53 protein-coding genes, 1 pseudogene and 1 riboswitch (1 of these 55 running past the window's edge) are annotated in these 57,671 nt (G+C 49.8%); of the genes and pseudogenes, 37 read left to right on the top strand and 17 right to left on the bottom strand.

All coding sequences use genetic code 11. The annotated features are described in order from the left end of the window. The 6 genes from FS806_RS01200 to FS806_RS01180 form a co-directional block, all read left to right on the top strand. Positions 1–377: the 3' end of a peptidoglycan D,D-transpeptidase FtsI family protein gene (locus FS806_RS01200; protein WP_144932348.1), read on the top strand. The gene continues 1,648 nt to the left of window position 1, outside the view; only the last 377 of its 2,025 coding nucleotides appear in the window; its start codon lies beyond the left edge, outside the window; the stop codon is at positions 375–377. A gap of 403 nt (positions 378–780) precedes the next feature. After that, positions 781–915, top strand: a complete 135-nt coding sequence (locus FS806_RS26485) for a hypothetical protein (protein ID WP_260981931.1) — start codon at positions 781–783, stop codon at positions 913–915. 351 nt (positions 916–1,266) lie between these two features. After that, positions 1,267–3,147 carry an asparagine synthase (glutamine-hydrolyzing) gene (gene asnB / locus FS806_RS01195; RefSeq protein WP_144932346.1) on the top strand — a complete coding sequence of 627 codons (1,881 nt, stop codon included), beginning with the start codon at positions 1,267–1,269 and terminating at the stop codon, positions 3,145–3,147. Positions 3,148–3,173: 26 nt separating this feature from the next. Beyond that, complete coding sequence (locus tag FS806_RS01190; RefSeq protein ID WP_144932344.1) at positions 3,174–3,914, top strand: HAD family hydrolase; 741 nt, start codon at positions 3,174–3,176, stop codon at positions 3,912–3,914. A gap of 105 nt (positions 3,915–4,019) precedes the next feature. Further along, complete coding sequence (locus FS806_RS01185) at positions 4,020–4,502, top strand: DUF456 domain-containing protein (RefSeq protein ID WP_144932342.1); 483 nt, start codon at positions 4,020–4,022, stop codon at positions 4,500–4,502. Between the two features lie 25 nt (positions 4,503–4,527). Further along, positions 4,528–6,144, top strand: a complete 1,617-nt coding sequence (locus FS806_RS01180) for a putative polysaccharide biosynthesis protein (protein ID WP_144932340.1) — start codon at positions 4,528–4,530, stop codon at positions 6,142–6,144. Here the strand turns inward: FS806_RS01180 and FS806_RS01175 are convergent. Then, complete coding sequence (locus tag FS806_RS01175; RefSeq protein ID WP_144932338.1) at positions 6,134–7,558, bottom strand: DUF2515 family protein; 1,425 nt, start codon at positions 7,556–7,558, stop codon at positions 6,134–6,136. The genes FS806_RS01180 and FS806_RS01175 overlap by 11 nt on opposite strands. Positions 7,559–8,149: 591 nt before the next feature. Between FS806_RS01175 and FS806_RS01170 the strand changes: the two are divergent. Together FS806_RS01170 and FS806_RS01165 are read left to right on the top strand one after the other, a co-directional pair. Continuing rightward, positions 8,150–8,253: pseudogene (locus FS806_RS01170) on the top strand (IS66 family transposase); the annotation flags it as partial. A gap of 299 nt (positions 8,254–8,552) precedes the next feature. Next, positions 8,553–10,082 carry a copper amine oxidase N-terminal domain-containing protein gene (locus FS806_RS01165; protein WP_144932336.1) on the top strand — a complete coding sequence of 510 codons (1,530 nt, stop codon included), beginning with the start codon at positions 8,553–8,555 and terminating at the stop codon, positions 10,080–10,082. A gap of 266 nt (positions 10,083–10,348) precedes the next feature. On the opposite strand, the gene FS806_RS01160 is transcribed toward FS806_RS01165, so the two are convergent. Next, entirely contained in the window at positions 10,349–10,543 is a 195-nt protein-coding gene (locus FS806_RS01160; protein WP_144932334.1) for a type II toxin-antitoxin system antitoxin, read from the bottom strand. Positions 10,544–10,554: 11 nt separating this feature from the next. Further along, entirely contained in the window at positions 10,555–11,400 is an 846-nt protein-coding gene (locus FS806_RS01155; protein WP_144932332.1) for an SPFH domain-containing protein, read from the bottom strand. A 357-nt stretch (positions 11,401–11,757) separates the two neighbouring features. Here FS806_RS01155 and FS806_RS01150 point away from each other — a divergent pair, with 357 nt between their 5' ends. Further along, positions 11,758–12,135 (top strand): thioredoxin family protein, encoded by a 378-nt coding sequence (locus FS806_RS01150; RefSeq protein ID WP_370451779.1) that lies wholly within the window; start codon positions 11,758–11,760, stop codon positions 12,133–12,135. Positions 12,136–12,439: 304 nt separating this feature from the next. On the opposite strand, the gene FS806_RS01145 is transcribed toward FS806_RS01150, so the two are convergent. Genes FS806_RS01145 through FS806_RS01135 form a run of 3 tightly spaced genes read right to left on the bottom strand, consistent with a single transcriptional unit; the run spans position 12,440 to position 15,988 of the window. Continuing rightward, positions 12,440–14,071, bottom strand: coding sequence for an extracellular solute-binding protein (locus FS806_RS01145; protein WP_144932328.1), 1,632 nt, complete (start codon positions 14,069–14,071; stop codon positions 12,440–12,442). Positions 14,072–14,128: 57 nt separating this feature from the next. Next, on the bottom strand, positions 14,129–15,013 hold the full coding sequence (locus FS806_RS01140) for a carbohydrate ABC transporter permease (RefSeq protein WP_144932326.1): 885 nt from the start codon (positions 15,011–15,013) through the stop codon (positions 14,129–14,131). 15 nt (positions 15,014–15,028) lie between these two features. Further along, complete coding sequence (locus FS806_RS01135) at positions 15,029–15,988, bottom strand: ABC transporter permease (protein ID WP_144932324.1); 960 nt, start codon at positions 15,986–15,988, stop codon at positions 15,029–15,031. A gap of 391 nt (positions 15,989–16,379) precedes the next feature. Between FS806_RS01135 and FS806_RS01130 the strand changes: the two genes are divergently transcribed. From FS806_RS01130 to FS806_RS01115, 4 genes are all read left to right on the top strand, one after another. Beyond that, positions 16,380–17,297 (top strand): COX15/CtaA family protein, encoded by a 918-nt coding sequence (locus FS806_RS01130; protein WP_144932322.1) that lies wholly within the window; start codon positions 16,380–16,382, stop codon positions 17,295–17,297. Positions 17,298–17,355: 58 nt separating this feature from the next. Beyond that, positions 17,356–19,125 carry a UbiD family decarboxylase gene (locus FS806_RS01125; RefSeq protein WP_144932320.1) on the top strand — a complete coding sequence of 590 codons (1,770 nt, stop codon included), beginning with the start codon at positions 17,356–17,358 and terminating at the stop codon, positions 19,123–19,125. A 294-nt stretch (positions 19,126–19,419) separates the two neighbouring features. Next, on the top strand, positions 19,420–20,190 hold the full coding sequence (locus FS806_RS01120; protein WP_144932318.1) for a Cthe_2314 family HEPN domain-containing protein: 771 nt from the start codon (positions 19,420–19,422) through the stop codon (positions 20,188–20,190). Between the two features lie 110 nt (positions 20,191–20,300). Beyond that, positions 20,301–21,098 carry an SDR family oxidoreductase gene (locus FS806_RS01115; RefSeq protein ID WP_144932316.1) on the top strand — a complete coding sequence of 266 codons (798 nt, stop codon included), beginning with the start codon at positions 20,301–20,303 and terminating at the stop codon, positions 21,096–21,098. Positions 21,099–21,202: 104 nt separating this feature from the next. On the opposite strand, the gene FS806_RS01110 is transcribed toward FS806_RS01115, so the two are convergent. Further along, positions 21,203–21,448 (bottom strand): NifU family protein, encoded by a 246-nt coding sequence (locus FS806_RS01110; RefSeq protein WP_144932314.1) that lies wholly within the window; start codon positions 21,446–21,448, stop codon positions 21,203–21,205. Positions 21,449–21,538: 90 nt separating this feature from the next. Here FS806_RS01110 and FS806_RS01105 point away from each other — a divergent pair, with 90 nt between their 5' ends. Further along, the gene (locus FS806_RS01105; protein WP_144932312.1) at positions 21,539–21,796 is read left to right on the top strand and encodes a YuzB family protein; all 258 of its coding nucleotides are present in this window, start codon (positions 21,539–21,541) and stop codon (positions 21,794–21,796) included. Positions 21,797–21,832: 36 nt separating this feature from the next. Here the strand turns inward: FS806_RS01105 and FS806_RS01100 are convergent, their stop codons facing one another. Further along, entirely contained in the window at positions 21,833–22,897 is a 1,065-nt protein-coding gene (locus FS806_RS01100) for an NAD(P)/FAD-dependent oxidoreductase (RefSeq protein WP_144932310.1), read from the bottom strand. Between the two features lie 212 nt (positions 22,898–23,109). Then, a complete protein-coding gene (gene mqnE / locus FS806_RS01095) occupies positions 23,110–24,177 on the bottom strand; it encodes an aminofutalosine synthase MqnE (RefSeq protein WP_144932537.1) in 1,068 nt (355 codons plus the stop codon). 284 nt (positions 24,178–24,461) lie between these two features. Here mqnE and FS806_RS01090 point away from each other — a divergent pair, with 284 nt between their 5' ends. From FS806_RS01090 to FS806_RS01080, 3 genes are all read left to right on the top strand, one after another. After that, positions 24,462–24,638: an aspartyl-phosphate phosphatase Spo0E family protein gene (locus FS806_RS01090; RefSeq protein ID WP_225312741.1), complete on the top strand. Its 177-nt coding sequence runs from the start codon at positions 24,462–24,464 to the stop codon at positions 24,636–24,638. Positions 24,639–24,883: 245 nt separating this feature from the next. Next, the gene (locus FS806_RS01085; protein WP_144932308.1) at positions 24,884–25,243 is read left to right on the top strand and encodes a HesB/IscA family protein; all 360 of its coding nucleotides are present in this window, start codon (positions 24,884–24,886) and stop codon (positions 25,241–25,243) included. A 401-nt stretch (positions 25,244–25,644) separates the two neighbouring features. Then, positions 25,645–27,132 (top strand): IS5 family transposase, encoded by a 1,488-nt coding sequence (locus tag FS806_RS01080; RefSeq protein WP_144932306.1) that lies wholly within the window; start codon positions 25,645–25,647, stop codon positions 27,130–27,132. Positions 27,133–27,138: 6 nt separating this feature from the next. Here the strand turns inward: FS806_RS01080 and FS806_RS01075 are convergent, their stop codons facing one another. Beyond that, positions 27,139–27,606 (bottom strand): HXXEE domain-containing protein, encoded by a 468-nt coding sequence (locus tag FS806_RS01075; protein WP_144932304.1) that lies wholly within the window; start codon positions 27,604–27,606, stop codon positions 27,139–27,141. 421 nt (positions 27,607–28,027) lie between these two features. Between FS806_RS01075 and FS806_RS01070 the strand changes: the two genes are divergently transcribed. Then, the gene (locus FS806_RS01070; RefSeq protein ID WP_144932302.1) at positions 28,028–28,369 is read left to right on the top strand and encodes a hypothetical protein; all 342 of its coding nucleotides are present in this window, start codon (positions 28,028–28,030) and stop codon (positions 28,367–28,369) included. A 182-nt stretch (positions 28,370–28,551) separates the two neighbouring features. Here the strand turns inward: FS806_RS01070 and FS806_RS01065 are convergent, their stop codons facing one another. Beyond that, positions 28,552–29,418, bottom strand: a complete 867-nt coding sequence (locus FS806_RS01065) for an aldo/keto reductase (RefSeq protein WP_225312740.1) — start codon at positions 29,416–29,418, stop codon at positions 28,552–28,554. Positions 29,419–29,676: 258 nt separating this feature from the next. On the opposite strand from FS806_RS01065, the gene FS806_RS25585 reads away from it, so the two are divergent. Further along, complete coding sequence (locus FS806_RS25585) at positions 29,677–29,853, top strand: hypothetical protein (protein WP_186328148.1); 177 nt, start codon at positions 29,677–29,679, stop codon at positions 29,851–29,853. Positions 29,854–29,872: 19 nt separating this feature from the next. On the opposite strand, the gene FS806_RS01060 is transcribed toward FS806_RS25585, so the two are convergent. Then, positions 29,873–30,130 carry a hypothetical protein gene (locus FS806_RS01060; RefSeq protein WP_144932300.1) on the bottom strand — a complete coding sequence of 86 codons (258 nt, stop codon included), beginning with the start codon at positions 30,128–30,130 and terminating at the stop codon, positions 29,873–29,875. A gap of 86 nt (positions 30,131–30,216) precedes the next feature. Then, entirely contained in the window at positions 30,217–31,212 is a 996-nt protein-coding gene (locus FS806_RS01055; RefSeq protein ID WP_225312739.1) for an NAD(P)/FAD-dependent oxidoreductase, read from the bottom strand. 519 nt (positions 31,213–31,731) lie between these two features. Between FS806_RS01055 and FS806_RS01050 the strand changes: the two genes are divergently transcribed. Together FS806_RS01050 and FS806_RS01045 are read left to right on the top strand one after the other, a co-directional pair. Continuing rightward, entirely contained in the window at positions 31,732–32,922 is a 1,191-nt protein-coding gene (locus FS806_RS01050; RefSeq protein ID WP_144932298.1) for an NAD(P)/FAD-dependent oxidoreductase, read from the top strand. A gap of 34 nt (positions 32,923–32,956) precedes the next feature. Beyond that, the gene (locus tag FS806_RS01045; protein WP_144932296.1) at positions 32,957–33,220 is read left to right on the top strand and encodes a hypothetical protein; all 264 of its coding nucleotides are present in this window, start codon (positions 32,957–32,959) and stop codon (positions 33,218–33,220) included. A gap of 467 nt (positions 33,221–33,687) precedes the next feature. Here FS806_RS01045 and hemQ read toward each other — a convergent pair whose 3' ends face one another. Continuing rightward, positions 33,688–34,446, bottom strand: a complete 759-nt coding sequence (gene hemQ, locus FS806_RS01040; protein WP_144932294.1) for a hydrogen peroxide-dependent heme synthase — start codon at positions 34,444–34,446, stop codon at positions 33,688–33,690. A 340-nt stretch (positions 34,447–34,786) separates the two neighbouring features. Here hemQ and FS806_RS01035 point away from each other — a divergent pair, with 340 nt between their 5' ends. The 3 genes from FS806_RS01035 to dnaI all read left to right on the top strand — a co-directional run bounded on the left by FS806_RS01035 (position 34,787) and on the right by dnaI (position 37,752). Further along, complete coding sequence (locus tag FS806_RS01035; protein ID WP_186328147.1) at positions 34,787–35,083, top strand: YuiB family protein; 297 nt, start codon at positions 34,787–34,789, stop codon at positions 35,081–35,083. A gap of 185 nt (positions 35,084–35,268) precedes the next feature. Further along, positions 35,269–36,750, top strand: coding sequence for a replication initiation and membrane attachment family protein (locus tag FS806_RS01030; protein WP_144932292.1), 1,482 nt, complete (start codon positions 35,269–35,271; stop codon positions 36,748–36,750). A gap of 36 nt (positions 36,751–36,786) precedes the next feature. Then, positions 36,787–37,752: a primosomal protein DnaI gene (gene dnaI / locus FS806_RS01025; RefSeq protein WP_144932291.1), complete on the top strand. Its 966-nt coding sequence runs from the start codon at positions 36,787–36,789 to the stop codon at positions 37,750–37,752. A gap of 150 nt (positions 37,753–37,902) precedes the next feature. Here dnaI and FS806_RS01020 read toward each other — a convergent pair whose 3' ends face one another. Beyond that, the gene (locus FS806_RS01020) at positions 37,903–38,049 is read right to left on the bottom strand and encodes a YqzM family protein (protein ID WP_144932289.1); all 147 of its coding nucleotides are present in this window, start codon (positions 38,047–38,049) and stop codon (positions 37,903–37,905) included. Between the two features lie 402 nt (positions 38,050–38,451). Between FS806_RS01020 and trxA the strand changes: the two genes are divergently transcribed. Continuing rightward, positions 38,452–38,769 carry a thioredoxin gene (gene trxA, locus FS806_RS01015; protein WP_144932287.1) on the top strand — a complete coding sequence of 106 codons (318 nt, stop codon included), beginning with the start codon at positions 38,452–38,454 and terminating at the stop codon, positions 38,767–38,769. A 189-nt stretch (positions 38,770–38,958) separates the two neighbouring features. Continuing rightward, complete coding sequence (gene uvrC, locus FS806_RS01010) at positions 38,959–41,001, top strand: excinuclease ABC subunit UvrC (RefSeq protein WP_144932285.1); 2,043 nt, start codon at positions 38,959–38,961, stop codon at positions 40,999–41,001. A gap of 190 nt (positions 41,002–41,191) precedes the next feature. Here the strand turns inward: uvrC and FS806_RS01005 are convergent, their stop codons facing one another. After that, positions 41,192–42,796, bottom strand: a complete 1,605-nt coding sequence (locus tag FS806_RS01005; RefSeq protein ID WP_186328146.1) for a CPBP family intramembrane glutamic endopeptidase — start codon at positions 42,794–42,796, stop codon at positions 41,192–41,194. Positions 42,797–43,091: 295 nt separating this feature from the next. Beyond that, positions 43,092–43,227, top strand: a riboswitch (cyclic di-AMP (ydaO/yuaA leader). Positions 43,228–43,309: 82 nt separating this feature from the next. On the opposite strand from FS806_RS01005, the gene FS806_RS01000 reads away from it, so the two are divergent. After that, positions 43,310–44,635 (top strand): TrkH family potassium uptake protein, encoded by a 1,326-nt coding sequence (locus FS806_RS01000; protein WP_144932527.1) that lies wholly within the window; start codon positions 43,310–43,312, stop codon positions 44,633–44,635. A 12-nt stretch (positions 44,636–44,647) separates the two neighbouring features. Next, positions 44,648–45,310 carry a potassium channel family protein gene (locus FS806_RS00995; protein WP_144932281.1) on the top strand — a complete coding sequence of 221 codons (663 nt, stop codon included), beginning with the start codon at positions 44,648–44,650 and terminating at the stop codon, positions 45,308–45,310. A 152-nt stretch (positions 45,311–45,462) separates the two neighbouring features. Here FS806_RS00995 and FS806_RS00990 read toward each other — a convergent pair whose 3' ends face one another. Further along, positions 45,463–46,380, bottom strand: a complete 918-nt coding sequence (locus FS806_RS00990; protein WP_144932279.1) for a LysR family transcriptional regulator — start codon at positions 46,378–46,380, stop codon at positions 45,463–45,465. Between the two features lie 317 nt (positions 46,381–46,697). Between FS806_RS00990 and FS806_RS00985 the strand changes: the two genes are divergently transcribed. From FS806_RS00985 to FS806_RS00945, 9 genes are all read left to right on the top strand, one after another. After that, on the top strand, positions 46,698–47,354 hold the full coding sequence (locus FS806_RS00985; protein ID WP_144932277.1) for a succinate dehydrogenase cytochrome b558 subunit: 657 nt from the start codon (positions 46,698–46,700) through the stop codon (positions 47,352–47,354). Positions 47,355–47,367: 13 nt separating this feature from the next. Next, complete coding sequence (gene sdhA / locus FS806_RS00980; protein ID WP_144932276.1) at positions 47,368–49,125, top strand: succinate dehydrogenase flavoprotein subunit; 1,758 nt, start codon at positions 47,368–47,370, stop codon at positions 49,123–49,125. A 2-nt stretch (positions 49,126–49,127) separates the two neighbouring features. Continuing rightward, complete coding sequence (sdhB, locus tag FS806_RS00975; protein WP_144932274.1) at positions 49,128–49,895, top strand: succinate dehydrogenase iron-sulfur subunit; 768 nt, start codon at positions 49,128–49,130, stop codon at positions 49,893–49,895. A 366-nt stretch (positions 49,896–50,261) separates the two neighbouring features. Continuing rightward, positions 50,262–51,263, top strand: a complete 1,002-nt coding sequence (locus FS806_RS00970; protein ID WP_144932272.1) for a metallophosphoesterase family protein — start codon at positions 50,262–50,264, stop codon at positions 51,261–51,263. Positions 51,264–51,471: 208 nt separating this feature from the next. Continuing rightward, positions 51,472–52,902 carry a PAS domain-containing sensor histidine kinase gene (locus FS806_RS00965; protein ID WP_222126566.1) on the top strand — a complete coding sequence of 477 codons (1,431 nt, stop codon included), beginning with the start codon at positions 51,472–51,474 and terminating at the stop codon, positions 52,900–52,902. Between the two features lie 671 nt (positions 52,903–53,573). Beyond that, a complete protein-coding gene (sda, locus tag FS806_RS00960) occupies positions 53,574–53,768 on the top strand; it encodes a sporulation histidine kinase inhibitor Sda (protein WP_397346524.1) in 195 nt (64 codons plus the stop codon). Positions 53,769–54,253: 485 nt separating this feature from the next. Next, on the top strand, positions 54,254–54,808 hold the full coding sequence (locus tag FS806_RS26020; RefSeq protein ID WP_313960559.1) for a DUF6431 domain-containing protein: 555 nt from the start codon (positions 54,254–54,256) through the stop codon (positions 54,806–54,808). Positions 54,809–54,848: 40 nt separating this feature from the next. Further along, a complete protein-coding gene (locus tag FS806_RS00950; protein WP_144932263.1) occupies positions 54,849–56,201 on the top strand; it encodes a DDE-type integrase/transposase/recombinase in 1,353 nt (450 codons plus the stop codon). Further along, the gene (locus FS806_RS00945; protein WP_144932525.1) at positions 56,194–56,994 is read left to right on the top strand and encodes an ExeA family protein; all 801 of its coding nucleotides are present in this window, start codon (positions 56,194–56,196) and stop codon (positions 56,992–56,994) included. Before FS806_RS00950 ends, FS806_RS00945 begins: the two co-directional genes overlap by 8 nt. The last annotated feature ends 677 nt before the right edge of the window (positions 56,995–57,671 follow it).

Below are 57,671 nucleotides of genomic sequence, written 5' to 3'. Positions count from 1 at the left end.
GGATTACGACCTATGACTTCGAACTCGTGGAGAAGGTGGAGCCCGAGCTGCTTAACGAAGTAAGCTTCCCCGATGAATACTGGAAGGTGATCAAGGAAGGGATGACCAGTAAGGTGGACGGGTTCGACGGAGTTCCTTACACCTACGTCCGCAAAACCGGTACGTCGGAGTGGGAAATTGCCCGAAAGCACGTGGATAATGCGGTATTTATCGGCTATGCTCCCGCCGACAAACCGAAGCTGGCCGTTGCGGTGGTCGTTCCCGAAGGAGGATTCGGGGCTTACGGGGCCGCGCCGATCGCCAGAAAAATTTTCGATGCATACGATCAATACATCGGCCTGGACGGTATTCCGAAGGGACCGGCCGTTATAGAGTAGAATCCTTTAGAGGCGGGCTTTCTGCCCTGTGCCCTCACCTTGCACCTTTTGCAGGCGGGACGCATAGGGTAAAGAAAGGCCGCTGCTTTTTTACCACATTAGAAAGTTTGAGTTCATTAAAGCATTAAAATGGAACAACTTTCTAATTGGCATAAAAAGCTACCTTTAAAACCGGGTTATTCGTCTTCGAAAAGGCTCCGTTAGGAGTTTTTTTTACACTAAATGTTGCCCTAGGTAAAATGTTTTGTGGATCGCCTAAATAGAGGCTGTGAGAGATGCCGGATCAGAATCGGATCGTTCAAGGCATTCATGCGGCCTGCAATATGCCGGAAGGCCCCGCATTTCAAGCTCCGCAGCTTGCAATATGTTTTTATGACTAATGGAAGACAGGAGGAGAGGATCAATGAGCGGAAGAAGACTTAATTCTTCCTTGCAGCGCTTGATCATAAGCATGGTTTATTTGGTCCTGACCGCAGCGGGTGCTATGTGGTTAGGAGGGGCGGGAGCAGCGGTTGCAGCCTTAACCCTGTATAAATAAGCTGACCGGAAGCAGATTTACGCGCCGCGTAAAGGCAGGTTCCGTAATTGTCGGCGTCCTCTAGGGGAGAACCATACCGTATTACTTAAGCATCGCAGACCGCGACGCATGTGGTCGGCTGCCGCCATGCAGCACCATGCAGCACCATGCAGCACCGGGAGCCGCGTTTAGATGCAGGAGGTGTCTGAACTTTTTGGCCGTTCGTTTCCGCAAGGCGTTAAGGTATGGTATACTAAGTCATCGGTATCTGATCTTCAATTGCCTTAAGATGCGGGCGCATCTTGGGGCATTGATGCTGAAATGGAGCTATTAATTACTTAAACAGCCATATAAGTTTGGAGAGTGTACCACATGTGCGGAATAGCAGGAGCGATGTATTTTACAGAAGAAGTACCGTCAGAACAATTGCTGCGCAGAATGACCGATGTAATCGTTCACCGGGGACCGGACGACTCGGGATTCTGGACGGATCCGGGAATAGGGTTAGGCTTTCGCAGACTGTCGATTATTGATTTGCAGGAAGGCCATCAGCCTCTGACTAACGAGGACGAATCGGTCTGGATCGTCTTTAACGGAGAGATATATAACTATAAAGCGCTTCGTCAGCAGCTTCAGAGCAAGGGACACCAGTTCCGGACACAGAGTGACACCGAGGTCATCGTTCATCTGTATGAGGAGTATGGCCCGGAATGCGTCAAGATGCTGCGCGGGATGTTCGGTTTTGTCATCTGGGACCGCAAGAAGAGACAGCTGTTCGGGGCGCGCGATCATTTCGGCATCAAGCCTTTCTATTATTCCTGCGGGCCGAATCAATTTCTGTTCGCCTCGGAAATCAAAAGCATTCTCGCGGCCGACGGAACGCGCCGTTCCGTGGAGACCGAGGCTTTCCTGAATTACTTGACGTTCCAATATGTCCCCGAGCCGATGACGATGTTCCAGGGCATCCGCAAGCTGCCCCCGGGTCATACGATTACGGTGCGGCCGGACGGAACCATTAAGCTGAGCCGTTACTGGGATCCGATGTTCGAGCCGGTGTCAAGGCCGTTCGATGATTACGTCGAGGAGATCCGCGAACGATTGAAGGATTCGGTCGTTCATCATATGCAGAGCGATGTGGAGAGAGGCTGTTTCCTGTCCAGCGGGATTGATTCCACAGCCATTGCCGCTCACATGCGGAGCATCGAGCCGATAAGGACCTTCTCGGTCGGTTTCGAAGGGGCCAACAATGAGACGACCATTGCCCGGGAGACAGCGGAAGCGCTGGGGACCGAGCATTATTCCAAGTTGATATCGGAGAAGGATTTCTTCGAATCGGTTCCGAAAGCGATTTGGCATCAGGATGAACCGGTAGCCGACCCATCCGCGATCGCCCTCTATCATGTGGCGCAGCTCGCAAGGGAACATGTAACAGTCGTATTGTCCGGCGAAGGAGCGGACGAGCTGTTCGGAGGCTACCGCATTTACCGGGAACCGTTGTCTTTGCGTCCGATCTCCTGGCTGCCCTTGCCCCTTAAGAGGCTGCTTCATCAGCTTGTAGACAAGCTGCCTGCGGGGATGCCCGGAAGGAACTACTTGCTGAGGGGAACGACTCCTCTCGAAGAACGCTTCCTGGGAAATGCGAAAATATTCACCGAGGACATGAAGGCGGAAATTGTCCGCGCCAGCGGCTCCCTGCTGGATAACTACAAGAAGCCCGTGCAAATAGCGGCTGAGTTCTACAGCAAGACCCGTCACCTGGACCCGGTAACCCGGATGCAGTATATCGATATGAACCTGTGGCTGCCGGGCGATATTCTTATGAAGGCGGATAAGATGACCATGGCCCATTCCCTGGAGCTGCGCGTTCCGTTCCTGGACAAGGAGCTGTTCGAGCTGACGCGCAAAATTCCGGTCGATTATCGTCTGGGGCAGGGAACCACGAAATATATTTTCCGCAAAGCGATGGAAGGAATTATCCCGGACTTCATCCTCAACCGGCCGAAGCTGGGCTTTCCGGTGCCGATGAGGGAGTGGCTCAAGGGCAGTCGGGGTGAAATGGTGCTGGAGCAAGTGAAGGCCAGCGGAATAGGGGATTTGGTCAATCTGACGACTGTAGAGCAAATGGCGCTGAAGCACCGCAAAGGAGAAGGGGACTATGCCCGGAGACTTTGGGTGATCTATGTATTTGCATTGTGGCATGCTTCCTATATGCTGGAGAAGCCGGGCACTTCCTATGCTGCGGCTAATTCATAAAATATTAAACGTGTCGGAGGAGAGAGATGGCTGCGTACAAACTGATTGCGTTGGATATGGATGGTACATTCCTGACAGAAGAGAAGACGATTTCCGAGGAAAACCGCAAATGGGTTAACCAAGCGATCGAAGCCGGGGTTACGGTGATGTTTTCTACAGGGAGAGGGGTTCAGAATATTTCCCCTTATGTTGAGGATTTAGGATTGACTTCCCCGATGGTTGCCGTCAACGGCGGAGAAGTCTGGAAGTCTCCGCAGGAGCTTCTGAGCAGGACTCCGCTCCAAACGAGCTGGGTTCAACAGCTTCACCAAATGGCCTTGGAATATGATGTATGGTATTGGGGTTATACAGTGGGGGGCTTATATAATAAAGATAAATGGACTTCGGATTTGGAGTCGGAGCAGTGGCTCAAGTTCGGATTGTTTACCGAGGATCATGTTAAGCTGGCCGAGATTCGCAGCAAATTAGAGGAATGGGGCAATTTGGAAATAACCAACTCTCATGTTTCGAATCTGGAGCTGAATCCCCGCGGCATCAGCAAAGCAAGTGGAATCAGAGAGGTATGCGGCCTGCTGGGAGTGAAGATGGAGGAAGTGATTGCGATGGGGGACAGTCTTAACGATCTGGAGATGATCCGTCAGGTCGGTCTCGGAATCGCGATGGAGAACGCCCAGGAGGAACTGAAAAGAGAGGCGGATGCGGTTACCGCTTCGAACGAAGAGGATGGGGTCGCCAAGGCGATTCAGAAGTACATATTCGGGCTTTAAGAAATTCGGCGACTTTAAGGAACGAAGCGGAAGCCCGGATCCGGAGAAAAGTTGAAGTTCAAGGATTAAGCCTCAAAATCCTAAGTAAAGGTAAGGGGAATAGCCATGGCTATAGTGGGCTGGATACTGATAATCGCATTGTTTGTAGTCGGCATGCTCGGTACGGTAATTCCCGTGCTTCCTGGCGTGCTGGCGGTATATGCTGCGTTCTTTGTCTATGGCTGGTTTTTCAGCTTCGAGCCTTTCGGCTTCTGGTTCTGGGCTATACAGACCGCGATTGTGGTGGCCATTCTGGTGGCTGATTATATGATCAGTGCCCTCGGGGTCAAAAAATTCGGGGGGACGAAGGCTTCGGTCATTGGCAGCACTATCGGGATTATGATCGGTCCGTTTGTTATCCCGGTCGCCGGGCTGATTCTCGGTCCGTTCGTGGGAGCCTTCATCGGGGAATTGATTGCCGGGGCGGACTGGAAGCAGGCGGGGAAAGCCGGAATCGGCTCTGTCGTCGGATTTTTCTCAAGCGTTGTCGCTAAAGTTCTGCTTCAGCTGCTGATGATCTTCCTCTTCATCATCTGGCTAATCGTCTAAACCTTAATTGGGGGAAGGGTTGCAAGTGTCCAAGGATTCATTAGTTAAAGGAACCCTCATCCTTGCTGTCGCCGCCCTGGTTGCGCGTGTGCTCGGCGTGGTCCAAAGGGTTCCTCTCGTTTACTTGATAGGCGACCAAGGGATGGCTACGTTCTCGATCGCGTTCAATATTTATACTCCGCTTCTAACGATAGCTACGGCAGGCATTCCTAGCGCCCTAAGCAAAATGGTATCAGAGCGGACGGAGCTTGGGCGGCATGCCGAAGCCGACCGGATTTTTCGCGCCTCGGTACAGTTTGCCGTAGTGGCCGGTCTGATCATGACCGTTCTGCTGATTCTGATCGCCCCTTCCTATGCCCAAATGTCAGGGGACCCGTCCGCCGCGCTGGCTATAAGGGCGCTGGCTCCCGCTTTGCTGCTCTTCCCGCTTATCGCAATGATGCGCGGTTATTTCCAGGGAAGGCAGAGGATGATGCCGAACGGACTGTCCCAGGTCATAGAGCAGATTCTGAGGCTGATTACGGCGGTCGGACTTGCCTATTTGCTTCTGGCTATCGGCTGGGGGCATGATTGGGCGGTAGCCGGGGCTTCCTTCGGAGGAGTGATGGGCAGTGTCGGGGCATTCCTCGTCCTGCTTCTGTTCTATAAACTGCTCAGGGAGAAGGATGCGTCTCAAGGAATAAGGAGGAATGCTTCCTTCCGGCAAAAGCCGCTTCCTTATCGCACGATTTACGGGCAGATTTTTCGGCTGTCGGTGCCTATTGTGCTGTTTTCGATGGCGGTACCCTTGGTGTATTTTATCGATACCTCGACGGTCATTCCGCTGCTGCAGAATTTGATCGGCGCCGAGCAGGCCAAGATTGAGCTCGGTGTCTTGACGGGGAGGGCGCAGTCTCTGGCCGGGATTCCGATCATTCTGGCAGTCGCGCTCAGCCAGTCGATCGTCCCTATCGTATCGGCAGCCTATGCCCGCAATGATTTACCTCAGGTCCGGCAGCAAGCCGCCAAAGCGATGCAAATTTCGGTGCTGACCGGTCTGCCGGTCGTGCTCGCTATTGCTGTCGCTGCGAGGCCGATTAACGGCACGCTGTTTCCGGATGAGAACGGAACGCTGATCATTGCGCTGCTGACGGCTACCGCATTGTTCCAAATTATGATGCAGACATCGGGAGCCATTCTGATGGGCATCGGCGCCATGCGGCCGCTGATTCTCCATGTCCTCATCGGCCTGGCCGTCAAGCTGGGGGGCAGCTTCGTATTTGCCCCATGGCTGGGCATCAACGGAGTCGTGCTGTCAACGGCCCTTTGCTTCATCGTGATGATGCTGCTGAATTTCCGGACGCTGAAGGGCAAGGTTCCGTTCGTAATCCTGGGGCTTCCGCGCTGGATCCGGCTGATTGCCGCATCCGCCATCATCATCGCCGCGGGCGCCGGGGTCGAGCGGTTAATGTACCGTTACGTCACCTGGTTCCCGGCCAAGCTCGACTACTTCCTGAATGCGGCCGTCACGTGCCTGGTGGTCATCGCGCTCTATCCGCTGCTGCTGTTCACTTTCCGCATCGTGACGAAGAACGACCTGGCCAACCTGCCGGGGCCAGTGCAGAAGCTGGTCCGCAAGTTCTCTGCGGCCATCAATCGATGAGCTCGCGCGCGAGGATCGCGAGCTCCGGCTTGCGCAGCCCCGCGCAGTGCAGGCGCGTCAGCTCGGCCGGGGCCCCGGCTCTGGCGGCCGACAGGTGAGCGACCGGCGACAGGTCGCGGAACCAGTCGTACCGCTCCGGGGCCGCCAGCGGCCGATCCGGCCACGCCGCAGGCAGCCGGGGGCTGCACAGCCGGCTTGCGCCTTCGCGCAGCGCGCAGCCGTTCAGCCTTTCCGTATATGATGACGGAAAGGCTGTTCGCGTGGCCGCATCCTGGAACAGATGCGGCCAATAATCGGCCCGGGAGCCGCTGTGCGGCACTTCCCGGGCGAAGCGGTGGAAGCCGTCGCGGGCAGACGGCAGGCCGAACAGCAGCGCGTACAGCTGCTTGCCGATTTCGATCCGTTCGTCCAGATCGGGGAAGTTCTCCAGAACGCGGCCGTACAGCGGCCAAGGCTTCCCCGGATTCCCTGCACGGATCGGCATGCCCATCGCATCGGCAGCTTGCGATGGGGAGGGAGCGGCTTCGGCGCCCGGATAAGCGGCTGCCGGCCGCCCCGCGGACGCGGTAGCCTTGCTTCCCGCTGCCCGGCCAACTGCCGAAGACTCCGCCGGAGCGGATTTGCAAGGGAAGATGATCTGGTTGGTCTGCGTGGCGGCCTGGGTCAGGCGCATGAGCGAATGCAGCGCATGGTCTTGAAAGCGGGGATGCTCGGCAACCCTGGCTTGAATATAGTTCTGCTCATTGATGATTAGAGCAATCGTGATCAGAGCCGAGCTGCCTTCATCCCAGAACAGCTCCCACATCGGCTGCATGAAGCGGGAAACGTGGAGCCAGGGCAGCAGATGAAAGAGGGGGCGGTTCCATGTGCGGCTGCGTTCGTAAAGAAGCAATTGAGGAAAGGCATCCTGAAAAATGAGGGCGTTAGCCGTTTCGAGCATGTCGAAGACGGATTCAATTTCCCCCTCATCCAGCAGACGGGGAAGCAGTTCCCCGCGTAAATCGGTCATGTTCCACCCGCCATTGCGGGAAACCATATGAGCTAGCAGCGCCCAATGAATATCCGGGTGCTTGCCGTAAAACTCAAGGTAAGCGGCAGTGCGCGTGAGGTTATTCCGGTTAAGGAGGGCGGTATGCTCTTGTAACTCGCGAACCAGCTCCTTTTCCCGGCTGCTTAATGCCTTATTTGAATGATGGGCAGGGGGCTTCCTCAGCTGTTCCTCCAGGCGGGAGACTAGCTGCCGTTTCCTCTCCGGGGAGAGGTTCAGGGGGATTTCCGCTTCACCGGACCGGACGGAAGCATGCCACAGCCGGTTGACCGAATCCGCGATCAAGCGAGCTATTCCTTTACCGAGCAGAAGTCCTTTAGCCCACATGCTGTCTCCCTTATTCGCCCCTTTCGATTCCGCCGCCATTTCATTGCCCCTTAATGCGAATGATAGTTTTTTACCACATTAGAAAGTTTAAGTTCATTAAAGCGTTAAAATGGAATAACTTTCCAACTGGCATAAAAAGCTACCTTGAAAATCCATCTATTTTCATCATCTGATGGTGCCGCGGTCAGAGGCATGGGGGTCTACCTTTAAAACGAAGAGGCTTCGTTAGGTGCTTTTTTCATAGTATGTTCCATATATTTGAAATTATTTGCGAACACAAATGCGAGCACAAATGTAACTACATAGGTCTTCCCAAAAAAATAATATTCTATTGCATCTGTTCCCCAAGTGCCGTCACCGTCATCGCTCCCTTCGTCTCCTACTGGATATTATTGCTAATAAAAACTCGAAGAAGCAAAATTAACCACTACCGCGACTAGCAGTTTAGTTCAATAGGCGTTTTCCGTGAAAAAAGATGTACTTTCTCACATCTTTTGTGGTTTGTAACGCTACGATGAAATTTTTCTAGAGGGCCAAACAAAATGGGGCCTCCCTAAACTTAAAAAAGGAAGTGCGAAGAAGACGAAGGCCGCTAACCTTGGAGAACGGTTGAAGGGATATAAACCGTATATCCTTGCGTTTCTTCGTATGTTCGCATTCCCTTTGACCCTAATCAAGCGGAACGAGACCTGCGTATGGTCAAAGTAAAACAAAAAAAATCGGGCACCATACGCCTCCGTAATTTATTTTCCCTAATCCGAATCTTTATTATTCTTTAAACGTAGTAATTAGCATGATATGATTATTATGTAAGGTGGAAATCCATGGAGACTCCGGTTTGGGATGGCAATAGGTCCTTTATTCTAGGCAGAGCTGCTGTCGTTGACTGAATCCGGTTCTGCGCCAAGGAGCGGCCTGTTTGATAGAATCGCTGCTGGATTAGCAGAGTGTTCTATTATCCAGTCCACCGGGAGGGGGATTTTCACCGAGCTAATAGTCTTCATTTATATCGACTAAGAGGGAGAGGATAGGTTTGAAGAAGAGGTACATAACATGGATGAGTGCTTTCGTCGGCCTGATGATGCTGGTGCTGACAGGCTGTCAATCCATTGGCGGCGTAGATTTGAATAAAGCGCTGCAGAACAACCTGGAGGTTGCCTCCTACGAAGGAACTTCCAATTTCTCGATAGAATTGATCGGAGGATCCGATTTTGACTGGGCGGCTGACGGAGAAGATCTGTCCTTCCTGAACAATCTTCAGCTGGAAATGAACAATATTAAAATGCAGGACCGGAACACCCTGTCTATGGACGCGGCATTAGTGACCGGTAAAGGAAAATTTCCTTTCTCCGTATCCATGACGAAAGAAGAGATAGCCGTTCAATTTGAAGGAGCCGCCAAGCCGGTTTATCTTAAGCTGGATGACTATACTTCGATAGACCCGATGATGATGACCATCAACTGGGCGGGGCTGTCCGAAACGCTGGAGAATAATCAAGAGCAGCTATTGAAGGCAGTAGGTCCTTTCATTATCAATAATTTGCCGAATCCGGACAATATTAAAGTTTCCAACACCAGCGAGCAGATTGACGGCATCTTTACGAATCTGACCAAGGTTCAGGTGGAAATCAAGGGAAGCGAAGTTCTGGATCTGCTTAAAGCTTTCATTGATAACATCAACGCTAACGATCAGGCCTTGAAGGAAGTCATCCAACAAATCTTTACTCTCGTAATCGATCCGGTTCAGAAAGAATTGCAAGGGGAGATTGAGGGTCTGGACAATGGTGTCGATGTTAGTCCCGCTACCGTGGATGAAATCTACAATGCGGCAAAAGAAGGATTGACGGAGCTGTCTCTAGAAATTGAGGCGATGAAAAATTCCGGAGAGGCTGACGAGTTCTTAAACGAGAACAACTACATGAAAGTAGATATGTATGTGGACAGCTCTTCTCAAATTCGCAAAATGGATATGGAGCTTGTCCTGAACAATCCGGAGCCGTCGAATGACGATTTGAATACGATCAAAATCAAATCGACGTCCGAGATGTGGAATATTAACCATGCGGTAAAAGCGGATATTATTAACACTCAGGATGGTTTGAATGTCGAGAGCGTGACTATGGGTAAGTTCCTGAAGAACCTCGACGCCAATTCTGCGCTTTACAAGCTTATGGTGGATGATTTGGGGCTGAAAAGCAAATATATTTACTTGCCGATCTGGGAAGAAGTAGACGGCGAATTGTATGAGCTTCCGTATATCGATCCCGTGACGGAGAAAGCTATGGCTCCGGTACGTTTTGTAACCGAAGAGCTTGATGCCGATGTAACGTGGGATAACGAGAAGCGGCAGGTGACCGTTGTCGACATCTGGACCGGCAAAACGATTGTGATGACCATTGAAAGCAGCACCGCTACCGTAGACGGCGTTCCCGTGGAGATGGAAGGGGTAGCCACGCTGCAAGGAGACACGACTTACGTCCCTCTTCGCTTTATCGCTGAAACCTTCGGTGCCGAAGTCAATTGGGATACGGAAGATTGGGCGGTTATTATTACTAGAGACTAAGCAGGGTAAATGAAGGGCGCGGCCATCAAGGGCCGCGCTTTTTAAAAATATAAGAAAGTATAAGTTTTCATCTATACCTGTTCTTATATTTCATCGGTAAACGCGCCCGTCCTAAGGACGGCGATAGCCGTTTATCCTTGTATTGTGGGGTATTTACAGGGATCCGTTAAGAATCTTTTTTAACGCGCTGTCCAAAGGACGGCGATAGCTGTTTATCTCTGATTCTTGTCAAGGTATAGCTGCCCCTCAATGCCCGTTCTCGGGCTTTATTCCTCCGCTTCCGGTTCCGGCGGCTGCGGAAGAATTCGATGTTCCTTGAGACGACCGGCCCTCATTGCCGCATCACGAAGCAGGAATTCGATGTGTCCATTAACACTGCGAAACTCGTCGGCGGCCCAACGTTCCAGTACTTCGTACAGCTTGGGATCGATCCTGAGCGGGAAGTTTTTCTTGGGTGCCATTTAAGGGCCTGTCAATAAAGGCTTCCTGTGTTGATGACCGGACTTGCGGATCGATCCGACACGATGGCCACCATCAGGTTGTTGATCATTGCCGCCTTTCTTTCCTCATCCAGTGTAACGGCACCGTCGGCCTCCAGCCGGGCTATGGCCATCTGAACCATGCCGACGGCCCCTTCGACAATCTGCTGTCTGGCCGAAATGATGGCCGACGCTTGCTGTCTCTGCAGCATGGCGCTGGCAATTTCGGTAGAGTAGGCGAGGTGGGTCAATCTTGCTTCCAGCACCTCTACTCCCGCTACGGACAAGCGCTCTTGAAGCTCCGCCCCGAGCTCGCCGGCCACCTCTTCGGCATTGCCTCTCAGGGAATAACCGTCGCTAATGAAGTTATCATATGGGTATTTGCTGGCTACGTGCCGAAGAGCCGTTTCGCTCTGGATTTCCACGAATTGCTCATAATGGTCCACATCGAACATCGCTTTCGCCGTATCGACCACTTTGAAGACGATGACCGCGGCGATTTCGATCGGATTGCCTTCCACATCATTCACCTTCAGCTTGGCACTGTTGAAATTGCGGACGCGAAGGGAGATTCTTCTGCGGTTGGAGAAAGGAACGGTAATCCACACTCCGGCCTCGCGGATGGTGCCCATATAAGTCCCGAAGAAGGTGATGATCTTGGCCTGATTAGGCTGAACGACCGTAAATGAAGACATCAGAAAGATTATATCTATGGCTAACAGAAGGAGACCGGATACAATAAACTCCTGGATCAGCAAAAAGATGCTGGCGATAAACATAGCGACCAGAATCACCAATCCCAGATAGGCGTTAAATTTCCAAGCTTTCTTTTCAACCATGGTGTCTCATCCTTTCAAAAGATATTGTTGTCATTTCGTTTTGATACTTAAATGATATCACATTTTGAAATATATGTAAATATTAATATTTTCCATTTTCCTAATAAATAGACTCCTATTGCAAGTGCGGTAAAAGAGGCAGAGACCATCGAGCTTTCACTTAACCTAAGCAAATGGGAGGGTTATGGAGAAGGGATGCCGCATAGGCTTCCCGGATCGTAACGATTGTTGTCCTGTGATAAGCATGCTGTGAACCATTTGACATACGGAACGGAGAAGTGCTATAACAAGGAAAATGGTCCGTAGCTCACTGCTGATGCTTTAAGCCATAGGGTGGGAATAGATTCAGTGGCGTATATGAGCGAGGACAATACTAAGGAGGGAACGGCGTTGAACCGAATTCATTCCGAGCAGGAGTTTCAAGAGCAGGTTGGGCAGAATAAACCGACGGTTGCCGTATTTAAGGCCGCATGGTGCAAGGACTGTCATTTTATCGATCCGTTCATGCCGGATGTAGAACAGGCTTATGCAGATAAGCTGACCTTCGTGGAGATTGACCGGGACGAGTTGCCCGATCTATGCGAGAAATATAATATTCTTGGTATTCCCAGCTTCATCGTTTTCCGTCAGGGACGGGAAGTGACCCGTTTTGTAAGCAAACTCCGCAAGACAAGGGAAGAAATCGAGCAATTTCTGGACCGTTCCGTAGAGGTGGCCAACGCGCTTCCGTCTTGATTTCGTGCAGCGTCCGATCTTGGACATTGCCAATAGGAACAGCTAGCAGCACCACAAGATAAGAAAGGCCGGGTAAGAGAGTTCTCTTCCCGACCTTTTTTACCACATAGGAATCTTTAAATTCTTTACAGCGTTAATACGATGAAAATATAGATTTCTATTGGCATAAAAAGCTTCCTCTAATACCGGGTTATTCATCTTCGAGATGGCTACGTTAGGAGCTTTTTTTACAATTATAGGCTTTATCTTATCGGCGCCCGGCTGCTTAATGCCCGATAGCACCTTATCCGCGCCTCATCGTCCATTAACTGTTTTTGTAACGCTCATAGGCGGCTTCGTACACTTTCAAATACTTGTCCACACCCATATTCTCGACTTTTTTGACATAGCTGTCCCATTCGCTGAACGGAACGGCTCCGGTAATGAACTTGGCCTCCATTTCCTTGATCAGCGTATGAATATCGCTTCCGGTGGATTGCATAAACTCCGTTTCATCCTGGAGGAAATTGAAGCTGTACCAGAGGTCCTTAATCCGGTCGGGTTCGGCTTTCTGGCCGACGGCTATCGATTCCGGCAGCGTTTCCGAGCCTTTGAAATATTTCTCCTGAACGTATCCCGGGTAGCTGCCGCCCATCCAGGTTACATATTTCGTCAGAGCTTGATCCAGAGTCAATCCTTCCGGGTTGTTCTTGATTTCATCGACGAACTCCAGCTTGCCGTCCGGCGTTTGCGTATAGGAGACGCCTTCTTTCCCCATGAAGTAGAATGTGGCGCCCTCATCTCCGAAGAAATAATCGATCCAGCGAACCGTCGCTTCCGGATGCTTGTTATTGTTCGTTATGACGAAGGCTCCCGGCCAAACCATAGGAACTTTGATATGGGTATACAGCTTATCTCCGTGCGGACCTTCCAAAGCGCCCAGCCCGAAGTAATTTTCCCCGTTAAACTGCGTTTTCGGATTCGGATTGATCGTCGCTCCGAGAATATCCTTGCCGCCCTTGGCGTACAGCTCGCTCGATTTTTGCGTAAATATGTCTTTGTCGATCAGACCTTCCGCATACAATTTATGGACATATTCAAGCACTTCCTTGTACTTCGGGTCCAGACGGAAGAAGCGCAGCTTGTTCGTCTCCGGATCCACATCGACGAACTTATGCCCCAGGCCTCTTGTGCCCACTCCCCAAGCTCCTTTCAACTGATCGATCAGAGGCTCGATTCCCGTTCCGCTATAGGGGATTTCATCCATTTGGCCGTTTCCGTTCAAGTCGGTTTCTTTTACCGCTTTTAAGTATTGGTAGAACTCCTCCGTCGTCTTCGGCTCCGAAAGGTTCAGCTTGTCCAGCCAGTCCTGCTTGATCCAGAGAGGGGTGCCGATAAGCATGGGCAGGAACTCGGGGCTGTAGAAAGAAGGAAACGAGTATATATTTCCGTCGGGCATTGTCAACGCTTTTCTCAAATCGGGATACTTGTCCAACAATGCTTTCAAGTTAGGCGCGTGCTGATCGATCAAATCATTCAATTTGAGAAAAACGCCCTGCTCACCGTATTTCGCCAGATCGGATGCAGGCATCCGGGCCGTATAGAATCCATCCGGATAATCCCCGTTGGCCAAGGCGAGATTCCGCTTCTCCGTCAAGCTTTCGAAGGGAACCAATTGAAAGTTGACTTTGATGTTCGACATCTTGGCATATTCTTTCCATACCAACGTTTCTTCGAAGTTATTCGTGTTGGTCGCCGCCTTGCCCGTAAAGAAAGTAAGCTCAATCGGCTCTTTGACGATCGGCATGCCTGTCGGATTGAAGTTGTCCGTTGTCTTGGCTTCAGACTCCCCGCCGGTCGTTGTGCCTCCTGCTGCTTCTTGTCCGCCGCACCCCTGCAGAAGACCCGCGGTCATAACGGAGGACAGCATGATGGTGATCCATTTCTTTCTTTGCATTTTTCGATTCTCCTATCCTTTGTTTAATATTTATGTTTTATATGGAAAACGTACAGTTTAGCCCTTGAGGGCTCCGATCATAACGCCCTTGACAAAATACTTTTGCAGGAACGGATACAATAGAAGGACCGGCAAATTGGCGATGACGACTACCGCATATTTGATCGCCTCCGCCTCCATCAAGGTTCTGGCGTGAGATTCGTCGCCGACATTGATCATTTGCTCCATCTGGCCTTGGATGAGAATTTCCCTAAGGAATAGCTGCAGCGGGTATTTCGCTCTGTCGGTCAAATAAATGAGCGCGTTGAAATAAGCATTCCAATGGCCGACACTGTAAAACAGGATCATGACCGCGATGATCGGCATCGACAAAGGCAGAACGATCTTCCATAAAATTTGCAGATTGGAGCATCCGTCGATAGAGGCCGACTCCTGAATCTCCCCGGGAATGCTTGACTGGAAGAAAGTCCGCATAATAACGATGTTCCACACCGATACGGCATTCGGGATTACGAGCGCCCAGAACGAATTGAGCATTCCCATTTCCTTCACAATGAGGTAGGTCGGAATCAGTCCGCCGCTGAAGAACAGGGTGAAGACCATAATCCCCGTGATCAAATTCTTGCCGGCAAAATTCGGCCTCGACAGCGGGTAAGCGGCCATGACCGTCATCGCCAGATTAATCGCCGTGCCGACCAACGTATACATAATCGTGTTCAGATAACCGGTCAGAATCTCCTGATTCTGAAATATTTTTTCATACCCTGTAAACGAAAGCGAGCTGGGAAATAACCAGATCTCCCCGTTCAGGACATCCTCGGGATTGCTGACCGAAGCGCTCAGGACAAAGACCAGCGGGTAAAGGACGATAACGGAGACGACCGCCAGCAATAGATTGATTATAATTCCGACGATCCTGTCGCCGGTGCTTTGCGCTGTCATGGACAATCCCCCTTTCTACCATAAGCTCGTTTGCTTCATCATTTTGGCTGCGCGGTTAACGAGCACCAACAGAATGAAATTCACTATCGAATTGAATAACCCGACCGCAGCGGAAAGGCTGTATTGTGAACCGAGAATTCCGCTCCGGTACACATAGGTGGAGATGACGTCCGAGCTTTCGTTGTTCAGCGAGTTTTGCATCAGAAACACCTTCTCGAAGCCGACTCCCATAATGGAACCTACATTCAAGATAAGCAGGATAACGATGGTGGGCATAATGCCGGGAAGGTTGATATGCCATATTCTCCGCAGCCTGGAGGCTCCGTCGACCCGTGCTGCCTCATGAAGCTGAGGATCGATGCCGGCCAGAGCGGAGAGATAAATGATCGAGCTCCAGCCCATCTGCTGCCATACTCCCGACAGGACGTAAACCGTCTTGAACCAGGCCGGATCGGTCATGAATGCGATCGGCTCGCCGCCGAACAGCTTGATTATCTGATTGATCACGCCATTCTGCGGGGACAGGAACATGACGACGATTCCGACCAGAACGACGGTGGACAGAAAATGCGGAGCATAAGTGACGGTTTGTACAAAACGTTTATAAAATTTGAACCGCACCTCGTTGATCATTAAAGCCAGCAGAATCGGAACCGGAAAGCCGACCAGCAGCTCGTACAAGCTGATGCCGAGCGTATTTTTGATCAGTCTCCAGAAGAAATAGCTGTCGAAAAACCGTTCGAAATGCTTAAATCCGACCCATGGGCTGCCCCATATCCCTTTGGTGGCGATAAAATCCTTGAAAGCGATCTGCACCCCGTAAATAGGAAGGTAGTGAAAAATAATGAAATAAATGAGGACCGGAGTGATCAGCAAATAGAGGTCCCAATATTGGCGAAACGATTTCAGCAGAAATGATCGCCGCTTCTTTCTCTTATGGACCGCCGTCAATTCGGTCGAAGCTGCAGTTTCCATATGTGGTATTCACCCCCTCTCGCTCATTTCTCCGACCGGAACAGAGACGGTTGAGAAAATAATGTTTCGTCGGGAAGCGGATTTATACGCTTCCTTATCGCTTCTTTTAGCTTTTCTCGTTGTCTCCATCCGGTATTTCTTCTTTAATTTGCGGATACATGAGCATTACTTAGTTTATAGGCCAATTGTTAGGGCAGAATTAGATCGATGTGAAGGTTTGGTAAATTTCTCGAAAGAGGCGGGCTGTTTTTACAAAGCTTTATTGGAGGGAGCGATTCATTGGTTTGTCACAATTGTGAATGGAATTACAGGGGAATTATCGATATAATTGGACTTGGTATGATGTAACAGCTATCACCATGTGAGACTAAAAAGCGGGTGGCATGTCAATATGAATAAGTGGTTAAATAAAATAGCCGTAGCTTCCGCCATCGGAATGTTTATCGTTCTGTTGATGGGTGCTGTCGTAACCAAGACCGATTCGGGAAGGGGTTGCGGAGACGATTGGCCGTTATGCAACGGCAAGTTCATCCCCAGCTACACGATTGAATCGATGATTGAATACAGCCACCGGTTTGTGAGCGGTGTAGAAGGTATTCTCGTACTGGTCGCGTTCATTGGAGTGGTGAGGCTGGTCAAGCGCAAGGACGCCCGCTGGTATGCCGGCCTGGCTCTTGCTTTCACCGTTGTACAAGCCATTCTGGGGGCCATGGCTGTTAAATGGGAGCAGTCTTCGCTCGTTATGGCGCTTCATTTCGGTATTTCCATGCTGGCCTTCGCCTGTTCACTGCTTCTGGCCATCATTCTGCTTTATTCGGAATCGATTCCTGAACGGGGACCCCGGGGAGGCAACACTACAGTTCTCCCGTCGGCCGGCTTGCGCTACATGATATGGATCACGACGATATATTCTTATATCGTTGTTTATTTGGGAGCTTTCGTCCGCCATACGAAATCATGGGGAGGCTGCTCCGGATGGCCGTTGTGCAACGGACAAGTCATCCCTGAATTATCCGGGGCGACCGGTATTGTCTTCTTGCACCGGGTGGCGGCTTTGCTGCTGTTCGTCGCCATTGCCGTTATGCTGTATATGCTGCGCAGGGAACGGAAATACCCGCAGGAGCTGGTGAAAGCAGGGTATTGGGCATTCGGCTTGATCATTCTGCAAATTCTGAGCGGCGCCTACGTTACTTTTACAATTACATCGGATTGGCATCTGCTCTCCGGGCTTATCCATACTTTGCTTATCGCAGGCCTGTTCAGCATTCTTGTTCATTTAAGCGTCCGGGTGTTTCAGTACAACCGTTAATCCGGATCCCGGAAGACTATCGCATTTATGAATCGTTTATCAGGTGAGGGGGAACACTATGGCTTTCGAAAATTTGCGGGAATTTTTGCAGGTACTGCGCCAGGAGAACGAGTTGGTCGAGATTTCCGCTCCGGTTGACCCGAATTTGGAGCTGGCCGAAATACACCGCCGGGTCATCTCGGAAGAGGGCCCGGCCTTGTTATTTACTAACGTTAAGGGAAGTCCGTTTCCGGTTGTGACGAATTTGTTCGGCACCATTCGGAGGGTGAATCTGGCCTTCGGACCGAAGCCGGAGCAGTTGATGAAGCAAATTATAGGAGCCAAGGATACTTTACTGCCTCCTTCGTTCAAGGCTTTGTGGGACGAGAAGGAACTGCTGTTCGATTTACTTAAAGTAGGCACACGGACCGTTTCCAAGGATCAGGCGCCCGTGCTTCAGGTGTGCGACAGGGATCAGCCTCTGAACAAGCTTCCGGCACTGACCAGCTGGCAGGGGGATGGGGGGCCGTTCGTTACGCTGCCGCTTGTCTATACCGAGAAGCCCGGCCAAGAGAACGATCATAACCTGGGAATGTACCGGATGCAGCTGTATGACGGAAACACGAGCGGGATGCATTGGCAGATTCAGAAGGGCGGAGGGTTCCATTATCACGAAGCCGAGAAGAATAACCGGGCACTGCCGGTTACTGTCTTCCTCGGAGGTCCGCCGGCGCTTATCGCGTCTGCCATCGCTCCGCTGCCGGAGCATCTGCCGGAATTGCTGCTGACATCGCTGATTATCGGCAAGAAGCTGAAGATGGTCGACAATCCGAACGGCGGACATCGTCTGGTCGCAGATGCCGAGTTTGCCATTTGCGGTGAGGTTCCGCCTCATATTCGGCGGCCGGAGGGCCCCTTCGGCGATCATTTCGGCTATTATTCATTGCAGCACGATTTCCCGGTGTTCAACGTGAGCCACATGTGGCACCGTAAAGACGCCATCTATCCGGCTACCATTGTCGGCAAGCCTCGCCAAGAGGATTATTATATGGGGGATTTCCTGCAGCGGCTGCTGTCCCCGGCCTTTCCGATGGTTATGCCGGCAGTCAAGGATTTGTGGACGTATGCGGAGACCGGATTTCACGCCCTGGCCGCAGCGGTTGTTCGCGAGAGCTATAGCCGGGAGGCGCTTAGCGCCGCTTTCCGGATCTTGGGCGAAGGCCAGTTGATTCTGACGAAGTTTCTGATCGTTACGGATCAGCCTGTAGATTTGTCCAACTTTAAGCTGCTGCTTGAGACGGTGCTGGAAAGATTTCGGCCAAGAACCGACTTATTTATTTTCAACCATACGTCTAACGATACGTTGGACTATACCGGGCATAAGCTTAACGAAGGCAGCAAGGCGGTGCTGGTTGGAGTAGGGGAGCCCGTGCGCACTCTGCCCGTTCAGTATTCGGGAGGAGAGCTTCCCGGTATTCGCGACGCGAGAGCCTATTGCAAAGGCTGTCTCGTCCTCTCGGGAGCATCGTTCGAGGAAGATCCCGAGCTTGCCGCCAGACTGGTCGAAACGAACGGGGACCGCTTGGCGGCATGGCCGCTTGTTATTATAGCGGATGATGCCGGAATAGTAGAGAACCAGACGGCGTTCTTATGGACGGTATTTACCCGTTTCAGCCCGGCCAGTGATATCTATGCCCGTTCCCAGACCGCCAATCACCACATCGGCTATCAATTTCCTATTGTGATCGATGCCAGGATGAAGCCCGGCTACCCGGAGGAGCTGATTCCCCGGGACGATATTGTGAAGCTGGTGGATTCCCGTTGGAAGGAATACTTTCCCGGAAACTGATCGTTCGCAGTAAGCGAGTGGATGTCTGCGGTAAGCGGTAAGTTCTGGTGGATGCAGCAGATTGCATAATAACAGGGGTAGGGAAAGTGACCGTTTAACACGATCCATCGGCAGATAACAGCGAGCGGATTCCGGATTTGCCCAGGAACCCCGGAATCCCGGCGGAATACAAAAATGGACTCGAAGTGTCCGGCACTTCTTACAATATGCAGTTAAGATTAGTTGGAAGTCCCAACAGGCTAGAGCTGCCTATCCCCGGGCTTCCGACGAGCGATCAGGCGGGAGTGACGCTTTATGCTAAGGTATTTGTTCAACCAGCCGCGCAGGCGGGATGAAGGGATTATGGGAGAGGCGATGAAGGCTCTTAACCATTATCTGCATATACAGGAAGGGAGGGTGCTGAAGGAGCGGTCGGCACTTCAGACCCAAGAGACAGATAGAAGCACCCTCTCTCTATTCATTAAAGCGGGCGGCTTCATCCGGGCGTTGGACGAGCTGGAGCAGAGTCAATATGCAGCAGAGCAATTCAGCTTGCTTGTAAACAAGCGCTATATAGAAGAGATGGATGAAGAGGAATTGGATAATTATCACAGGCATCTTTATTTTTACAAAAATGCCCTGCTGCGGATCTTCTCCATTCTGGACAAGCTGGGTTACTTTCTCGATGAACAATTACGCCTTGAAACCGAGAAAGTGAAGCAGCAGTTCTCCTATTTCACCGTCCTGCGCCGGATGCATGAACGAAGGCCTGATCTGCCCATGGATCAGCAGCTGTATCAGATCAAGGAAAGCTTCCAGCCATCGATGACGATATTGCGCAAGGAAAGAAATATGGAGACGCATTTCATGAATACCGAGCTGTTGGACGATCTTCTCAAGGCTAAGATGGAGCTGTTCCCTCCGAACCAAACCGCGATAGAAAATGTAGAGGATAAATTGCGAACGCTGGGCCAGGGGTTCGAGATGGTCTGCCGAACGTTGACGACGGCTTTTAACGGGTTAAGCCAGGAGAACCAAAGTAACGTACGGGTGCGGAGAAGACGGGCGGAGCTTTATAAGCAATAATCTGGGTCCGGGGCTGCTTAATGGAAAGGAACTATGATAAACTTAGACTGGATGGCAATCAAGAATGGAGGCCGGTCGTTGTAAGCACTGGTCTTGAACAGGAGGTTGCGATGCGGCACGATCGAAAAGTAGCCCTCATTACCGGAAGCGCTAAAGGGTTAGGTAAGATGACTGCGGTTACATTGGCTGAGCAAGGCTGCGATATCGCGATAAATTACGTTCACAGCCGGACGGAGGCTCTGGCCTTGGCCGAGAGGCTGGAAGCGTTCGGTGTCCGTAGTCTGGCCGTTCAGGCTGATGTCTCCAGAACGGAAGATTTACGGAGAATGGTCCGGGAAGTAGAGGAGCAGCTGGGCGGAATCGATATTTTGGTGAACAATGCCGGCCCCTTTGTCAGAGAACGAAGACTCTTTGCCGACTATGATACGGAAGAAATCGATTATTTGGTGCGCGGCAACCTGTTAGGTGTTATGGAATTGGACCATATGGTACTTCCCATGATGAGGAAGCAAGGGTGGGGCCGAATTATCCATTTCGGCTTCGGGAGGGCATCTGAAGGGACCGGATGGCCTCATCGGGCGGTATATGCCGCGGCCAAAGTAGGCCTGGTGTCCTTTACCAAAACGTTGGCCGTCGAAGAAGCTCCTAACGGAATAACGGTCAATATGATCTGTCCGGGGGACATTCGCGGCGAATACAAGGAGAAGTACATTCACGAGGTGGAGCAAATTACGGATGATGAATCGCCTAGGGGAAGGCCAGGAACGGGAGAGGATGTCGCGCGGACGATCGCTTTCCTCTGTCATCCCCGTTCTGACTTTATTACCGGCAATATCATGGACATTTCCGGAGGCCTCGATCCTATCCGGGCGGTTAAAGGCACTGCACCTCTGACGCGAGGACAATAGTCGTGAAGGCTGTGCCTTCATCATTACATGCATATAACGAAAGCAGAGCCCGTTCATTCACGGGCTCTGCTTCGTTACGTATTGGATAACCTCTTCTTATGGGGTTAGAATACCTGAACGACCTCTTCTATCCCCTCAACTTCCTCTATCAATGCGCGTTCAATACCGGCCTTCAGCGTGATGGTCGAGCTTGGGCAGCTTCCGCAAGCACCCATCAGCTTCAGCTTAACGATTCCATCCTCAACATCGACGAGTTCGACGTCTCCTCCGTCACGCTGCAGGAAGGGGCGGAGCTTATCTAAAACTTCGAGCACTTCATCGTACTTAGTGCTTTGAGTATTTTCGCTCATTTGCGTCATCTCCTTTCTTTATTCTATTATAATACAACGTGGGGTAAAATAAAATGGTCAGCACATATCTTTCAAAAAAGGGGGCTCCCCATGAGACCGATCATAGAATTCTGCGCAAATAATATGCATCACGGAACGGACGAAGTGATGCAGAAGCTGGAGAGTAATCCCGATTACGATGTGGTCGAATACGGCTGCCTCGGTTATTGCGGCGAATGCTTCTTGAGCCCGTATGCCCTGGTTAACGGCGAGCCGGTCTTTGCCGAAGAGGTGGACGAGCTGTATGATCTCATTCTGAATAAAATAAAAGAACAGGAAGAAATGGACAAGCTTCTCGACGATTTGTAATTGCCGGAGGCTTCATCCATTCCATCTATTCCCGGATTACCCTTTGTGGTGTTTCGATAACCAAAGCACCCCGCTTTTTAGAATCCGGGGAACTTTGCCCAGCATCACTGTCCGTTTACCCATGACGCCGAAGCCTGACTTCTTGCCGAGTGAGCCGAGGACTCCCTTCAGCTTGATTATTCCCAAGTGAGGGTCCTCCCCTTTAGCGATGGCGGCGATCACATCCGCCACTTGCTTGCCTTGGGCTTCCGCGGCCTGCGCGCTGGGGGAGAAGCTCAGGCTGGCGCAGTCTCCCACGACATAGACATCCCGGTATTGCGGGATCTGATGGTACTCGTTCAGCAGAACGCGTCCTTGCTTATCCTTGCCGACGTTTAACTGCCTGACCACCGGACTCGGTTGAATGCCTGCGGTCCATACCGTTGTATCTGTATAAATAAGTTCTCCCTGATTATAGATGACTCCATCCTCCAAACGGGTAACGGCCACCTGGTGAACCATCTCGATATCATGCTTCTCGAACCAGGTGCGGACGAAGGTCTGCAGCTTTACCGGGAAGGCGGACAGAATACTTGTCCCCCGGTCCAGAATCCGGATGTTCAGGTCCGGTCGGCTCTCTCTCAGCTCGGAGGCCATTTCTACGCCGCTCAATCCGCCCCCGACAATAGATACTTGACCATAAGGCTTCACATCGTTGACTCTTTGGTAAGTTATTCTGGTGGAAGACAAGGACTGAATGCTGTTGGAATACCGCTCCGCACCCGGAATATCATGGTACTTGTCTACACATCCCAAGGCGATAACCAGCACGTCATATTCCAGAGGATCCCGGTCCATAAAGAAGATATGCTTATGGTTCAGGTCTACCGATTCCACTACTCCGTACACTTTGTTCAATCTGGGATCGGGCGGAAATTCCACCCGAATGTCGATGTCGGGAACGGTTCCCGCCGCTAAAGCATAATACTCTGTTTTTAGCCCCTGATAAGGCATCCGGTCCACGAGTGTAAGATCGTAGTCCGGCAAGTCTTTCTCAAGCAATTGATGGGCCACTGTCAAGCCCCCGTAGCCTCCGCCAAGGATTACAACATGTTTTCTCATGAACAGAACCTTTCTCTCTTCAGTAATAGTAATGGTACCGCCATTATTTCTAACCGTATGGATAAATAGATAGTCGGTTTATTCTCTTATTGTTCAACGAAGCGGCCGATATCATTCCATAGGTAGATTCATTCCTTGCACCGCCCCGGTCGGGAAACCTATAACAAAAGCGTTATGAGGACCGGAATGCTGAGGACATTTGAACATCAGTCTTAAAATACTTTAATTTCGTTATAGAAAGTATCCCTCTCGACCGGAATCCTTCCGGCTCCCTTGATAAGCCAGACCAGCTCATCTTTGGTCAGCCCTTCCGGCGAAAGAGCTCCGGCCGCATGGCTGATCCTTTCCTGAATAATCGTTCCGTGAACATCGGATGCCCCGAATGTTAACGCCATCTGAGTCAGCTGGGTTCCCAGATTAATAAAATAGGCTTTGACATGCGGTATGTTGTCCACCATCAGACGGCTGACGGCGATGGTTCTCATATCGTCGAAGGCGGAGACTCTCCGTTTGATCCCCGCTTTAACGCTGGCCGGCTGCACCGCATTTGGAATAAAGACAAGGAATCCGGACGTTTCATCCTGCAGCTCGCGTAAATAAATCATGTGCTGGATTCTTTCCTCCAGGGTCTCGATGGAACCGTAAAGCATTGTCGCATGAGTCTTCATTCCGAGCCGATGCGCTGCCCGTTGGACTTCCAGCCATTGATCCGTCGTTGCCTTGCCTACTCCCATCTTCTTGCGGTATCTCTCGGACAGAATTTCGGCACCGCCGCCCGTTAAGGTATCCAGTCCGGCTTCCATCAGTGTCCGCAATACTTCTTCGTAGGTAAGCCCGCTCAAACGGGAGAAAAATTCGATCTCCGCCGCTGTATGGGCTTTGAGCGTGACGGAAGGGTACTTTTGCTTCAAGGAACGGATGCAGTCGACATAGTACTCGAACGGCACATGGGGATTATGCCCGCCGGTAATATGAAATTCGCGCATTTCCGGATGGATATGCTTGTCGATATAGTCAAACATCTGCTCCCCGGTCAGCGTATACGCTCCTTCTTCCCCTTCGTCGCGGCGGAAATGGCAGAACGCACAGTGCGCTTCGCACACATTCGTAAAATACAGGCTCATATTTTGAATAAAATAGACCTTCTTGCCGTTCTTGCGGAGGTTGGCGAAATTAGCCAATTGCCCGATCGTCAGAAGATCGTCCGATTGATAAAGAAAAAGACCGTCCTCTTTAGTTAAACGTTCTCCGGCTAAAACTTTCTCCTTGATTTCCTCCATCCTCGTATCGTGGGTGGGTGTAACGATATTCACCGATTTCACTCCTTACCATTATCGACCCGTCAATAAACCCGATTTTATCTAGAGTTTCGATCGTATGGATGATAAATTTAGTCCATCTTCATTATAATCCTACATTAATAATAGGGGCAAGACACACTTCGACACTTATAAAACGCATCCAATCATGAAAAAAATACGAATTTCTCCAAAATATGCTTCCAATTATTTGAAATTTGTGTATACTAAATAATTGTGTGATTATTTTTTAAAGGTGATTAAAGGTGAAGAGTTTATTATTGGAAATGGACATCTCCGAAGAGATCGAAGATGCGCGGCAGCACATGGTTCAATTGGGCAGCCAACTGGGCTTGCTGCATCCCCGTGTAGTGGAAAGCAGCGAGAATCTGGACAGGCTTCTTCTTCGCTACTATCATTTGGAAAAGACGAAGAGTAACTGAGCCCGGTATCCGATTCTGGAGGATTATCACTTGAGACTAACCGAAAATATGGGTATACTTAATCTATAAGGGATGGAAACAATACGGTACAGATCCGACATTTTTCTCACCTTTATTTATAGCAAATGCACGTTCGGAAGGTTTGCCGCCCAGCGTAACGGCGGGTGGAATGCTAATACGCAGCAGACCTTTAGAACAGCCTCTAGCAACTAACGCTACTCTTTCCATATAGAGGAGGGACTCATATGATTAGCATCAGTGATTCGGCTGCGGAGAAAATTAAGGAACTGCTCGCGGCGGAAGAAATTCCCAATATGTTTTTGCGCCTCGGTGTCAAAGAAGGCGGCTGCAGCGGTTTTTCCTACAGCATGGGTTTCGATGACGAGCAGAGCGAGACGGACAAGGTTATGGACGTGAATGGATTGAAGGTTGTCGTCGATGAAGATAGCAACAAGTATTTGTACGGAGTTGAGATCGACTACAAGGATGTAGGCATGGGCGGCGGTTTCACCATTCATAATCCCAATGCCGTAGCTACTTGCGGTTGCGGCTCTTCCTTCAAGCATAGGGAAGAGGAAGGCAAGGCAGAGAAGTGTGACGACTGATTTCGGAACCGCCGACTGTGGTTCCAACAGCTTGCCGGCATAGGCAGGTTATGGTCGAAATACTTTGGATAAATGCAAGATGACCATTGTTGAGGAGTCAGGTAATTAACATTAGGTCTTAATGAACAATGCCTCTCAGGCTGGCGGGGATAACTCCAAGCTTGAGAGGTTATTTTTTTATATATAGTTGTAACGTCACCGGGACACCAGTTTTCCGCCCAGATAATGCCCGAACCCTACGATAGGAAGCAAGAGAAGCCCGAACGGCAAGCTTGTAATTAGGGCTTGCTGAACGGACCAAAAATTTAGTAATCACAAGGGTTTAGGGCACTTTTTGTCGAAATCATATGCATGGAATATCGTGAAATTCAACAAAAAACCGTGCACATGAGGTGACAATAATGAAATACCAATATATCGATGAAACCGGAAATCAACTCTTGCTACCCGGCGATTTCTATCTCCCGTTCGGCGGGAAATTACGCGAAGATAATCGTTGGGTTAAACTCGCACGTCTCGTTCCCTGGACGAAGGTAGAAGATCACTATGCGAAAGCGTTTAAGAAAACCATGAAGGGGCAAAAGCCTGTATCGATACGCGTCGCATTGGGTGCCCTGCTCATCCAACAACAACTTCGATTAACCGATCGCGAAACCGTAGAACAGATCAGTGAAAACCCGTACTTGCAGTACTTCATCGGCTTCACTGGTTTTCAAGATCGCGAGCCCTTTCATCATTCGCTGATGACACACTTTCGTAAACGTTTGGATGCGGATACGCTACACCAAATCAACGAATGGATCGCGGTAGAAGGAGCGAAGCAAATCGATGCGGATGAAGATGATCACGCATCTGGCGGCGGCAGCCGATCTACTGGCAAACGTGCAGCAGCGAAACAGAAGACCGACAAGGAAGATCCGAATCAAGGTACGCTCATCCTAGATGCGAGTTGTGCTCCCGCCGACATCGCGTATCCGACCGATCTCTCGTTGTTAAACGAAGCCCGAGAGAAAATGGAGGCGATCATCGATACTTTGCATGCGGAGCAAATCGACAAGAAACTGAAACCGCGCACGTACCGGGAGAAGGCAAGAAAAGCCTACCTGACGGTCGCGAAGCAACGGAAAATCGGTCAAGCCAAGGTGCGGAAGGCCATTGGGAAACAGCTCAAGTTCGTCGCACGCGATTTGCGCATCATCGAAGCCATGGCCAGCGATATCGGATTGGAAGCCTTAAGCAAAGCTCAGTACAGAAGCTTGCTGGTGACGCAAGAACTCTACCGTCAGCAGTTGACGATGTATCAACAGCGCTCGCATCAGATCGATGATCGCATCGTGAATCTTACCCAACCCCACGTTCGCCCGATTGTGCGAGGGAAGGCGAAGGCCAAGGTTGAATTTGGTGCAAAGATCGCGATCAGCATGGTGAATGGATACGCGATGCTTGAGAAGCAAGCATGGGATAACTTCAATGAAGGCACCACACTCATCGACTCCCTGGAGTCCTACAAAACGAGATTCGGTTGTTACCCGAAAGTCGTACTGGCGGACAAAATTTACCGCAACCGCGAGAACCTGAACTTCTGTAAGGCTAACGGTATCCGGTTGAGCGGTCCTGCCCTTGGCAGACCGTCAAAAGAGAAGCAAACAGAACAACGAAAACTCGCAAAGCATGATGCTGGCATGCGAAATGCCGTCGAAGGCAAATTTGGTGAAGGGAAGCGCAAGTATGGGCTTGGCCTTATTCAAACACGCCTGCGTGAAACCAGTGAAACGGTCATCGCGTTGCAACTGATGGGGATGAACCTGGCGCACATGCTCCGAGTTCTTTCTTCCCTCATACGCTCACTATTAATATGTCGGTTTTTTCGCTTTCGCACGGCAATCTAGATTTGTTCAGCAAGCCCTAATTAAATCGCTCCACTGTATCAAATGCTCCGAAAGCAACCGATAAAAAAGATACAACGTATAAGGCAGTGTAATTAAAACAGCCGTTGTCACACCCGGAACGAGCATTCGAACGAACAGTGCCTGCCCGATATGCATAAAAACATGGAGCAGCAGTACGGCATTGAAGCCGATGAACAGCAAATAATGATTATGTTCGGCTGCTAAATATGTAACGGGAACGAACACCATAAACTCAACACATACGGCAAACGCAAACTGTGCGGTTGTAATTTGTGAAGCGGAGCTGACTATTTTATCAAACGGCTGGGGCACCTTCAGAATAACGGTCCTGCCGGCTTTGCGAAACCAATTTTCCATGCGGATGATTTCCTCGAAATCATGCAGCATGAATGCGGCAAGAAATAACCATATTAACGATTGGATGCTGACGGCTGAATCTATGTATGAAAGCATGGAATTCCCCCTTTATCCTTTACATTACTATATTTTTCAAGCTTTCAAAATAGTTAAGGGCTTCATATGATCTGAAAAGCTGGTATCAGAAGATAACAGTCTGCTGATTTAGGTAATACTTTGGGAAAACATACCAATGAAATGATATATACTCTATGCTATACTAAATATACAGAGTTCGATATACATCGAAATTCTGTCTTCATAACCTTTTTTTCTTCTCTTCAATTCGCGCTCGATTTTCGAGCGCTTTTTTTGTTTTTCGGCATTATGCGAACATAAGTCCTCTTTTTATTTCCTGGGTAATTGTGACAGGAATATTTTGGCGATTGCAATATGGTAAGTAGAGTGTATCCCGGTTAGGTTATGGAAGGCGGTCTCCTCGCATATATATAGCGAAAAACAGAGGGGACGGAAGCCGATGGAGGAAAAGCTGAAGGCCTATTTCGATTTAAAAGAACAGCAAAGGCAGATTGAACGGGATTTGGAGCGATTAAGAAATGAACTGCTGCGGATTTTCCCGGAGCAGACTGATTCGGACCTAGGGGAATACCGGTTGAAAATCGGGATTCAGGAACGAAGAGAGTATAGAGACGAAGACCTTTATAACCGGTTTAACGATGATGCGCTGTGGAAGCTGATGTCCAAAGCGGATCCAGCGAAAATCACCGGCTTAATCAAGCTCGGGGTGGTTAAGGAAGAAGCTCTGCAAGGAACCTATGAAATCAAGAAGGTCCCGTATGTTCAGGTACAAAGGCTGTAGCCGCTAAAAAAAGTGGATCGCCTCCGTTGGGTAGGAGGCGGTCTTTTTTTGCTCCGGTGTCTCTGCAAAGTATTGTATAAACCACTATCGAAGCAAGACAGGAAGAGCGACCGTGAATGGATGAAGGTTAGGATGCACCAATTCCTGCGATTACAAGGCATGCGTCACTTGGCAGCGTTGTGCTAAGCGTTCATCGCATTAAGCTCAGCCATTTCATCCGCGGTAAGGGTGAGGGAAGCGGCCGCTGCGCTGTCGGTAATCGTGCTTCCGCGGCTTGCGCCGGGGATCGGCAGCATCACAGGGGAGAGCTGCAGCAGCCAAGCCAGTGCCACTCTTTGCGGAGATACCTGATGCCTGTCGGCTATCTGCCGGATCCTCTCATGATCCCCGAGCTTGCCTGCCTGACCCATCCCGGCTAAAGGGCTGTAGGGAAGGAAGGCGATTCCCAATTCCTCGCATCGGCGGAGAACATCCATGGAGGAGCGATCGAACAGGTGCATCCGATTCTGAACGCTGACGACCGTTACGATACTTAAAGCCTCCTCCAATTGCCTAACCGATACATTGGATAAGCCGATATGTACAATTTTGCCCTGCTCCTGCAAGCGGGCCAAAGCACCAACGGATTCGGCATAAGGAACATCGGGATCCGGCGCATGCAGTTGATATAGCATAATTTCTTCCCGGTCCAGCGCCTTCAGGCTTGCTTCGCAGGCAGCCTTCAAATGCTCGGGATGTCCGTTGCGCACCCATCTTCCTTCGGGGCGGACGGTTCCTCCCTTGGTGGCGATAATCGCATGGGATACCCCGTCCAGAGCTTTGGCCAGTAATTTCTCGTTATGTCCGATATCCCGATCGTCCAAACAATACGAATCCGCAGTATCGAATAAAGTCACTCCTTGCTCCAAAGCGGTATGAATCGTCCGTATCGCTTCGGATTCTTCCGGGCGGCCTTGTATGGACAGCGGCATGCATCCCATTCCGATTGCCCCTACTTGCAACCCGGAAGTTCCTAATCGACGAGTAGGCATCTGATTTGCAGCTCCCATAATTCGCACCTCCTAAAAAATGGATCAACTCCCCTTTATTATAATTTAAAGCACAGCGGAATCCTACACTAATGATTTAAATGCCGGCTTCCCAATTTTCATCTTTTTAAAGGCAGGCGGGATAGAGGGGGGATTGTCGTCAATGAGCGAAGCCTTTGACCCAATACGATTGCCCGACTTGTCATAAAGATCCTTATCCGGCATGCAAGGGAAATCGAGTCCGGATGGAGAATTATAAAGAGCAGGGAGGGGAGCGGAATGAACATAAAAGTGAATTTGATGGTAGGAGAACACCAAATCGATGAAGTGCTTACGATAGAGGATCACAAGCTTGAGGGCTTCTCCGAGGAGGAGATCGAGGCGGTCATTGAGGTGAAAATACGGAACTGGGCCAACGATTTGATCCGCATTGCTTGGGAGGTCGAAGAGGAATAAGGAAAACGATCTGGCCGGCTTAGGTACCGGCCGGTCTTTCGGGAAGGAAGGCGTAGAAGCTGTGGGAGCAGTGCTCGCAGTGAAAGACATGTACACAGCAATGATTGGCGACATCGGCAAATCCGTTGGTGAGCGATAAATCCTCTATTGGGCGGTAGGGGGAATAAGGTCCCAGGTAATCATTGAAGCGTCCGAAGTCTTCAGCAGTCTTTCCACACAGCGGACAGGACCATTCGGCGGTTTCCAGTCCATTGCAAACCGGGCAATAATAGGACAAAATAATGGGCACCCCTTTCATAGAGGCCGGCGGAAGATAAGCCGGCGATATATGAATAGGGTGCCCATCCTTCTAGCATTCGATGATTAAAATTTCATATTGCTGCTATGTCCGGGGGATAATCTTGCCTTCGGATCTATGTACACTTTAGCGTTGTTTATTGCAGTTGGCGCTTCTCCGAAGCCTACTGCAATCAGCTTTAATTTCCCGGGATAGGTTGTGATGTCCCCCGCGGCGAAAATTCCGGGAATCGAGGTTTCCATACGGGAATCGACGACAATCGAGCCGTTCTCGATGGCCAGCCCCCATTCCGTAATCGGTCCGAGCGAGGACACGAAGCCGAAATTGACAATGACCGCACCCGTTTCCATTTCGGTTAGCTCCCCGGACTGGATATCTTTAAGCGTTACTTTATGGATCCGGTCCTCTCCATGCAGTTGTACGATTTCCTTCGGAGTGACGACATTCACTCTGGATTGCATAAGGGTCTCCACACTGTGCTCATGCGCCCTGAATTTGTCCCGGCGATGAACCAGTGTAACCTGTTCAGCTACAGGCTCCAGCATTAAGGCCCAGTCTACGGCGGAATCCCCGCCTCCGGTAATGACGACTTTCTGTCCGGCGAAGGCTTGCAGATCCTTAACAAAATAATGCAGATTGGAATTCTCATACCGGGAGGCTTCCGGCAAATCAAGCTTTCTGGGCTGGAAGGCCCCGATTCCGCCCGTAATGACAACCGCGCGGCTGTAATGAACGCCTTTGTTAGTTGTCACCTCGAACAGACGCTCTTCTTTCTTCTCTACCTTCACAACTTTTTCTTCCAGACAAACTTCCGTCGGGAACAGGTTCATCTGCTGAGACAGATTATCAATCAGCTCTTGCGCACGCACTTTCGGAAACCCGGCCACATCGTATATGTACTTTTCCGGATATAAAGCAGATAATTGGCCTCCGAGCTGCGGCATGCTTTCAATAATTTTAGCGGATGCCTGTCTCATTCCCGCATAGAACGCCGCGAACATTCCGGCGGGACCTCCCCCGATGATCAGAATATCTACTGGACCTTGACCATTAGCTGACACTATGAAGAACACCTCCGTGGGTTAATACCTGCCGATTATAATTATAAGCTTTGCCCGGCGGGAAAGGAACCCGAATCCGGGCTAAAAGGGCAGAAAGAGAAAAAAGCCGGCCCAAAAACAACCGGCCTATAAAATAATTAAATTTATCATGTAAAGAATTCGTACCGTCCGGGAGTGCAATCGATGATTACAGGCTCAAATTTAATGCTTGCTATTTGGACAGGTTCGGTTTATCCTGTCTAAGGAATGGGTAAATAGATGGCAGAGGACATACTTTTTTCATAGCTTAAGAATAGGGCTTTAGGTTATTTTCCCATCATCGGTGTTAAACTATAATAATAGGAAACCATTAATAGACTTGTGTAATTTTTCACAATATGATACTGACTCCAAAGATCCTTTAATTCCATAAGTTGGAACCCGGGTTTGACTCGGAATGGTTTTGACAGCGAGAGGGATACGCAAGGATTATATATAAATGAATAATTAAACATAAAAATTATGGAGTGGGTAAGAGAGATGGGCAGAATACCAAGAATCGTGATACTTGGGGCCGGATACGGCGGCATAGTAACGGCGATTCGATTGCAGAAGGAGCTTAATTATAACGAAGCCGATGTAACCCTGGTCAACAAGCACGACTATCATTACATCACGACGCATTTGCATATGCCGGCGGCCGGTACGGATAAACCGGAGAACGCCCGGGTAGACATTACGAAGCTGATTGACGAGTACAAGATTGATTTTGTAAAATCAACGGTCACCCAGATTAAATTGGATGATCAGAAGATTATTCTCGAAGACAGCGCGATATCCTATGATTACCTGGTCATTGGATTGGGCGGTGAACCCGAAACCTTCGGTATTCCGGGATTGCAGGAATATGCGATGAACATTCGCAGCATTAACAGCGTCCGCCTCATTCGCGAGCATATCGAGTATCAGTTTGCCAAGTACAAGCGTGAACCGCACCGCCTCGATTATTTAACTTTCGTAGTCGGAGGGGCCGGGTTTACAGGAATAGAATTCATAGGAGAGCTGGCCGACCGTATACCGAGGCTGTGCGCGGAATTTGATGTCGATCCTTCTCTTGTTCGAATCTACAATATTGAAGCGGCTCCTACCGTCCTGCCCGGATTCGATTCCGAGCTTGTGGAGTACGCGATGAAGGTGCTGGAGGATAAGGGAGTTACATTTAAAATAGCGACCGCCATCCAGGAATGTACCCCGCAGGGTGTAATTTTGGCAACGGGGGAAGAAATCAGATCCTCGACCGTCATCTGGACCGGAGGGATTCGGGGCAATCGTATGCTGGCCGAGGCCGGTCTGGAAACGATGCGCGGACGAGTAGTCGTCGATCCTTATTTGCGCACCAAGGAATACGAGAATGTGTATGTGATCGGAGACTGTTCCATCGTTATGAATCCGGAAGGAAGGCCTTACCCGCCGACGGCGCAGATAGCTACCCAGCAAGGGCAAACCTGCTCCTATAATCTGGTCGCCTCCATCCGCAATGCCCCGCTTAAGGAATTCAAGTTCCAGAACAAGGGGGTTGTAGCCTCGCTGGGTAAAGGCGAAGCGATCGGGGTTGTCGGCAAGTATAAAATGAAAGGCGCAACCGCTGCGTTCATGAAGAAGCTGGTTGACATGCGCTATCTCTTTATCATTGGAGGAATACCGCTCGTATTGAGAAAAGGCCGATTATAGCCTTATAGTATAACCAGCTTGGGAGGGTCCGTTAATGAGACATTGCAGTGTGCAGGTCAGAGGGCTGTTGACCCGGGAGGAATTGGACCGCTACAATGCCCTGATGGAGGTCGGCCAATTTCTGGAATCCCACAACCGATATGACCTGGCTTATCCCGTGCAGAAGGAAATAGACCTTCTGATTATGCCTGCCATTGAGCGGCTTAAGGAGAAAGGCCGGCAGAGGGACAGGGCGACCGAAGAATATTTGAAGAGCAAGGAAATGGCACGGGAATCCGGGGAGGCAAGGGAGTCCTAGAAACTCCGTGAATTGCGAAAGTCCGCTATACAATCAAAATAAAGGCTGTCCAGCTATTATGCGGACAGCCTTCGTTTAAAATATAAGAAAGTATAAGTTTTCATCTATACCTGTTCTTACCACATTAGAAAGTTTAAGTTCATTAAAGCATTAAAATGGAACAAACTTTCTAATTGGCATAAAAAGCTTCCTCTAATACCGGGTTATTCATCTTCGAGATGGCTCCGTTAGGAGCTTTTTTTACCACAATCAGAATTTATAAGTTATTGCGTCCTGAATAACTTCAAATTCTATTTGGCGATAAAAACATCCTTTAAACGCGGTCGCTCATCCATGAAATACTCCGATAGGAGTTTTTCTCATATTTCATTGTAAACGCGCCCGTCCTAAGGACGGGCGCGTTTATCCTTGTTTAGTTAACCTCAACCCGGTTTATTCTTCTTCGAAACGGCTTCGTCGGGAGCCTCTTACTTGTCCGAAGGCAGTGCCAGCATGGCTTCCGCTTTCGCGGGATCCAGCAGGTTGCCTACATAAAATTCGCCGAATTCCCCGAATCTCGCACTGGCCTCGTCGAATCTCATCTCATAGACAAGCTTCTTGAACGTAAGAGCATCGTCGGAGAATAAAGTAACTCCCCATTCCCAGTCGTCCAATCCGACGGAACCGGTAATGATTTGCTTAACCCGTCCGGCGTAGCTGCGCCCGATCATTCCATGACTGCGCATAAATTCGCGGCGCTCTTCCATGCTCAGCATGTACCAGTTGTCGTTGCCTTCCCTCCGCTTGTTCATAGGGTAGAAGCAGATATGTTTCGTTTTAGGCAGTATCGGCTTTAGCCGGGCAACCACTTCGGGATTCTGCATCGGATCAGAGCCGGGCTTGGCCATATAGCTGCTCAGCTCCACGACGGAAACATACGAATAGGCCGGCAGCAAATGCTGGGCGAATGCCGTCTTGTTAAAGGCAGTCTCCAGCTCATTCAATTCTTCCATCGTTTCCCGCAGGTGCATGAAGACAAGATCGGCTTTCTGGCCTACAATGCTGTATACGGCCGTGCTGCCCAGCTTATCATTCTCGACGGACTGCCAATCCTGCATGAACTGCTGGAGTTCTTCGATGGCTTCCTTCCTCTCTTCCTTGCTCACATATCTCCAGGATGCCCAGTTGATGGACCGGAAATCGTGCAGAGCATACCAACCTTCCAATGTTTGTACCGCTTCGCTCACTATATATTCACTCCTTCAATGAAAAACATGGTATGACGGAAAGTGGATTGCCAAAAGCAGCAGCTTGTCCCGGGGGAGAAGGTCCTGTTGGCCGATGGCCGAAGGGGATCGTTACGGCCGGTATCATTTCCGTTTCATTCATTGTAGCCAATTCAACGGGCGAGGGCAAACGGCTAAGCCGTTACAAAGATGGCAATTTATTGACTTCTTTATAGTGGCCGGACTATTTGCCGTTTTGGAATTTCGTTCTCCCTTTACTTTTACTTTTCGGTTGGGCTACAATATTATCAAGACAATATTTAATCCGCTGGCACGGAATGAACATAGGGGATGAGTCAGAATGATTATAATCGACTTGGTGCAGTTGGTCGTGCTCATTTTATTGGGCTTCTGCATGTTCTTCGGACTGGGCTTCATCATCAATATGCTTCTGAAGACAACATGGCTTCCCATTTACGTTTATATTATTTTTGTGATCGGGATTGTCTACTGGTCCTGGGGCGCCGCTTCGTTAATTGAAAACATCAAGGGATACACCCTGGCGGATTATCTTCCCATCATCAGCGGCTTGGTTGGAGCGGTCATGAGCGGATATACGATCAAGATGCTGCGCGTGAAGGGCTACAAGATGTTCTAGATGCCGCCCAACAGGAAAAACCTCTCCTCGGCAGAGGTTTTTTCTTTTTTTTGTTAAGTTTATTAGGAGGACGCTTGAAGAAGATTCTGGGTCTTCCGTTTTTGGCCTTTTAATCTCTTTTTGAGGGATGGAGGATATGATAGAATGAAGAAATACAAGATTACAGGCGGATGGAGTCGGGTAGTATGCGTATAACGAACATGCTTCATTTTACAGAGAATCACAGGTTTTGCATATGCCGCGATTTCTCGTTGAGCGGGCTGGATTACAGACTGCTCGGCAGCCTTTATCAGCCGATGGTCGGGGCGTTTGCCGTCAGTGTATACTTGACGTTATACCAACAGCTTTCGGGGGACCGGGTAGGCTATTCCGAGCTGGAGCAGCAGCGCAAGCTGTTCTTAACCCTGGAGCTGGACCCGGGTGAGCGGGGCCGTTCCGTATTTATCGAGCAGACCTCCAAGCTGGAGGCCGTAGGACTCCTGCAGACATCCCGCCGTTATCTCACTTCCAATGAGGACTACATTTACGAGTATCAGCTGTCGAGGCCTTTGCCGCCGGCAGAGTTTTTCCAGAACCAGCATTTGCTTCTTCTGCTCAGGGATAAGGTAGGCAAATATATGCTCCTGTCGCTGAAGGATGAATTTATAGCGGAACAGCCGATAGAGCTAGGTGAATCGCAAGCGGAAAATCTGTCCGTACCGTTCTATGATCTGTTTCAGCTTAATACGCAGATTATTGATTATGAGCTGGAGCAGGCGTTCTACCAGACAGCTTCCGGGCGAGCGGAGGCAGCCTCGGGTCCGGATGTAATGACCAAGGGCTACGGATATGCCGATATCATTCGCCGTTTCCCGCGCCAGTCCATTAATAGGCAGCATGTTGAGGGGCTTAAATTCCGGCCGGATCAGTTGGCGGCGATCAATATGATTGCCAAGAAATACCGGCTGACACTGCTGGAAACGTGCCGCCTGCTGGACGAGGACGATGTCTTCACCGAAGAGGGCATGCTCCAGGATGAAGTGCTGAGCTACAGAGCCAATCTGTATTACCGCCAGAGCAAAAAACGGGAGGAGCAGATGGTACGCCAACTGGGCGGACAGGCGGAGAAGGAAACCGCACCGCAGGATCAGGCTTCCGCGGAGAAGCCGGTGGAGATGGCTTATTATTTGGAAGTCCCGGCCTTGTTTCAAGGCCAGTGCGATATTCATCAATATAATATCATTCTCCGCAACGAGCCTTATACGCTTGTGCTGGAACGTTTTTTCCCGCAGGGGACCGTACCGGACGGCGTTCTGGATATTTTTCAGAAAATCGATCTTAACTATAAATTGAACGAAGAAGTAATTAATGTCCTTATTCATTACATTCACGTCGATCGCCGGTCATGGGCGAAATCATCGATCGAGGCGGTCGCTTCGGATATGCTGGGCAAGCAGGTCTCCACATATGAGCAGGCGGTCGAATACATAAGAGAGATGCGGCGCTATAAGCAGGAGGCGGCCGCCAAGGCAGCACTCCGGAGCAGTGGGGGAAAGGGAAGAGGCGGCAAGACCGGCAAGCCGAAGATTCCGATTATTACAGACAAGCCTCAGAGCGTCAAACGGTTGACCGAGGCGGAAATCGAAGCCATGCGCCGCAAAGCATTGAAGCTGGACGGCAAGCTGTAATCCTTGGGCAGATTTCTTTGGAAGGAGGGGAGACAGATGGAATCGCTGGCTGATTTACTAAAACAATTTTCCGGCACACCGCTTTGGAAGAACCGGGAAGAGATTCGTAAGCAAGTAGCGACTGATCCGGCCGTGTGCGAATGGCGTCTCCTGCATCCGGAAGTAACGGATGAAGAGATTAGCCTTAATCTGAATAAATTTTATCAATTCGTTAAGGAACGGAATAACTGCAGCCAGTGTCCGGGGCTGGAGCGATGTCCGAATGATTTCGAGGGTCATTATACGGTACTCTCGGTCGAGACGACTCAGGACCGCTGCTATATTTATGACCGCAAGGCAAGCTGCGACAAATTTATTACAAAGCAGAATCAGGATTCCATCCGCAGCCGGATACGCAGCTTTTATGTGGATGAACGCTCCTTGAACCAGGGATATTCGGCGGATGAAATTCTTAGCAAGGACTGGGAGAGGGCTGCGGCCGTCGATCAAATCATGGATTACATCTTGAAGACCAAGGAGCAAGGTCTGCAGCGGCAAGGCTTGTATTTGGCCGGACCTTTCGGAACGGGCAAGACGTTTCTCATGTGCTATATGCTGTATGAATTGGCGAAGGTCGGATTAACCGGCGCGATTGTCTATATGCCTGATTTCTCCGAGGATCTGAAATCGATGTTTCAGGATCCGCAGAAGCTGAAGGAAACTATCGATCTGTTGAAGGAAACCGATCTGCTCGTTCTTGACGATATCGGGGCGGAGAATATGAACCCGTGGCTAAGGGACCATGTCCTCGGGACCATCCTCAACTATCGGATGAACCGGAAGCCGACCTTCTTCACCTCCAACTATGAGCTGGATGATCTCGAGAAGCACTTCAGCTTCACAAGTAAAGACGGCGAAGAAGAATTCAAGGGACAACGGATCATGGACCGCATCCGTCATTTTGTCGAGGTGGTTCATGTGACGGGGTATAATAAACGCAGCAAGGCCGGAGAGACGGAATAATCCGCAACCGGCCGATAAATAGAAAAAGTCTGAAGGGACATGGTCCTTTCAGACTTTTCTCAAAATATAAGATTCCTGATCTTATATTTCATCGGCAAACGCGCCTGTCCTAAGGACGGCGATAGCCGTTTATCCTTGATAAATCCATTATTATTTCATAGCCACTTCGATAATCGTTGCAATAACCGCTATAAGGAGCATTACTCCGGCTGTGACGCCAAATCCCACCGCGACATCCATGAAGTCATTCCTCGGTTCCTCGTTCACATGATGACCGGGATGATTAGGTTCTAGCATTGCAATTCCCTCCTGTATCAATGCGCTGAATGCTGACAGGTCCAATTCGGTTCACAATAACAGCTAAGCGCAGGTTCGCATATTAGTCTCCTATCAGTATACCCAACCGGGTGGAAAGTTGTAAACCCTCCCTGGCCGCGTTCCCCTGCATTTGAGGTTGATCGTAACAAGTTGGCCATAAATTGTTCATAAATGGGTATTGCTTATGAGGGAGAGCCGTCATTTTCTAGTCTGTGATTCCCAGCGGAGGATTATTCCCGGCTGGCCATCCCAAGAGGCCATACCTATACCCCGGCAAAGAGGGGTTATGAAAACAGGGGGGATTGTGGTATACTTTACATGTTGACGTAGAAGTCACATGATCCACAAATATATAGTACAATTAAGGGAGGATTCCATAAAATGGCTATAGTAAACGTATCTGATCAGTCTTTTAACGAAGAAGTGGAAAGCACAGGAACCGTTCTGGTCGATTTCTGGGCGCCATGGTGCGGACCTTGTAAAATGATCGCTCCTGTACTGGAAGAGCTTGACGGTGAAATCGGCGATCAAGTGAAAATCGCTAAATTAAACGTAGATGAAAATCCGGAGTCTGCGTCCCGTTTCGGAGTCATGAGCATTCCGACTTTAATCCTGTTCAAGGACGGCAAGCCGGTAGATAAGGTTGTCGGTTTTCAATCCAAGGATGCTCTGAAGGGTGTTATCTCCCGTCATCAATAATCTGCCAAATAACAGGCATGTAAAAAAGCTCTTTTTCTGCTATGCTGAAAAGGAGCTTTTTTTTGACGTTCGTTCTGCAAAAATATCGTTTCATACTCGTTAGAAGAAACCTGAAATTATATAATTGAAACTTTGTTAAAGTGGTTTTAGAATCATCAACCTCAAAATAATGGGAAGGAGGATGGCGGAATGGAAGAACGTTCCGGACAGATTCAGGAGAACATTCGCCGTAAATTGGCCTTGCTGCCGGATAAGCCGGGCTGTTACTTAATGAAGAACCAGGAAGGGACCGTCATTTACGTAGGTAAAGCCAAGGTATTGAAGAATCGTGTCCGGTCTTACTTCACCGGCAGCCACAGCGCCAAAACCCAGCGTCTGGTCAGCGAAATTCGGGACTTCGAATATATTGTGACGGCGAATAATGTGGAAGCCCTTATTCTCGAGTGCAACTTGATCAAGCAGTATTATCCCAGGTATAACGTCCTGCTGAAAGACGATAAGTCTTTTCCATATATTAAAATAACCAATGAAGAGCATCCCCGGCTGGAGGTTACCCGCAAGGTCGTTAAGGATAAGGGGAAGTATTTCGGCCCCTATCCGAATGCCTATTCCGCCCAGGAAACGAAGAAGCTGCTGGACCGCCTGTATCCGCTGCGCAAATGCCGGAAGCTTCCCGACCGTGTTTGCCTTTATTATCATATCGGACAATGCGTCGCGCCCTGTGAATATGAGGTGGCGCCCGAGGAATACGAGCGGATGATCCAGGAGATTACCCGTTTCTTAAGCGGGGGGCATAAACAAATCCGCCAGGAGCTTGAACGCAAGATGCTCGAGGCTGCGGAAGAGCTGCAGTTCGAACGGGCCAAGGAGCTGCGCGACCAAATTGCGCATATCGATGCGGTGATGGAGAAGCAAAATATTACCGTCGCCGATCAGGTCGACCGGGATGTCTTCGGCTTCGCGGTGGACAAAGGCTGGATGTGCGTGCAAATATTGTACATGCGCCAAGGGAAAATGATCGAGCGGCATGTTACGGTGTTCCCGTACTATGGGGAGCCCTATGATGATTTCTTGACCTTCGTCACCCAATATTACAGTGAGAATCCGGCTCTGCCCAAGGAAATTCATCTGCCGGCCAACCCTCATCAGACCAATGAGGAGGAGAATGCCGAGGCGACTAACCCCCAGACGGCGGAAGGCTCCGAAGCACAGCTTTCCGCGGCAAATGATGAAGCTGTCCATGGAGAGTCAGAGGGATCGTTTAGTCCTGCTGAAAGGGCTGAACCGGCGGAGGGTAAGGCTGAAGAAGACGAGGACGCGTTCCACGCAGGCGGAGCAGACAAGGAAGTTATTAAAGAAGCTCTGGAGTCGTGGCTGCATGTGAAGGTTCATTTTCCTCAAAGGGGAGTCAAGAAGCATGCGGTAGATATGGCATCGGATAACGCGCGAGTGGCTCTCGAAGAGAAATTCCGGATGATTGAAAGAGACGAGGAGCGGACGATCAAAGCGGTGGAGAATTTGGGGGAACGGCTCGGAACGGGCACCCTTCACCGGATCGAGGCCTTCGATAACTCGAACATCCAGGGAACCGACCCGGTGTCCGCGATGGTCGTATTCGTGGATGGCAAGCCGGATCGCAAGGAATACCGCAAGTATAAAATCCGCACCGTCCAAGGACCGGATGATTACGAGACGATGCGGGAGGTTATCCGGCGGCGCTACGAAAGAGTGCTGAAAGAAGGGCTGCCGCTCCCGGATATGATTGTCGTCGACGGGGGCAGAGGTCAGATATCGGCGGCCGTGGATGTGCTTGAGAATGAGCTGGGGCTGTTCCTGCCGGTTTGCGGGCTGGTTAAGGACGCCAAGCATAAAACGGCCCAGCTTATGACCGGAGATCCTCCGGAGGTTGTTCCGCTTCCGCGCGACAGTCATGAATTTTATTTGCTCCAGCGCATACAGGATGAGGTTCACCGGTTTGCCATTACCTTCCACCGCGAACAACGGGGCAAATCGATGGTGGCCTCCCAATTGGATGCCATTCCCGGTATTGGCGAGAAGCGGCGGAAGCTGCTGCTGAAGCATTTCGGTTCCCTGAAAAAAATAAGAGAAGCGGCCGTTGAGGATTTTCGCCCGTTGGGCATCGGTGAGAAGCTGGCGGAAACTATTCTTTCATCCCTCCGCGGGGACAAGAAGACCGAGGAGGAGGAGGGCGACTCAGTCGTCCTTGATTAAACGGTATAATCGGCTTAATGCATATAAAAAGTGCACCTTTAATGATCCCTGTAAACGGGGCTTGAGGTGCACTTTTTTTGAAATATAAGAAAGTATAAGTTTCTCCTAAACGCGTCTGTTCAAAGGAATGGATAGCCGTTTATCGTTGAGCGGCCTTCCGGGATCCGGGAATTCTCTTGGCCGATTCCGGTTATACCGTAGACGCGGGGCCCGATCGTTTACGGAACAGGCTGTGGACCCACATCAATATATATCCGGTGATAGCCGGCATCAGGATATACCCAACCCCGATCAGAATATTCGATGTGCTGGGTGTAGTCGTCATCAGTGACAAAGCCATCAGAATAATATCCATCGTGACATGGGTAAAGATGGCGGTCATCAAGCCGTATTTCAGGAAAATGTATCCAAAGATGATCCCCAGCACGGCCACCTCGAACAACCTTGTGTAGCTAGGATAAATCGTGTAGCCGGTATGGCCCAAGGCCCAAATGATGCTCGGCACCAGGACTGCCAGGAAGCGGAGGCGGAACCACTTCTGAAACAAGGCGATGCCGAAGAGCCGATACATAATTTCTTCGGAGGTTCCCGCCATCCACGCAAGAAGCGGGAATAAGGCGGGCCAATACATGTTGAGCACGGATTGGGTCGGATCGTTGACTGCGAATGAATCGAAGGCTTCGCCGGCAATGAAGAACAGAACCTGCTGTACCCCGAGAATAAACAAACAGAGCAAATATCCTCGGCCCATTCCGTAAAACATATCCTCCCCAAAGTTGGAATCTCGCCATCTTGGCCAAGGATTCCAGCCCTGCGCTCTCCATAATTGGTCACCGGATATGGCTGCAAAATATTGTGCGCCCGCCAGCAGCGCAATAATTAGAAAGGTAAACACAATATAGACTACGTTGAAGATAGCGGCATCCTCCGGAGGAATTTGTGTGCTTGCTCCCGGCCAGCTATTTATCGTGTGAAGGCCGTATAGCCCGGCGAAAATAAGAGCAAAGAGGATTCCCCGCGAGAACCGGACCTTCTTCCGGTTAATAATAACGAGGATCAAGGCCGCAATACTCAAAAGAAACATGCCGCCCAGTCCGATATAAGACATCAGGCCGGCAGACCGCTCCTGCCCGGCAAGCCATTGGCGGAAGCTTTCCGGAACCGAGAAGGAAGGAACGAAGCCTACAACTTCCTCTCCTCTTACGGCCACTCCGAGCTGCAGCCTGGATTCGCCGATGCTCTCCTTGGCACTTTCGTACATGAGCAGGCTGCTTCGGGACCCTTGCATCAGCTGCAAATCCGCCGGATCATATCCGTTCTCGGCCAGGAAGCTTTCGGCCAGCAAGCGCCGGCTTTCTTGAGAGCCTGAGGAGGCAGGGGCCGCTTGCTTCTGATTCCATGCCGTCACCTTGGGTTCATTCAATCCGACAAAAATGATCCAATTCAGACGATTTCTCGAATCGAACATTTGAACTTCCCAATAATCGAGAGGGTAATTGTCTCCATACCGGGTGCTGTATTCCTCGGTCAGCTTCGCTTTTTGCAAATAACCGCTCAAGCCTTTGTCCGACTGATAAATAATGTTGATCTTGTTAGGGGTGTAGTCCGGTTGTTTGGTGTGGACGAATTGCCGGGCCAGGTCGGCCGCTTGCTCTTCAGTCACCTTCGGCCCTGACAATTCTTCCTCTACGCCGTTAACGCCGGGAAGCAGGTTGATCAGGATGACGCCGAAGTATAACACTATGCCGATAATGGCCAGCCAAATAAGAGGACGGTTTATTCTGTGTGGAACCACGGGCATTCTCCTCCGCAATAATCTTCTTCATTCCAAAGTACCATAGATAACGGCCTGTTTCCAGTGATTACCTCTGCTTGGGCCGTGTCTCTTCACCGTTATCGAAAATACGGAAACCGCTTGATAGCTTCAAGAAACGACTCGTCTTATTCAATGCAAGGCAAGGAAATCGCGTGAAAATAAAATGAAATCTTGCATTGCCTGACCATTTTGCCCGAATACTTCCTTACAGCATGATTTTTTCCTAAAATACAGACTTTGTATACCGACCAAAAGCAGGATATAATCGTTATCAATTAAATAGAAGCCGAATTTCTTTTAGAAAGCGGGGGAACCATTTAACTGGGGTGAATTTTGCTAGTTCCAATGCAAATAGGGTGCCTGCACACCCGAATCCGTCAGCTAACCTCGTAGGCTTGCTGTCAGGATACCATACGCCTAAAGCATTGGTTTTCCAGTGCTTTTTTTGTTTCCAGAGGAGAATGAACGTTGCTGAAACGATTGTTTACGAAAATGCATCCGCCGCAAATTTTGGCTTCCGGATTTATCATCATTATACTGATAGGAACCATCCTGCTGACGACTCCGATGGCGTCGGTTGACGGCCGTTCCGTGCCCTTCGTGGATGCATTGTTCACGGCTACTTCAGCCATGTGTCTGACGGGGCTCGTAGTTGTGGATACGGCGACGACCTATTCCGTCTTCGGCCAGATGGTCATTATGCTGCTTATCCAGATTGGCGGCCTGGGCTTTATGACGATGTCGACGCTTTTTGCCCTGGTGCTCAAGAAAAGAATATCGCTCCGTGAGCGGCTTATTCTTCAAGAGGCGCTCAATCAGAACAGCATGGAAGGAATCGTCCGCCTCATCCGCAAAATCATTATTTACTCGCTGAGTATAGAGTTCGTGGCCTTCGTCCTGCTTACTTTGCGCTGGTCCGTTGATTTTCCGTTCGCGGAAGCTGTCTACTTCGGAATGTTTCATGCCATTTCGTTGTTTAATAATGCCGGCTTCGATTTATTCGGGGGAGTCAGCGGCCGATTCAGCGGGCTCGCGCTGTTTACGAACGACCCGATCGTCAGCATTATAGCTATGGCCCTGATTATTCTGGGCGGAATCGGATTTATCGTGATGTCCGACTTGATGGAATATAAGAAGCGGAAGAGGCTTCTGCTGCATACGAAAGTAGTTCTGTTCACATCGGCGGTTCTTATAGTCGGAGGGGCGGTGGTCATCTTCACCTTCGAATTTACTAATCCGGCTACGCTCGGGCCTCTTAATGGAGGAAGCAAGGTGTTAGCCTCCTTCTTCCACGCGGTTTCCCCGCGCTCGGGTGGAGTGAGCACGCTCGATGTCGGCTCGTTCAGACAGGCCACTCAATTCTTCCTGATTATTCTGATGTTCATCGGGGCTTCGCCCGGTTCGACCGGGGGAGGTATCAAGACAACGACCTTCGCTATCCTGATCGGGGCCATGATAGCGATGGTTCGAGGCAAGGACGACATCGTCATGTTTCGCCATCGGCTGGCCAAGGACCGGATTTATAAAGCCATTACGCTAACATTGTTCGCCCTGGTTATCGTTATCATTTCGGCCATGGTGTTGTCTACTACGGAGAACCATCAATTCTTGATGATCCTGTTCGAAGTTACTTCAGCCTTCGGTACGGTTGGATTGTCTATGGGGTTGACTCCGGAGCTGTCGACGATCGGAAAAATCATCATTTCCTTTCTAATGTTTCTTGGCCGGCTTGGACCTCTAACATTAGCCTATGCACTAAATCCGAAGAAAGAGAAAGAATTGTTCCGGTACCCGGAAGGCAAAATTACGATTGGATAGGAGCTTGAAACCATGGAAGGAAATCAGTATGTGGTAATCGGACTGGGCCGATTCGGATCCAGCTTGGCTAAAGAGCTGGTGAAACTGGGATACGAGGTACTGGGGATCGACAAGTGCGAGGAAATCGTTAATGAAATGAGCGGAGAGCTGACCTATACCGTTGAAGCCGATTCTACGGATGAAGATATGCTCAGGTCGCTGGGCATCCGAAATTTCGATTGTGCGGTCGTGGCGATAGGCGACGATATACAGGCCAGCATTCTGACAGCCATTGTACTGAAGGACCTCGGGATCAAGAAGGTGGTGGCCAAGGCTCTCTCCGATCTGCACGGTAAAGTGCTGGAGCGGATTGGAGTGGACCGGATCATCTTCCCCGAGAGGGATATGGGGGCAAGAGTTGCTCACCAGTTGGTGTCGCCTAATCTGCTCGATTATATCGAGCTCTCTGAGGAATACACGCTCGCGGAACTGTCGGTTCCGGCCAAGATGTCCGGCCAGACCTTAAAGCAGCTTGATCTTAGAGCGACCTATGGCTGCAGTATAGTGGCTATTAACAAGAAGAGCGGAATGGTTATCGCTCCTACCGCCGATGACATCGTAGAATCCAACGATATTATGGTAGTCATCGGCACCAATGAGCAGATTGAGTCATTCGAAAGATCAGCTTATAAATAAATAGCCTGCTTCAAATCATTCGCCGGCCTGCAAGGTTCATCCCCTGCAGGCCGGTTGTTTGTTGGCTCCCGATTATGGAGAGAATGAGCCTAGCAGGCAAATATTTTTGGCGAGAACCGGGCAGCGCTGCAGAACTAACCGTAGCTGCCCGACTATTGGAAATCGCTCCGAGCGGGTCTTTCCCGTGTGAAGAATTCCCTGGCAAGATCGATAAAGGAGCGGATGACGGGATCCTGCGGCGCGTCCGTTGTAAACAGGAGAGAGGTCGTTCTTTTCTTCTCCTCCAGCTCGGGAATCGAACGTACGGTCAGCTCGTTATTCTCCAGCAGCTGCCGGTGCAGATAAGATTTGGGCAGCAGCGTTGCGGCCTGGATTGTAGACAAAAGGCGGATGATCGCTTCGAAAGAGTCAATCTCCATTTTTACATTTGGAAAGACCGCGTAGTGATGGAATAATTCATCCATCAGGACCCGGTACCAAGTTCCTTTGGAAAAAAGAATCATCGGCAGGTCATGAATCTCCCTCATCGTGATCGTCTTCAGATGCAGATAAGGATGGCCTGCGGGCAGCACGAGACAAAGATGGTCATCGAACAAAGGAAGGCAGGTAAGCCCCGGGCTCTCCGTTCGCGATGCGACCAATCCGATATCGACCTTCTGTTCTTTCACCATCGTGACCACTTCGTGAGTTTTTCCGGTTAATGCTTTGATGTCCGTATGCGGAAAGTCATTAGTATAGAAGGAGATCAGATCCGGAAGGGTAGACTGGAGAGTCGTCAAGCTGGCGCCTACCGTCAGGCTGACCGCTTCATGACCGGACCGGAACTGGTTCAAGGTATGCCGCATCTCTCTTTGCAGCCGCCGCATCTCCACCGCGGTTTCGTAGCAAATTTGGCCTGCCCGGGTCAACTCCAGCCGCTTGCCTTTGCGTTCGAACAGATGGACGCCGAGCTCGGTTTCCAGCTTCATGATTTTACGGGAAAGGGCAGGTTGAGAAATATTCAGCACGGAGGAAGCGCGATTCAAGCTCTTTTGTTCCACGACGACAGCGAAAGCATCGAGATTTTCCACTTCAAACCCTCCTGGATAGATATATGCTTATGCATGATAGGTATAATCATATATAAATAATAAGCACTTCCATTATAAGCGCTAAAGGCTTACAATGAAAGATGTCACTTAATGTTCACAAAATTTCTCCCGGAAGACAAGGATGTATATTGCATTGGCAAGCTAAGGTAAACTAAGCTTTACCGATTGATTTCCGGGAAACTCCTGCCGATCCTCGAAAAATGTTACAAATTGTTGACGCTTAGTAAGGGTGGGAGTACAATGGGTATTGGTTTGGATTGACAAGCTTCATATTTTTGAAAGGGGAACTCTTACAGATGGCAGGAAATTCTTATTATTACCGCAAGCTGCATTCACTGCTTGGCGTCATCCCGGTCGGATTCTTCCTGGTCGAGCATCTGCTGATGAACTACTCGGCCTTTAACGAAGGCCACCAAGGGTTTATCGACAAGGTAGAGTGGATCAACAGTTTGCCGTTTATTTTCGGCCTTGAGCTGATCGGCATCTGGCTTCCGCTTCTTTACCATGGTGTTTACGGCTTGTACGTGGCCTATACGGCGCGGAATAACGTTTCTAACTACGGGTATTTCCGAAACGTAATGTTCATGCTGCAGAGAGTAACCGGGGTGATCACGCTCCTGTTCGTTTCCTGGCACGTATTTGAAACCCGGGTGCAAGTGGCGTTGGGGAACGTTACTCATGAAGAGCTGGGTGTCAGAATGCATGAAATTGCCACGCAGCCTTGGGCTTTCGTGCTCTACATTATCGGTATCGTAGCGGCAGTTTTCCACTTCAGCAACGGGATGTGGTCTTTCCTGGTAAGCTGGGGAATTACCGTCGGTCCGCGTGCCCAGCGGGTTTCCAGCTATATCTGGATGGCGGTATTCGTACTCGTTTCGCTTATGGGCATTCTTGCACTGGTCGGATTCTTGGATCCGGAATTTAAAGACACGACTGTCTTGACAAAACTGTAAGAGGTGAACGGCAATGGCTAATTCAAAGGTTATCGTAGTAGGCGGAGGCTTGGCTGGACTAATGGCGACGATTAAGGCCGCCGAAGCGGGGGTACATGTAGACCTGTTTTCCTTGGTGCCGGTCAAGCGTTCACACTCCGTTTGCGCTCAAGGCGGTATTAACGGCGCTGTAAATACGAAAGGGGAAGGCGACTCTCCCTGGGAGCACTTTGACGATACCGTATACGGTGGAGACTTCCTGGCTAATCAGCCGCCGGTTAAAGCGATGTGTGAAGCGGCTCCGGGCATTATTCATCTAATGGACCGGATGGGAGTCATGTTTAACCGGACACCGGAAGGCTTGCTTGATTTCCGCCGGTTCGGAGGAACGAAGCATCACCGTACGGCTTTTGCGGGAGCAACTACCGGCCAGCAGCTTCTGTACGCTTTGGACGAACAGGTCCGGCGCTGGGAAACGGCCGGTTTGGTCAAGAAATTCGAGCACTGGGAGTTTACTTCCGCTGTCATTGACGATGAAGGAGTGTGCCGCGGGATTACCGCCCAGGATTTGCGCAGCATGGAAGTTCGGAGCTTCCGCGCCGATGCGGTCATCATGGCTACCGGAGGTCCCGGAATTATTTTCGGTAAAACGACCAACTCCGTCATCAACACCGGAACGGCAGCCAGCGCATTGTATCAGCAGGGAGTTCATTATGCCAACGGCGAGTTTATTCAAATTCACCCGACGGCTATTCCCGGTGACGACAAGCTGCGTCTGATGTCTGAATCCGCACGTGGAGAAGGCGGACGGATATGGACTTATAAAGACGGCAAGCCGTGGTACTTCCTGGAGGAGAAATATCCGGCTTACGGAAACCTCGTTCCCAGGGATATTGCCACTCGGGAAATTTTCCACGTGTGCGTAGATTTGAAGCTTGGAATCAACGGGGAGAATATGGTCTATCTGGATCTGTCTCATAAGGATCCGAAGGAATTGGATGTTAAGCTGGGCGGAATCATTGAGATTTATGAGAAATTCGTAGGGGATGACCCGCGCAAGCTTCCGATGAAAATCTTCCCGGCCGTTCACTACTCGATGGGCGGCTTGTGGGTCGACTATAATCAAATGACGAATATTCCAGGCTTGTTTGCCGCCGGAGAGTGTGACTATTCGATTCACGGTGCTAACCGCCTCGGTGCGAACTCGCTGGTTTCCGCTATTTTCGGAGGAATGGTTGCTGGTCCTAAAGCGATCGAATACATCAAGGGATTGAACAAGCATGCCGAAGATGTCTCCTCGACCGTATTCGACCGTGAATGCAAGAAGCAGGAAGAAAAATATGAAAGCTTGCTATCCATGGATGGAACGGAAAATGCCTATGCTCTTCACAAAGAGCTTGGAGAATTGATGACAGCCAATATGACCGTTGTTCGTTACAACAAGCGGCTGCAGGAAACAGACGACAAAATTCAGGAACTGATGGAACGTTACAAAAACCTGAGCATGACCGACACGTCCCGCTGGAATAACCAGGGCGTAAGCTTTGCCCGTCAGTTGTGGAACATGTTCGAACTGGCCCGCGCCATGACGATCGGCGCCTTGATGCGTAACGAAAGCCGCGGGGCGCATTACAAGCCGGAATTCCCTGAGCGCGATGACGAGAACTTCCTGAAAACAACGATTGCATCCTACTCGAAAGAAGGTCCGCAAATTTCGTATCAGGATGTCGATGTTTCCCTCATCCCTCCACGCAAGCGGGATTATACGACTGATAAGAAAGGAGGAGCATGAGCATGGCTGAAGCAACAGCAACAAACCAAAAAACAATTAAACTGCATATTACCCGGCAGGACACCGCAGATTCGAGTCCATACACCGAAGAGTTCGAAATTCCATACCGCCCGAATATGAACGTAATCGGAGCATTAATGGAGATTCAAAGAAATCCTGTAAATTCCAAGGGGCAGAAGACGACCCCGGTATGCTGGGAATCCAACTGTTTGGAGGAAGTTTGCGGCGCTTGTTCCATGATCATTAACGGCAAGCCCCGCCAGGCTTGTTCGGCGCTCTTGGATAAGCTTGAGCAGCCGATCCGCATTGCTCCGATGAAAACTTTCCCTGTCGTCCGCGACTTGGTTATCAACCGGGAGCGCATGTTCTCCGCTTTGAAACGGGTGAAGGCCTGGATTCCGATCGACGGTACTTATGATCTCGGTCCCGGTCCTAGAATGGCCGAAACCAAACGTCAATGGGCTTACGAATTGTCCAAGTGCATGACCTGCGGAGTATGTCTGGAGTCTTGTCCGAACGTAAACGACAAGTCGAGCTTCATTGGACCGGCCGCTATTTCTCAAGTCCGCTTGTTCAATGCTCACCCTACCGGCGAGATGAACAAGGAGGAGCGTCTGGAAGCACTTATGCAGGATGGCGGAATTGAAGGCTGCGGTAACTCGCAGAACTGTGTCCGCTCCTGTCCGAAAGGAATTCCGCTCACGACATCCATTGCGGCGATTAATAAAGATACGACGAAGCATTTGTTCAAGAAATGGCTCGGAGTGTAATAATAGTTTGATAGCTAAGCAGGCCGTTAATCCTTGCAATAGGATTGATGGGCCTGCTTTTTTCACCACATTAGAAAGTTTAAGTTCATTAAAGCATTAAAATGGAACAACTTTCTAATTGGCATAAAAAGTTACCTTTAAAACCGGGTTATTCTTCTTCGAAGAGGCTCCGTTAAGAGCTTTTTTTATAAGTTTTTTGGCACTGGCAAACAATAAAGCATAACTTAGGCTTCCTGAAGCTTGCCTTATGCAGCTCTAGGCTTGAGACGAGCAACCTCATGGCTTGTTGTTTATGTGAAGATTTACGGTCACTTGATGAAGTGAAGCCTGGCTTCATTCTTCAATTTACGTCAAGGAGAATGATAGATGATCAAACAACGGATGAACAAACGGGTTCTTCTCCTGATGCTGCTTTGCTGTCTGGCTGTGCCGGGCGCAAATGCTGCCGCTTCACCGTCTTCCACCTCCGCTGCCGAAGCTGCAGAAGCAAGGCTGAGCTTTTTCGTATTAAGTGATATTCATGTACAGTCGTGGGACATGGACTCCAAGCGCAAATTCAAGTCGGCCATGGAAGATTTGCACAGAATTAATGCTGACGCGGATGCGTTAATTATCAATGGAGATTTAGGAAACGGGGCTCCGGCAGACTATGAGGAAATCAAACATATTCTAAACCGGACTCCTCATCCTCATAAGATTCTGTTTTCGATAGGCAACCATGAGTTCTATCAGGCTTGGATCAATAGGTGGGGACGATGGGATCAGGCAGGCTTCCCCAATGGGGAGCGGGACCAATCTTCGATCAGCCGCTTCCTATCTTTTGCAGAACGGGATAAAGTGTATGAGGATTATTGGATCAAGGGCTTCCACTTTATCGTGCTCGGATCCGAAAAGTACAGACAGAGCGACCCCGATGTCAAGGAAGATGCTTATTTATCATCGGAGCAGCTTCAGTGGCTGTCTGACAAGCTCGCGGAAGGCGCGGAATCCGGGCGTCCGATCTTTGTGTTCCTTCATCAACCGCTGCCCGGCACTGTATCTGGAAGTGAAGAGCGGGGAGTGGTTCAGCATAATTCGTTGAAGCGATTGCTTCAACGTTATCCTCAAGTGGTATTGTTCACGGGCCATACCCATTGGGAATTGTCTCATAGGGGAATGATTCGGAGGGATGGCTTCTGGATGGTCAACAGCTCGTCTGTCTATGAACCATGGAAGGATAACAATCGCCCGGCCGGCAAGGGGCGCAGCGAAGGGCTTTATATCGAAGTTAACGGCAGCACGGTGAAGATAAGGGGAAGGGACCTCTCGGAAAGCAAATGGATCCCGGAAGCCGGATTTATTTTCAATACGAGCCTTAAAAAGGGATGATTGAACAATTTTTTGAAAAAAATCCATTTTTTCAATTCAAGCAATACTCTAAATGGATATATAATAGTATAATTACTTTTGGAAATAGATGTTAACGTGGGAGCTTCACACACTTGGTTCAAGAGTGGAGTTGAATAACATGAGGCGGGAGCCAGGAGGAAGTCAATCTTTCGAAAGGAAAGGCAGGTTTCCAGACCAGCAGTTATGGTTGAAAGAAGCTCGTGCTCTATTTGCGGAAATATTCGACAACGTCAGTGAAGGCATAATGTTACTGGAAGTCGATTGGAAAGGCCGGCCATCCCGTATTTGTTTGGCAAATGACGTCATTTGCCGGCAATCGGGATACAGCCGGCAGGAGATGGTGAAGCTCTCGCGACAAGAACTAACGGCAGCCGGCCTGGTCGGACCCGACCCGGAATCACTTGAATGGCTGCCGGCTCAAGGAGGGGATTTATGTGAATGGACGTTAGTCCATAAACAAGGGAATGCCGTTCAGGTTCGTCTGTACAGGAAGGTCCTGGAGTGGAATCTGCACAAGATGCTGCTTATCATTGTGCATGATATGACAGAACGGAGACGGATGGAGGATTCCTTGAAGGAAAGAGACCGGCGCTACCAGCAAATGATCAAAATGTCGCCGGAACCGATTATTTTTCACAGTGAAGAAATTATAGTCTATGCCAATGATGCGGCTCTTCGGCTGTTCGGGGTCAAAGAGGAGTCTGAACTGCTGGGACAATCATTATATCGGTTCACTCATCCAGAGGATCATGAGCGCGTGAAGAATGGGGCGGCCGGTGTCGTTCAAGCGAATGAAGAGTCTTTCCAGTACGCGGAATTCCGGATGATTCGCAAGGATGGTACGGTCGTCGAAATCGAATCTTCCAGCACCGGTGTTTTCCAATACCTGGATCGGCCTGTTTTTCAATCGGTGCTTAGAGACGTTACAGAGCGGAAGCATAAAGAGAGGCTGCTTCGGCAATCGGACAAGCTGTCGGCGGTAGGCCAACTGGCCGCCGGTTTTGCCCATGAAATCCGAAATCCTCTCACCGCTTTGAAAGGGTTCGTGCAATTATTGAAATCCAAGTCCGCGGAGAACCAGAATTATTACGACATTATGCTATCCGAGCTGGAGAGGATGAATTACATCGTTGGAGAATTTATCCTGATTGCCAAGCCGCCACAGGACAAAGAATTTGAATATCGCAGCCTGACCGCCATGATTACGGATATCGTCACGGTTCTTGATTCTCAGGCGATTCTGAACAATGTGGAAATCAACTGTCATTTTCCCCAGGAACTGCCCAAGGTTCTGTGCGATGAGCATCAATTGAAGCAGGTCTTCGTCAATTTGGTCAAGAATGCTATTGAAGCAATGCCGGAGGGCGGCCTTTTGTTAATTACCGGGGAATTGGCGGAACAGGGCATCCGGATCCGATTTTCCGATTCGGGGAAAGGAATAGCGGAGGACCAGCTGCCCCGGCTGGGGGAACCCTTCTACACGACCAAAGAGAAGGGAAACGGACTCGGGCTGATGATCTGCCATCAAATTATTGAAAATCATAAAGGGAAGATTCATATAGAAAGCACCCTGGGAGCAGGTACGACGGTAGAAATCGTACTTCCAACGAATGGCTGACGATTTGTCCATTTCTCTCATGCAAGTTAATTGAGCACTCCGAAGGGAGTGTGTTTTTTTTAATATAAGAGGCTCAACCTGGAAATCAGTGCCTGATTTTCTACCTGCGGAATAACTAACTGGTCATCTGCCCGGCTCCCGTCCGGTTTCAATCTCGCTAACGAATCTGGGTAACGTTATTGCCTTAAAAACGATGCCACTGCAAATATAACGAAACTCACAATCGTTATTTGGGCGAAATCCTGCTCCATAGCCTTCTTTTTTGGTCAATAGCGATATGGAGTTTAGTAAGAAAATGGAAAAGAGCCGTTTTGCCCGAATAACGTTTCCAGGTTTCGTAACAAAATGCATTTTGTTTATCCCATACTCCGCCGCACACGTTGGAGTGAAATGTTACCCCGCCACATCCTGCTTCATAAAGAGCAGTGCATGATCGGATGGCCCAGCAGTGTCTAGTACGATTTATATTTCATTGAAAATCGATTATCGGATAATTTTCATAAAAATATTTTCAAAAAGAAAAAGGATGCTTTGGTTGTGGATAAGATTATTCACATTACTAACAGTGAGATATTGTCGGATGTTGGCGATTATTAACAAATTATCTACAGGTTGCCCACAGGTTGATGTGGATAACGGAACGGTTGTTCTAATTTTTGAACAGTGGTACGATGGAACAAATGAAAGAAAGGGTGAGACCAATGACTCTATTGAATGACGACATGCTTGTGGAAACTTATCAAAAAGCGGTGGAGTTAAAACTGGATAGGGAATTTATCTCGCTCCTTCTTGAGGAGATTCATCGTAGAAATTTATCGCTGCCTATTTCCCGAGGAGAGTATGCTGAGCCTCAGCAAAATTATTAATGTTAGCAAGATCGGCGCAAGTGGGGATGAAGGGAAAATTGTCCACAGGTGTAGAGAGAGCATTCGAATTAGCTGTCATAAGAACGGACTGGACGGGCTGCGGAGGCAAATTTGTAATCTAATTGAAATATTTCTGTTATGGTATGTTAACATCATTCGGTTAATATAAACACATGACCCCCTTTTTAAAATATATTCCCTTAAGAACCTGGCCCCGTTGGCAGGTTCTCTTTTTTGCTTTGACATAGGGCCAAGAGGGCTTCCGGAATGAATGATGACAATACCGACGAAGTACGCACAAAATGTTTCGGATAAAAAATTACTGTTTCTGCTAAAGCATAATGCCTAAAAGCTGACGGTGTTGCCTGTCCGGGGATTGACGAATATAATGTCCATATCTTAGAAAAGGAAAAGGATGCCCCCTAACGCGTGAACTTGTTGGTAGCAAGATCACCGGAGACATCCCCTCACAAAACATATGATCATTGTATCAAATTACGAGCTGGTTGAGAAGATCCCCGGCGTTTTTTGTTAGGTGTGCAGAAGTCGTCCCTAGTCCTTGTTGTAGCGAGAGTTTATCGGTGATCGGAAGCCGGAGCCGGAAGCTTGTCCATGCTACGGGAGAAAAGAGCGAGTTGGTCATTCGAAGGCTGCGTTGTATCGGCTGCCGGAAAATTCATCACGAGTTACCGGACTGTATTGTGCCTTACAAGCGTTATGAATCAGCATGTGTGGAGAACGTCATCACCTTAGAACCATCGGAAGTAGATGTTGCCGCAGATCACTCTACACTGTTCCGTTGGCGGAGTTGGTTTTGCTCACTTGCTGCGTACTTGCTCGGATGCCTGGAATCTATTGCTATTCGCTTTCATCTAGAGGTTGTGGAGGAATCGTCCGCCCCTTCACAAACTGCACACCATAGTAGATTCGGACGTTACGTCGGCGATGCCTACGGGTGGCTATCCAGAGTTGTCCGCCCCATCGCAAATTCAAATTTATGGGTACATACCCGTTCTGCATTTTTGTCCGAAGCTCCCTGAGATAGACTTGTATCGAATCTATCAGAAGAGGTGCATAGGGATGAAAGATCGAAAGAAAGCGGAACAAATCGCTGCAGAACGTGTGCAACTCCTGGCTCCCCTGCTTACGGAAGGGCTTGATCCGGCAAAGGCAAGGGAAATCAAGCAGAGAATCTGCGAGCAAACCGGAATATCGGAGAGGACGCTCAGGCGGTATCTGGCAGCCTACCGGCAAGAAGGTTTCTGTGGGTTAAAGCCAAAGAGTAAAGGGAAACAACTTACGCTCCCCGCCATTGCGCCAGAAATCTTAGAGCAAGCGATCTTATTGCGGCGGGAGGTGCCGAGTCGGAGTGTCGCTCAGATCATTCAGATCATGGAATGGGAAGGTCGCATTCAACCCGGACAAATCAAGCGAAGTACGCTTCAAGAAAAACTAACAGCACACGGTTACAGCACAAGGCATATGCGGATGTACGCAGATTCCGGTGTGGCCGCCCGGCGGTTCCAACAGCGACACCGCAATCGCCTTTGGCACTCGGATTTGAAGTACGGTCCGTATCTGCCTATTGGGCTAAACGGGGCGATGAAACAAGTGTTTCTCGTTACCTTTATCGACGATGCGACGAGGTTTGTGCTCCACGGTGAGTTTTACCCCGTTATGGATAAGACGATCATCGAGGATGGTTTCCGAAAGGCCATTCAGAAGTACGGTGTTCCAGAAACGGTGTACTTCGACAACGGGAAGCAGTATCGCACCAAGTGGATGACGCGGACGTGCTCGAAACTAGGCATTCGTCTTCTTTTCGCAAAGCCGTATTCGCCGGAATCCACCGGGAAGGTTGAGCGATTCAATCGGGTGGTAGATGCTTTCCTCAGCGAAGCAGCACTCGAGAAACCAAAGACGCTCGACCACCTGAATGAGCTGTTTCAGGCCTGGCTTTCGGAATGTTACCAGAACAGATCCCATTCGGCTTTAGAGAATAAACGAAGTCCCGAAGCCGCATTTCGAAGTGACAAAAAGGCGCTGCGGTTTGTGGAGCCGGAGATACTGGCAGCCGCCTTCCTTCACTGTGAATCTCGCAAAGTAGACAAATCCGGATGCATCAGCTTTATGGATCGCAAATATGAAGTCGGCCTCCCGTTCATCGGATGTACCGTAGATGTGGTGTACGACCCGGCAGACATGACAGAGTTGACGATCGAATACGAGGGTCACGCACCGTGGAAGGTCAAAGAACTTGTGATCGGCGAGCGCGCGGGGAAACGCCCTTCACTGCCGGATCATCTTCAGCCGCTGCCGGCAGATAGGTCAAGACTGCTCACCGCTGCCCAAGAGCGGAGCCATCAGCGCTACACCGAACAAGCGCCAGCGGTCACCTACCGAAGGAAAGGCAAGGTGAATGGCGATGTTTGAAGCATTTTACGAGTTGAGTCGTTCACCATTCTCCAGGGATGTTCCGCCAAGTGAATTGTATGAGTCGGCAATTCTGGAGGAGACGCTCGGGCGCTTAGAGTATGCGGCTGAGCGGCAATGGTTTGCGGTCGTAACCGGTGACTGTGGAACGGGAAAGACAACGACGATTCGACGTTTTACGGAAGAACTGGATGCTGCCAAATTCAAGGTGCTCTACTTGTCAGACTCCAAGCTGACGCCGCGGCATTTCTACAAGGGGCTGCTTGAACAACTCGGTTGTGAGTCGAAATTTTACCGCGGGGATGCCAAGCGTCAACTGCATCGGGAGATCGAACTTATGCGCGGGATCCACGGGCTGCAACCCGTTGTAGTCGTGGACGAAGCCCATCTGTTAGATCGGGAGATGCTAGAAGAGGTTCGCTTCCTACTGAATTTCAAGATGGATGCGCAGAGCCCAATGGCGCTCATCCTCGTAGGGCAAAGTGAACTGTGGGATCGTATTAACCTACAAGCGTACGCCGCGATTCGCCAACGTATCGATCTGCAATGCAAGTTGCCTCATTACGATCGGGCACAAACCGGGGCATACGTTCAAAGACACATGACCTACGCCGGTGCGGAACGAGACATCTTCACGGATGGAGCAATCGACGACATCTATCGCTTCTCTAGCGGAGCAGCTAGGTTAATCAACAAAGTGTGCACGCATTGTTTGATCTACGGTGCTCAGAACAAACACCGCATCATCGACGATCATATGGTTAAAAGAGTGATTCAGGGAGAATTATCATAATTCTCCCTCTCGTATATCCGAAACTGGTCAGATTGACCGTCAATAGCAGGACAACTTACACCGTCAATCTCAGGGCATTATGCGTTAGCATTAACAAATTACCCTCGGCGGTATTCTTTTTATACATAATGTAAAGGAACATCAAATTAATGATGCTCCTCTTTTTTTGCGTGCAAATAAAGACTTAGAATAAATAAGCTACCTCTAATACCCAGTGGGTTGGGTAGTTATAGTGCTCCGTTAGGAGCTTTTTTTATAATGAAATGTTCATTCTCACTTACGACTTTGTCATAAAAAGGAGAATCTTTAGGGATAACTTTACCTGCATCGACCATTTTCTGAATCTCCTCTTTAGGAATGATACTAATGGTGGAACGATCCAGCCTCCACTGGCCGTCTTCAAGTACAACATCATAAGGAATAACAGGAAGTAGTTTGTTATCATGTGTCAGGTTGGCGACATATACTTGATATTTGGTAGAGTTGATCTTTTCAGCTTTTACAATTTCGTAATCGATTTTAATTCCGTCAAGCTGTGAGGCAAAATATTGTTGCGCAGGGCTGTCGGCATTGGCTACCGAGGATAAATATAAATTACCCTAAATTTCGAAAGTACCGTTCATTGAAAACATAAAAAAGTGCCCAAATCTTTGGTAGAATGGTGTTTGTCGAGAACA

This window comes from Paenibacillus sp. 32O-W, assembly GCF_007679495.1.
Classification (GTDB): domain Bacteria; phylum Bacillota; class Bacilli; order Paenibacillales; family NBRC-103111; genus Paenibacillus_L; species Paenibacillus_L residui.
Note: the sequence above shows the minus strand (reverse complement) of the source record. Positions and strands in the feature narration are given on the sequence as shown.

Excerpts from the sequence above, each read along its gene's own strand:
- FS806_RS26485 (WP_260981931.1), top strand. The coding sequence starts at position 781 with ATGAGCGGAAGAAGACTTAATTCTTCCTTGCAGCGCTTGATCATAAGC.
- asnB (WP_144932346.1), top strand. The coding sequence starts at position 1,267 with ATGTGCGGAATAGCAGGAGCGATGTATTTTACAGAAGAAGTACCGTCA.
- FS806_RS01190 (WP_144932344.1), top strand. The coding sequence starts at position 3,174 with ATGGCTGCGTACAAACTGATTGCGTTGGATATGGATGGTACATTCCTG.
- FS806_RS01185 (WP_144932342.1), top strand. The coding sequence starts at position 4,020 with ATGGCTATAGTGGGCTGGATACTGATAATCGCATTGTTTGTAGTCGGC.
- FS806_RS01175 (WP_144932338.1), bottom strand. The coding sequence starts at position 7,558 with ATGGCGGCGGAATCGAAAGGGGCGAATAAGGGAGACAGCATGTGGGCT.
- FS806_RS01160 (WP_144932334.1), bottom strand. The coding sequence starts at position 10,543 with ATGGCACCCAAGAAAAACTTCCCGCTCAGGATCGATCCCAAGCTGTAC.
- FS806_RS01155 (WP_144932332.1), bottom strand. The coding sequence starts at position 11,400 with ATGGTTGAAAAGAAAGCTTGGAAATTTAACGCCTATCTGGGATTGGTG.
- FS806_RS01150 (WP_370451779.1), top strand. The coding sequence starts at position 11,758 with ATGAGCGAGGACAATACTAAGGAGGGAACGGCGTTGAACCGAATTCAT.
- FS806_RS01145 (WP_144932328.1), bottom strand. The coding sequence starts at position 14,071 with ATGCAAAGAAAGAAATGGATCACCATCATGCTGTCCTCCGTTATGACC.
- FS806_RS01140 (WP_144932326.1), bottom strand. The coding sequence starts at position 15,013 with ATGACAGCGCAAAGCACCGGCGACAGGATCGTCGGAATTATAATCAAT.
- FS806_RS01135 (WP_144932324.1), bottom strand. The coding sequence starts at position 15,988 with ATGGAAACTGCAGCTTCGACCGAATTGACGGCGGTCCATAAGAGAAAG.
- FS806_RS01130 (WP_144932322.1), top strand. The coding sequence starts at position 16,380 with ATGAATAAGTGGTTAAATAAAATAGCCGTAGCTTCCGCCATCGGAATG.
- FS806_RS01125 (WP_144932320.1), top strand. The coding sequence starts at position 17,356 with ATGGCTTTCGAAAATTTGCGGGAATTTTTGCAGGTACTGCGCCAGGAG.
- FS806_RS01120 (WP_144932318.1), top strand. The coding sequence starts at position 19,420 with ATGCTAAGGTATTTGTTCAACCAGCCGCGCAGGCGGGATGAAGGGATT.
- FS806_RS01115 (WP_144932316.1), top strand. The coding sequence starts at position 20,301 with ATGCGGCACGATCGAAAAGTAGCCCTCATTACCGGAAGCGCTAAAGGG.
- FS806_RS01110 (WP_144932314.1), bottom strand. The coding sequence starts at position 21,448 with ATGAGCGAAAATACTCAAAGCACTAAGTACGATGAAGTGCTCGAAGTT.
- FS806_RS01105 (WP_144932312.1), top strand. The coding sequence starts at position 21,539 with ATGAGACCGATCATAGAATTCTGCGCAAATAATATGCATCACGGAACG.
- FS806_RS01100 (WP_144932310.1), bottom strand. The coding sequence starts at position 22,897 with ATGAGAAAACATGTTGTAATCCTTGGCGGAGGCTACGGGGGCTTGACA.
- mqnE (WP_144932537.1), bottom strand. The coding sequence starts at position 24,177 with ATGGAGGAAATCAAGGAGAAAGTTTTAGCCGGAGAACGTTTAACTAAA.
- FS806_RS01085 (WP_144932308.1), top strand. The coding sequence starts at position 24,884 with ATGATTAGCATCAGTGATTCGGCTGCGGAGAAAATTAAGGAACTGCTC.
- FS806_RS01080 (WP_144932306.1), top strand. The coding sequence starts at position 25,645 with ATGAAATACCAATATATCGATGAAACCGGAAATCAACTCTTGCTACCC.
- FS806_RS01075 (WP_144932304.1), bottom strand. The coding sequence starts at position 27,606 with ATGCTTTCATACATAGATTCAGCCGTCAGCATCCAATCGTTAATATGG.
- FS806_RS01070 (WP_144932302.1), top strand. The coding sequence starts at position 28,028 with ATGGAGGAAAAGCTGAAGGCCTATTTCGATTTAAAAGAACAGCAAAGG.
- FS806_RS01065 (WP_225312740.1), bottom strand. The coding sequence starts at position 29,418 with ATGGGAGCTGCAAATCAGATGCCTACTCGTCGATTAGGAACTTCCGGG.
- FS806_RS25585 (WP_186328148.1), top strand. The coding sequence starts at position 29,677 with ATGAACATAAAAGTGAATTTGATGGTAGGAGAACACCAAATCGATGAA.
- FS806_RS01050 (WP_144932298.1), top strand. The coding sequence starts at position 31,732 with ATGGGCAGAATACCAAGAATCGTGATACTTGGGGCCGGATACGGCGGC.
- FS806_RS01045 (WP_144932296.1), top strand. The coding sequence starts at position 32,957 with ATGAGACATTGCAGTGTGCAGGTCAGAGGGCTGTTGACCCGGGAGGAA.
- FS806_RS01035 (WP_186328147.1), top strand. The coding sequence starts at position 34,787 with ATGATTATAATCGACTTGGTGCAGTTGGTCGTGCTCATTTTATTGGGC.
- FS806_RS01030 (WP_144932292.1), top strand. The coding sequence starts at position 35,269 with ATGCGTATAACGAACATGCTTCATTTTACAGAGAATCACAGGTTTTGC.
- dnaI (WP_144932291.1), top strand. The coding sequence starts at position 36,787 with ATGGAATCGCTGGCTGATTTACTAAAACAATTTTCCGGCACACCGCTT.
- FS806_RS01020 (WP_144932289.1), bottom strand. The coding sequence starts at position 38,049 with ATGCTAGAACCTAATCATCCCGGTCATCATGTGAACGAGGAACCGAGG.
- trxA (WP_144932287.1), top strand. The coding sequence starts at position 38,452 with ATGGCTATAGTAAACGTATCTGATCAGTCTTTTAACGAAGAAGTGGAA.
- uvrC (WP_144932285.1), top strand. The coding sequence starts at position 38,959 with ATGGAAGAACGTTCCGGACAGATTCAGGAGAACATTCGCCGTAAATTG.
- FS806_RS01000 (WP_144932527.1), top strand. The coding sequence starts at position 43,310 with ATGCATCCGCCGCAAATTTTGGCTTCCGGATTTATCATCATTATACTG.
- FS806_RS00995 (WP_144932281.1), top strand. The coding sequence starts at position 44,648 with ATGGAAGGAAATCAGTATGTGGTAATCGGACTGGGCCGATTCGGATCC.
- FS806_RS00985 (WP_144932277.1), top strand. The coding sequence starts at position 46,698 with ATGGCAGGAAATTCTTATTATTACCGCAAGCTGCATTCACTGCTTGGC.
- sdhA (WP_144932276.1), top strand. The coding sequence starts at position 47,368 with ATGGCTAATTCAAAGGTTATCGTAGTAGGCGGAGGCTTGGCTGGACTA.
- sdhB (WP_144932274.1), top strand. The coding sequence starts at position 49,128 with ATGGCTGAAGCAACAGCAACAAACCAAAAAACAATTAAACTGCATATT.
- FS806_RS00970 (WP_144932272.1), top strand. The coding sequence starts at position 50,262 with ATGATCAAACAACGGATGAACAAACGGGTTCTTCTCCTGATGCTGCTT.
- sda (WP_397346524.1), top strand. The coding sequence starts at position 53,574 with ATGGAACAAATGAAAGAAAGGGTGAGACCAATGACTCTATTGAATGAC.
- FS806_RS00950 (WP_144932263.1), top strand. The coding sequence starts at position 54,849 with ATGAAAGATCGAAAGAAAGCGGAACAAATCGCTGCAGAACGTGTGCAA.
- FS806_RS00945 (WP_144932525.1), top strand. The coding sequence starts at position 56,194 with ATGTTTGAAGCATTTTACGAGTTGAGTCGTTCACCATTCTCCAGGGAT.